The sequence below is a fragment of the Nocardia brasiliensis IFM 10847 genome (assembly GCF_000710915.1).
Classification (GTDB): domain Bacteria; phylum Actinomycetota; class Actinomycetes; order Mycobacteriales; family Mycobacteriaceae; genus Nocardia; species Nocardia brasiliensis_A.
Window position 1 is genome coordinate 57,203 of the sequence record NZ_BAUA01000192.1, and the last position, 47,691, is coordinate 104,893.

A 47,691-nucleotide genomic window follows, 5' to 3' on the forward strand; every position below is an offset into this window, starting at 1 on the left:
CCGGCAGCTGGCGGCCCGCGACGACGCCCGCGCCCTACGGAAAGATGAGCTTCGGCGCGCAGTTCGCCGAGGTTGCCGTCGATCCGGAGCTCGGGTTGGTCCGGGTCCGGCGCATGGTCGGTGCGTTCGCGCCCGGGCGGGTGCTCAATGCGAAACTGGCCCGCAGTCAGGTGCTCGGCGGCATGAATTGGGGCCTGTCCCAAGCACTGATGGAGGGCAGCGTGCCCGATATCCGGGACGGCCGGTGGGCCAACGCCTCCCTGCTGGAATACCTGCTGCCGGTGAACGCCGACGCTCCCGCCGTCGACATCTCGTTCGTCGAGGTCGACGACGCGGTGGTGAACCCCCTGGGCGTCAAGGGCATCGGCGAACTCGGCATGATCGGCGCGGCCGCGGCCATCGTCAACGCCGTGCACCACGCCACCGGAAAACGCCTGCGCGACATCCCCTTGCGCATCGAACACCTGCTCTGAGTGAGGGCTACGCGGATCGGACACCGGCACTTCGGGATCCGTCAGCCCGCGAATATTCCGCCGTGCGTGCGCGCACGGTCGGCGGCGCATGGTGGGCCTGCATGCGTTCGGCCTGCTCACGGCGAGCCTGCGCACGGTGGGGCCTGCGCACGGTAAGCCTGTGTGTGGTGGGGTCTGCGTGTGGTGGACCTGCGCACGGTAAGCCTGTGTGTGGTGGACCTGCGTGCGGTGGGCCTGCGCGCGGTGGGGCCTGCGTGTGGTGGACCTGCGTGCGGTGGCCTGCGCGGTGGGGTCTGCGTGTGGTGGACCTGCGTGCGGTAAGCCTGCGCACGGTGGGGCCTGCGTGCGGTAAGCCTGTGTGTGGTGGGCCTGCGTGCGGGGGTGGGGCAGCGCGCGTCCGTCGTCGGGTCCGGGACGCCATCGGCGATTCCGCGCCGTGCGTCCGGGGTCAGCGGTGGATGGGGCCGTCGAGTCGGTCGAGCGGGCGGGCCGAGGCGGCGTTGCGTTCGGCGAGGATCTGGGCGGCGATGGAGATCGCGGTCTCGTCCGGGGTGCGGGCGTTGAGGTCCAGGCCGAGCGGGCTCTTCAGGCGGGCCAGGCGGCTCTCGGTGACTCCCGCCGCGCGCAGTCGCTCGGTGCGTTCGGCGTGCGTGCGCCGGGAACCGAGGGCGCCGACGAAACCGAGGTCGTCGAGGTCCAGCGCGGCCGCGATGGTCGGCACGTCGAACTTGGTGTCGTGGGTGAGCACGCAGACCACGGTGCGGCCGTCGACCCGCCCGGCCGCGTGCTCGGCACGCAGATAGCGGTGCGGCCAATCGACGACGACCTCGTGCGCGGCCGGGAATCGGGCCGCGGTGGCGAAGGTTTCGCGCGCGTCCACGACGGTGACCCGATAGCCGAGTTGCCGGCCGGTACGGCTGAGCGCCCGGACGAAATCGTTGGCGCCGGCCAGGATCATGCGGGCGGGCGCGGCGAAGACCTGGACGAACACCCGCGGTCGCGGCGAGCTGTGCACTTCGCACTCGTCCGCGCCGACCAATCCGCTGCGTCCCGCGTCGAGCAGCGCGCGGGCGTCCCGGTCGACGCCGTGCCACGGTTCGGTGCTGTCCGAATGCACCAGTTGCCACGCACCGGCCGCGTCCATCCGGGTGGCCAACGCGACCGGCGTGCCCGCCTCGATGTCCTGCCGCAGCCGGGTGAGGATCGGGATCAGGTCGCGACTCACCGGCTCGACGAACACCTCGATCTCGCCACCGCAGGTCAAGCCGACCGCGATCCCGTCACCGTCGGCATAGCCGAACCGGTCGGTCACCGGTTGACCGGTGTCGAGCACCTGCCGGGCGGACTCGACGACGGCCGCCTCCACGCAGCCACCCGAGACGGATCCGAGGACCGCGCCGGCGTCGGTGACGATCATCGCGGCGCCCAGCTCACGCGGTCCGGGACCGGTGGTATCGACCACCCGGGCCAGTGCCACCGGGCCTTGCGTCAGCGAAGCGATGAGTTGCTCGAGCATTGCGCGCATCGGCACGTACCTCCCTCGAGCTGAGCGACGGCAGTGTTGCCGCCGTACTACTCAGGGTAGCTATCCAGAAGCTATGTGGCCGCGTACGCGGTGCGCCCTGCGGTTTGCGCTGCACCGTGGCAAAAATAAAGGCCGCGGCGGCATAGACGAGGACCGCGGCGCGCGATCAGGAGGATTCTTGCAACGCCTCGGGGACCGGCAACTCGACGAGTCGTTCCTCGGCCTCCGGCGAACTCGGCGAGTTCTCTTCGGCGAGTCGCGCCTGCAGGGCGGCGACGGTGAGCTGGCCGTACGGTGCGGTGGGTCTGCGCAGGACGGTCACGGCAAGGACGAGCAGGCCGAACACCAGTACGGTGCCGCCGACGATGATGAGCGGGTTCATCACTGCCTCCTCGGGTGACGCGTCAGTCGGTAGTTTCGCGGAGCACCAGACCGGTCGGGACCGTGCCGGTGCGGAAATAATTCGCGAAGATCGGGGCGGTTTCCTCGGCCGTCCACACTTCGTCCGGATAAATCCACGGTGCGGGCGCACTGTCGGGCACCTGGACGCAGATGCCGGGCTCGCCGTCTCGGCTGCCCGTCCGGCCGACGGTGAACCGCCGGGTGACGGCGTCGACGGTGTGGCAGAGCTCGACGACCACCGCATCGGCGGAGCCGGTGCACAACAGGTAGTTCGCGCCCGGCGCGGCGCTGATCGCCGGGCTGATCTCGGTGGAGCGCATAGCGTCGGGCAGTCGGGTCAGCTGCACCGAGTAGCGGTGGTGACCGTCGAGCCTGCGGAGCGGGCGCAGGTAGCTCTCGATCGTTTCGCCCGCGCCGACGAACAGTTTCAGCCGATCGCTGTAGGTGACCCGATGGGTGGTGATGGTCGGTTCCGTCGCATCGACGGCCGCCGGACTCGTCGGCGCCTGTGGATCGCGCCGCACCGTGCGGACCGTCGGCGCGGAACTGGCTGCAAACGAACCTGGAACACTCATCGGAACTTCACCTATCAACGCTTAGTTATCTTCTAGCTATTCAACCATCGCATCGAGAATTCCCGAATGGAAGAGCAGCGTGACCTGTGCCACATCTGCGGGCGCGCAGGTATCAGGCCACGGTCCCGTGCGGTGTCGGACGGGTTGCGGTCAGCGGCGCAGACCCGGTGCGGGCAAACGGGTTTCGGGATCGTGGCGGTAGACCGGGGTGAGCAGTTCGGCTTCCAGCGGCTCACCGGTCGCGCGGTCGAACCGGCATGCGACGAGCACCGAGAACAAATGGGTCGCGGCGCGTTCGTGCAGCGTGGCCAACCGGGTGGCGAGCAAACGGATGGCACCGAGGGAGCCGGGCGGGTGCATGCCGTCGATCATCAGCAACGTGCCGCGCCCGTCCGGCCGCGGCAATCGGGCCAGGTACGCGATGTCGTGCGGGTCGGGCCCGCCGGGCCGATAGACCCGCCGGGCCGCGCGGTCCTCGATCCCGCGCCGCGCGTCGCCCGCGCGGGCCACGGCCCGCCGCAACCGCGGGTCCGCCGCGATGAGCTGGCGCAGGCTGGGGGACAGCTCCGGCCCGCCGAGCACGATCAAGCCATCGCGACTCAGGTCGACCGGCCTGCCCGGCAGGAAGTGTTCGATCGAAGCGGTGAAACCGAGTTCGCGGAGCAGTTCGACCAGCCGGTGCGGCGCCGCCGGATCGGGCGCGCCGATCACCCGGCCCGCCCGCACCTCCGGCACCAGCACGGTCAGCGTCCCGTGGCCGAAGAACAAACCCTCCGGCGCGGGCCCCTGGGTGCTGACCTGGTGGATTCGCGCGCGGGAAAGCCCGGCTGCCGCACCGATTCTCGCGAACGTCCAGCCTTCGGCGTGCAGTTCGCGGATCACGGCACGGCGAATCCTGGTGAGTTCGTTGATCGTCTGCTGGGCCGCCGCCACCCCATCGGTGGCCGCCTTCAAACGCTCGACCTTGTCTTCGATCGCGAAAACTCGCGCCACGTCATCGGCCGACATGTGCGAAGTCTAGACAGCTGGACACGCCAAGGTGTTTAGCTTTCTTGACACTGAGCCCTACTCGTGACTCGTATGGGCCAGTTCGATGATCTTGTGCGAGTCAGGTGGCGTCGGTATCGATCGGCGGACGCTCGTTGCGCTCCAACGGTTTTTCCAGCTTCGGCATCGGATAGTCGGGCATCGCGCCGCCGGTGCCGTAGATGTCCTTCTTGTCGGGCAGCGCGCTCTCCAGATTCTTCAGGATCGAATCGTCGCCGTTGAGAAGGTGTTTGGTGACCATCGAGCGCGGCGTCATACCGCGCAGTTCGTTCAGGTCGGCCAGCGGCTTGCGCAGGTCTTCGAATTCCGGGCCGAGTTCGTCCTTCAGCTGCGCGGTGGCGCCGCTGGCGTAGTCGCGCACCTGGCGCAGGCTGCGCGTGGTCCAGCGAACCGCGCCGGGCAGTCGCTCCGGTCCGAGGATCACGAGGGCGGCGACGAGCAAGATCATCATCTCGCTCCAGCCGATGTTGCTGAACACGTTTCCAGGCTACCCGGCCACCCCACCAGCGGCTCAGTTGGATTCACAGCTGGGGAGCCCGCGGATCCGGCCGCCGAGACGCCGAACGAACTGCGGGCAGCCGCCGCGACGACGACTGCCCGCACGATGCCCGGAACGACTACGCGTCGATCGACGCCTTGACCGTGATGGTGGCCGCCGAATGGGGGAGACCTATCTCACAGACCGGTGGGTGAACTGGGGAGACTGCTGCGACGGACGCCATGCGGTACTGGAAGATTCACAGTTCCGTGGTCTGGGCCGGCACCGGGGGTGTCAGTCCGACTGCAAGGTGACCGGCACGTCGACCCGCCTGCCGTCGCGGATCAGCTGGACGGTCACGGTGTCGCCGATCTTGTTCAGCTGCACGGCGAGAACCAGCTCGTCGCGCGAGGTCACCTCGCGATCGCCGACCTTGACGATGACATCGCCCTCGACGATGCCGGCCTTTGCCGCCGGGCTGCCCGGCGTGACGTCGGCGACCCGGGCGCCGGACATCACCTCGTTGGCCACGTTCTTGGTCTGCGCGCTGACGCCGAGTTGCGCGTGGTGCATGACGCCGTCGCGGATCAGGGTCTGCGCCACGTTGGTCACCTGATCGATCGGGATGGCGAAGCCGAGGCCGACCGAGCCGCCGGATTCACTGCGGATCGCGGTGTTGATGCCGACCAGCCGGCCCTCCATGTCGACCAGCGCGCCACCGGAGTTGCCGGGGTTGATCGAGGCGTCGGTCTGCACCGCGTCGATCACCGCTTTGGTATCACTGCCCTCGCCCTCGAGGGCGACCGGGCGGTGCAGCGCGCTGACGATGCCGGAGGTGACCGTCTTGCTCAAGCCGAGCGGCGAACCGATGGCCAGCACCTCGTCGCCGACCTGGATGTTGTCGGACTTGCCGAGCTTGGCCACCGTGAGGTTCTTGACGTCGACCTTGAGCACCGCGAGATCGGTCTTCGGATCCCGGCCCACGATCTGCGCGGGCACCTTCGTGCCGTCGGAGAAGGTGACCTGGATGGTGGCCCGGTTGGTCTTGTCCTGGGCGGCCATCGACACCACGTGGTTGTTGGTGGTGATGAAACCTTGGCCGTCGATCACCACGCCGGAACCGGTCGCGCCGTTGTCGCCGACGGTGACCCGGATGGACACCACCGACGGCAGCACCGCGTTGGCCACCTTGGCGATCTGGCTGTGCGGCTGCTCGGTGTCGGCGCTCTGCTCCAGCGTGACCTTGCGTGAGGTGAGCACCGAAGCCTGCTCGGCGGTCAGCCTGCCGATGAGGCCGCCGAGCACACCGACCGCGAGCGCGAGCACGGCGAGCAACGCCAGCGCCTTGGGCGCGACCCGGGAGCCGAAAAGCACCTCACGGGCGCTCAACTGCCGCGCCTGCGGCAACGGCTCGGCGATGGGGGTAGGCACCGCGGGAGCGCCCAGTCGTGCGGCGGCGGCGGGATCACGCCACGGATCGACCGGACCCGCGACGGTCGCCGTGCCCTCGGCCGCGTCGGGGTCGCGCTGCAACAGTTCGGTGGAGCCTGCCGGACGGCCGAAAGCCTCGGCCAGCACCGCGTCCGGCGGACGGTTCTGCAGATCCGTGCCGGCGACCGGAGCGGCGCCCCGGGGCAGCGGTTCGGCGAACGAACCCGACTGCCCGGACGGCCTGCGGAAGGCGCGGGCGGTATGCGTGTCGACATGCGGGCGATAAACCGGCCGCGGACCGAGTACGGGCGCGTCCGGCGGCCGCAGGTTCCCCCTGGGCGCCGAATCCGATTGCCTGCCCTGGACGCGATCCGGGGTCTCGGGCGATCCGGTATTCGTCGATTCCGTCACGACTCCGCCTCGCTAGCGCTCGGCTCCGCCGTGCCGAGGCGTGCTGTGCCTATGGTTCCCTCGCTCCGCTCGGTCACGACTCCGCCTCGCTAGCGCTCGGCTCCGCCGTGCCGAGGCGTGCTGTGCCTATGGTTCCCTCGCTCCGCTCAGTCACGGACCAAACTCTACTTGCGCCACCACGTAGTCCACCGGGTCGCGGTGAACGAATCGGGCAGGAATCCGAAAACTGCCTCGTTGCGCGGAGTCGCGTGGGAACCGTTGGTGGATTGATTCGTCGCGCCGCCCGGCAATTCGGCCAGCGGAATACGGTTCAGGCTGTCGTGCAAGCCGGTCGGCAGCTGGATCGGGCCGGACTGGCGCAGCGCGATCCGGGCCTGCTGTTGCGCGTCGACCTCGGCCGCGCATTCCGGGCACTGGGAAAGATGTTGGGCGGCACGCAGATAGGCATTCATCCGCAACTCGCCGTCCACATAGGCCGCGATCGCCTCGCTGGCCAGATGCTCGGTGGGACGGAATCGAGGCGGACGACGACCGGGCGTACTGGAGTCGCCACTCATTCGGTGTTCACCCTTCCAACCGACATCATCCGATCCGTAGGGCGATGCCGGCGTTGTCCGGCTCACCCGATATTCGCTTCAGCGGCGAACCGCTGCTCACTTCCATTATGCGCAAGGTGGTCACGCAATGCCTGCCGCCCACGATGAATCCGGCTGCGCACGGTGCCGAGTTTCACCCCGAGCGTAGCGCCGATCTCCTCGTAGGACAGCCCTTCGATGTCACACAGCACCACCGCGGCGCGGAATTCCGGGGCCAGCGAATCCAGGGCGGATTGCAGGTCCGGATCGAGACGGGCGTCGTGGTAGGCCTGTTCCGGGTCGGGACCCTCGGAGGGCACCCGATCGTAATCCTCGGGCAGCGCTTCCATCCGGATGCGATTGCGGCGCCGGACCATGTCCAAGAACAGGTTCGTGGTGATGCGGTGCAGCCAGCCCTCGAAGGTGCCCGGCTGGTAATTGGACAGCGAGCGGAACACCCGGATGAACGTTTCCTGGGTGAGGTCCTCGGCGTCCTGCGCGTCGCCGGAAAGACGGTAGGCCAGGCGATAGACCCGGTCGGCGTGTTCGCGGACCAGATCGTCCCAGGACGGCATCGCCGACCGGTCGCCGGTGGCATCGAAAGCAGCGGTCCCGGTCAGGTCGGCGGCCTCGGCGGCCTCGGACTCGATCGGCAGGATCTGCTCGGGCAGGGTGGCGTACTCACGCGCCGCATCGACCATGTGGATGGGGCTACCTCCTACTAGGGACCGGTAAACTCGGAACCACGCTCCGATCCGAAATCTCTTTCGGACCTGGAACCGTTACGTACGGATACAACCGACAACCTGTCTGTCGTTGTTCCCGCGTCCCGCGTCGATCCGGTCAGTGGTCTTGCGTTGCTCCTACTCTTTCCTGTCCTGATATGGCCTGTGTATGGAGATGCTGAGCGCTGCCTGAGAAAAATCGGCCCGCAGATTGCTCGGCGGGGCGTGTTGTTCGGAACGCCGATAACCGGCGGCCAGCACTAACCTCATAGGCGTGGCATCGAATTTGGAGCGAAATCTCGCCTACGTGGAGGAATCCGTCGTGGAAGACGAGATCCTCGTCAGCGCGCGTGAACGGGCCACCGAGCTCGGTGCGGTACCGGTGCCGCCCTCGGTCGGCGCGCTGCTCAGCATGTACGCCCAGCTGCTCGGGGCCAAAGCGGTGGTCGAGGTCGGCACCGGGGCGGGCATCAGCGGCCTGTGGCTGCTCGACGGCATGCGCGAGGACGGCACGCTGACCACCATCGACTCCGAGCCGGAGCATCAGCGCGCGGCCAAGGAGGCCTTCCGGGCCGCGGAGATCCCGCCCGCGCGCACCCGGTTGATCAACGGCCGCGCGCTCGACGTGCTGCCCCGGCTCGCCGACGGCGCCTATGATCTGGTGTTCATCGACGCCGCGCCGCTCGAGCATCCGCAGTACGTCGGTCAGGCGGTGCGGCTGCTGCGTGCAGGCGGCGCCATCCTGCTGCACAACGCGTTGCTCGGCGGCCGGGTACCCGATGCGGCACAGCGTGATCCGGCCACCCAGGCGGTGCGCGCCGCGACCCGGGCGATCGCCGAGGATCCGGAACTCACCAGCGTGCTGATTCCGGTCGGCGACGGATTGCTCTGCGCCTCACGGGGTTAGCATTCGGGCAAGGCCGGCCAGGTATCGCGCACTTCGTGACAGTTGCTGTGCGACTGCGTGATTCGCACTTGTTGATTCCGCCGACCGCCGCTGGGTATACCCCGATCAGCCTGGCGGCGGAGGTAAAGCAATGCGTGGGTACGAATATTTCGAAATCGGCCATGTCGGCCATGTGGTGACCGAACACCGCTCCAGTTGGCTGCGTCCGACACTGCTGATTTTCGGCTTCGTCATAGTGGTCGCGATCCTGGTGATGGTGGTCGTCAGCAATACCGATTTCGATACCGGCCCGACGAAAGTGACGCCACCACCCGGGCCGTGTGAACCGTTCTGCACGGCACCTGCCGCGCCACCTGTCCGGTAGTTCCGCGCTCCGGTCCGCGCGCGCCGCGGCGCCGCGCGCCCCGATGCTGAATTCGGTTGTCGCACTGGGGATTGCCCGACCTACTGTGGCGTGGATCACCAGTCCTGAAGTTCGGTCCCGATGTACGATGTCCGGTTCGCCTTCGGGTGTTCGTGTGCGAGCAGGGAGGCCGGACACGGATGCGCCCCGTCGGCGTTCGGCACCCGTCGGTGACCGACCCGGGAGGGGTGGGCCGGTCACCGACCGCGTCGCCGTCGCGGGTACGCGAAACGGCAGCGGCGCGGCGATCCGAGGCGCATGCTGCTCACAGCACGAGCCGGTACCGCGCCGGTACCGCCTGTTCCGGGCCTGCGGAAGAGGTGCGACCCGAGTGATCTACTACTTCTTGAACAACAACAATGACAACGATCGCCGCCCGATCCACTGGGGCGGCGCGACGATCGCCTTCGCCCTGGTCCTGCTCGGCGCGATCCTGGTGGTCTATCTGGTCAGCACCGCCGACTTCGGCGACCCGTCCAAGAGCACCGTCCCCCGTACTCCCGGCCCCTGCGCACCCTTCTGCACCGCCACCCCGGTCCCACAGTGAGCACCGGGCGACCGGCCCCGTACATCGGACCACAGATTTCTGTCACGTCGCCCTGATCTCGGTGGCGCCGTCGACCAAAGCGCGGGCCCTGGACCATTGGGCGGCGACGGCGGCGAGTTCGGCGGATTCCTCGGCCAGGTTGTTGCCCGCGTTGTGCTGGAGCGAATGGGTTCCGGTCGGCATGTCGCCACGGGTCTTCGCTGCGCAGGCGCGCACCATGCGGACCGCCAGATCGAGGGCCGCACGTTCCGGATCGCTGCGCGTCGCCGCGGCGATCTCGGCGCGCAATGAGGCCGGGGTGGGGGAGGCGTAGCGGGAGAGCAGGAGCAGGCTGTCCCGGATCTCGATCACGGTGCGATGCAGGAAGTAGCGGCTGCGCTGTGGGCCGTCGGGGGTCGAGGCGCGATGCACGATCTCGGGGCAGGCGGCGGTGAGGTCGAACCACAGGGGCAGCAAGCGCTTTCGGCGGCGCGACCACAGGTCCAGCCCGGCCGCGTCGATCAGCCAGGTCAGCACGGGGACGGTGGCGATGCCGAAGAACGGCAGGATCTGCACGAAGACGGCGTTGTGGTCGATGACCAGATGCAGGTCCGTCACCCAGTTCTGGCGGCCGAGGCCGCGCTGGACCGCGGCTATCAGGTTCAGGCTGGTGACGGCGAAAACCGAGCAGGCCGTGCCCAGCACCATGGCGTGAATGGTGCGCTCCCGGCGATCGTGCTGCCGTTTGCGCATCTCGATCGCGCACACCCCGCCCAGGTAGCAGACCATCCAGTAGGTCATCGGCGCGAGTGCGAGCCAGAACCCGAGCTGACCCCAGCCCGGGCGCAGATACATCGCGTCCGGGTCCGGCCCGTGCGCCAGTCCGTCGAACAGCAACGCGACCAGACTGGACACAGCGGCCAGCCCGTAGACCACCGCGGCAGGCTGCGTGTGCCCGAACATCGCGGCCGCCAGCAGCAGGCTCGCCGCGACGGTGAACATGAAGCCGATCGCGCCGAACTGGTAGATCAGGCCGTTGCTCAGTAAGCCGCCGGTCAGATCCGAGAGCAGTTGCCGCAGGGTCGGCTCGTGCGTGGTGGTGATCTCGGCGAGCATCGCGAGGAGGATGTTGTAGCGCCGGTCGACCAGTGTGTCGCGAAATCGAGCGAGCCGCAGCGCCAGCAGGAGCCACGCGAACACGGCGATCGGCAGGGTTACCGCTGTCGGAAAGAGAAAGTCCACGAGCCCCGGCCGTTGCTCAGCGGCGGAAGATCGCTCGGCCGAGGACGGAACTGGAACGTGGCGAATCGGTTTCCGACATCAGCAGGGAGGCGAAGAGTTCGGCCTGGCTTTCCAGCACGTCGTCGTAGTCGGTGCGGGCCAGCACGCGTAGCACGGTGTCGGCGTCCAGCTCGGTGAACAGCTGCTCGACCATGCGGCGTTGCGCGGGCTGTGACACGTAGCCGGTGTGGTCGAGCAGCAGATGCGCGATCTCGTGCAGCACGATGTGGTCGGTGTGATAGCCCGAACTCGTCGCGTCGTAGGCGACCACCACATTGTCGGGGCGTTCGATGACCACGCCGCACGGAAATCCGCTCGCCGTCAGCCCGGGTTGCGGCGAGAGCGTGATCGGTTTGCCGAGCAACTCCTCGATGTGCCGGATGAAGGTCGCCAGATGCCACGGCCGCGGCACTTCGAGCGAGGCCGCCAGCGTTCGGACCCGGTCGAGCGCGGGATCTCGGTCAGCGCGCCTCATCATCGGTACATTTTCGGGTCGGACCGGGCCGGCTGTCCACTACACCCAGACGCCCTTGCCCACCGTGACCACGCCGCCGTTGCTGACAGCAAATCGCTCGCGATCACGCTCCAGGTCGACGCCGATGATCTCGCCCTCGCCGACGACCACGTTCTTGTCCAGAATGGCCCGCCGGACCACTGCGCCTCGCCCGATCCGCACGCCCGGCATCAGCACGCTGCCCTCGACGGTCGCCCCGTCGTCGACCACGACATTGGAACTGAGCACCGAATTGCGCACGGTGGCGGCCGACAGGATGCTGCCCGCGCCGACGATGCACTCCTGGGCCAGCCCGCCCTGCGCGAATTTCGCGGGTGGCAGGTTCTCGGCGGCGCCGCGAATCGGCCAGTGCCGGTTGTAGAGGTTGAACACGGGGTGCACCGACACCAGGTCCATGTGCGCGTCGTAGAACGCGTCGATGGTGCCGACGTCGCGCCAGTAGCCGCGGTCGCGCTCGGTCGCGCCGGGCACCTCGTTGTCGGCGAAGTCGTAGACACTGGCCTGGCCCGAGGCGACCAGCGACGGAATGATGTCGCCGCCCATATCGTGATCGGAGTCGGAGTTGTCGGCGTCGGCTTTGATCGAATCCACCAGCACCTTGGTGGTGAAGACATAATTGCCCATTGACGCAAAAGTGACATTGGGGTCGTCGGGCGTGCCCGGCGGGTGCGCGGGCTTCTCCAGGAACTGGGTGATCCGGCCGGACTCGTCGGAGTCGATGCACCCGAACGCGCTCGCCTCACTGCGCGGCACCCGGATGCCGGCGACCGTGACGCCCGCACCGGATTCGATGTGATGGGCGACCATCTGCTCCGGATCCATCCGATACACGTGGTCGGCGCCGAAAACCACGATGTAGTCGGGGTCCTCGTCGAAGATCAGGTTGAGCGACTGCATGATCGCGTCCGCGCTGCCGGTGTACCAGCGGGGGCCGAGACGCTGCTGGGCGGGCACCGGGGTGATGTATTCGCCGCCGAACCCGGACAATCGCCAGGTCTGCGAGATATGGCGGTCCAGCGAATGCGACTTGTACTGGGTCAGCACGCATAATCGCAGGAAACCGGCGTTGACCAGGTTGCTGAGCACGAAGTCGATCAGTCGATACGCACCACCGAAGGGCACCGCAGGTTTCGCGCGGTCCGCGGTGAGTGGAAAGAGTCGCTTGCCCTCGCCACCGGCGAGCACGATCCCGAGTACGTGCGGCTGGCTCCTCACACCTGCCAAACTACCGGGTAACCGGCGGGCGAGTGGCCCCTGCGGAGTTGAACGTCTACTTTGAAGCGGGTGAGTTTCGGCACGGACACCGGGAGGTCGACCGTGGAACCCGGCGCACCGGACCGGCTTCGGGTCGCGATGCTGACTCGGGAGTACCCGCCGGAGGTGTACGGCGGCGCCGGGGTGCATGTGACGCAGTTGACTGCGCAGTTGCGCCGGCTATGCGATGTGACCGTGCACTGCATGGGCGTCGCGCGCACCGATGCCGTGGTGCACCAACCGGATCCGCAGCTCTACGCCGCCAACGCCGCGTTGCAGATGATGTCGGCACAGTTGCGGATGGCCGACGCCGCCGGCCAGGTCGACGTCGTGCACTCGCACACCTGGTACAGCGGCCTGGCCGGACATCTGGCGGCCACCCTCTACGGCATCCCGCATGTGCTGACCGCGCATTCGCTCGAACCACGGCGGCCGTGGAAGGCCGAGCAACTCGGCGGCGGCTACCGGCTCTCGTCCTGGTCGGAACGCAATGCGGTGGAGCACGCGGACGCGATCATCGCGGTGAGCGAGGGGATGCGCCACGACGTGCTGGACGCCTACCCGTCCGTCGACCCCGATCGGGTGCACGTGGTGCACAACGGGATCGACGCGAGCGTCTGGTACCCCGGACCGGTGGCGGCGGGCGCGCGGCCGGTGCTGGCCGTGCTCGGGGTGCGATCCGACCGGCCGATCGTCGCGTTCGTCGGCCGGATCACCCGGCAGAAGGGCGTCGGGCATCTGCTCGCCGCGGCCCGCGATTTCGATCCGGATATCCAGCTGGTGTTGTGCGCGGGCGCGCCGGACACCAAGGAGCTGGAGGCCGAGACGGCGGCGGCGGTCGAGGAATTGCAGCGGCGGCGCGGCAACGTCTTCTGGGTGCGCGAAATGCTGCCCACCGAGCAGATCCGCCAGATTCTCGCGGCGGCAACGGTGTTCGTCTGCCCGTCGGTGTACGAGCCGCTCGGCATCGTCAACCTGGAGGCGATGGCGTGCGCGACCGCCGTCGTCGCCTCCGATGTCGGCGGCATCCCGGAGGTGGTCGCCGACGGCACGACCGGACGTCTGGTGCACTACGACCCGGCCGCGCCCGAGGCCTACGAACAGGCCCTCGCCGCCGCGATCAACGAGGTCGCCGGCGACCCGGTGCTGGCCGCCGAATTCGGCGCGGCGGGCCGCTCCCGCGCGATCGCCGAATTCGACTGGTCCCATATCGCCACCCGCACCGTCCAGGTCTACGACCAGGTCCGCAAACTCTGACCTGCCACGAACCCCCTTTCGACGGCCCGCGTCGGGCAGCCCGGCGTAACCGAGAACCTCGGCGTGGCGACCGGGCGCAGGTGCGGCGCGGGGCGTCCGCGAGGCACAGGGCCTACAAGCAGGTTGGCTGAAGCCGTCGTGCGGCCGGGAGCCGGAGCCGGGCGTCCGGTAGACCCAGCGGCGGCTGGGGGAGGCGCGGTGCCGGGCGGCCGGTTGACCCAGCGCCGCGGACCTGGGCGGCCGAAATGCCGGGCGTCCGGTAGACCCAGCGGCGGCTGGGGCGAGACGCGGTGCCGGGCGGCCGGTAGACCCACCATGCGGCCGGGGCGAGGCGGCACTGTCAGCCGGGAGCCCCGAGCGTGTGGCCGGGCAATGTCGGGCGGCCGGAGACCCAGCGGCGGCCGGGGCGAGGCGCAGTGCCGGTAAGCGGGAGTGTTGCGGTGCCGGAAGCGCGCGGCGGTGTCTACTGAGGCCGATAGGTGGAGATCAGGACCGAGGCGGTGACTTCGGTGGGGTCGGGGAGGGTGGCGATGTGCTCTTCGGCGGCGTGCTCTGCGGCGGCGTGGTGTGCCGACGGACCCATCCCGACGACGTTCGCTATGTCGGTGTGGCCGAGTTTCATCGGGTACTCGACCAGCTTGCGGTCGGTGGCGGTGAAATAGCCGGACATCGCGGCGTCGAGTTTGCGGTCCTTGTCCGGATCGACGGTCACCATGGCGAGCGGACCGATCAATTCGCCGAGATGACGCTCGGTGGGGGTGACGACGACGAAGACGCCGTCGCGAGCCAGCACCCGCGCAACCTCCGCCGGGTTGCGCGGCGCGAATACCGACAGCACCGCGTGCAGGACGCCGTCGCGGACCGGTAACCCACGCCAGGCGTCGGCCAGCACCGCGGCGGCCCGCGGGTGGGCGCGCGCACAGCGCCGGGCGGCGGGTTTGGCCACGTCCAGCGCGATGCCCCGGGCCGCGGGCATAGCGTCGAGCGCCCCGGCCAGGTAGTAGCCGGTGCCCGCGCCTACCTCCAGCACCGTGGCGAGCGCATCCTCGTTCGGCTCGATCGCCGCTGCGGTCGCGGCAGCAATCGGCGCGAAATGTCCCCGACCTTGAAAGGCGGCACGCGCGTCCAGCATGGTCGCGGTGTCGCCGGTCATTTTGGTCGAGGCGCCCGTCAGCAGGCTGACATAGCCCTGCTTGGCAAGGTCGAAACTGTGCCCGTGTCCGCAACGCAGCGCCCGGCCGTGCGGCTCGAGACCGAGCGCGCATTCCGGGCAGGCCAGCAGATCGGCCACCTCATCGAGTGCCTGCTGGTTAGCTGGTGACACTCTTCAGTTCGTCGCCGAGTGCCGCGGCCTCGTCCGGCGTGAGTTCGACGACCAGACGCCCGCCACCCTCGAGTGGAACCCGCATGACGATTCCACGCCCTTCCTTGGTTGCCTCGAGGGGACCGTCCCCGGTACGGGGCTTCATGGCCGCCATCCTCTGCTCCCTCCAGATCTGCGCGATATGCTGCGCACTTTCTTGGAACTCCAGTTGTCACCAACCAGCGAGCTCGCCGGCATTTGGCGAGCTACACCCGTCCCATTCTTCCCTATCGCGGATGTGGACGGATACCTGAGTTCAAAAAGTGACCGGTCGGCCTGTGTCGGGCACCTCGCTACCGACCCAGCAATCGGCCAGATGATCGTCTACCATCCCGGTCGCCTGCATCAGCGCGTAGGCGGTGGTCGGGCCGACGAAACGGAACCCTTTCCGCTTCAATTCTTTTGCCAGAGCTACGGATTCGGGTGTGGTGGCGGGCACATCGGCACTCGTCGCGGGGCGCGGGCGCGGCGGCGGTGCGAACGACCACAGCAGCTTGTCCAGTCCGTTATCGAGTTCCCTGGCAACCCGGGCGTTGCTGATCGCCGCGTCGATCTTCAACCGGTTGCGGACGATGCCCGGATCGGCGAGCAGCCGGGCCACGTCCGCGTCGCCGAACTCGGCGACGCGCTCGATCGAGAAATCGGCGAACGCCGTCCGGAACGCGGGTCGCTTGCGCAGGATGGTGATCCAGGACAGCCCCGATTGGAACGCCTCGAGGCACAGCCGTTCGAACAGCGCGTCGTCACCGTGCAGCGTCTTGCCCCACTCGTAATCGTGGTAGTCGCGATAGAGCTGGGTTTCCAGCGGCCAGGGGCAGCGGACTCGGCCGTCGTCCTCGGCCGGGGTCAGCTCGGCGGGGCGGGTCATTTCGGCTCGGGCGCGACCGGTGTCTGCCACCGTCCGGTGTTGGCTTGCGCCTCGGCCAGCTGGTGTTGCAATTCATCGATCCGGGCGGCCAGCCGAGCCAGCGCCCAGTCCACCTCGCCCGTCTTGTAGCCGCGCACCACCTGCTGGAAGCGCAGGGAGCGGACGTCGGCACCGCTGATGCCCTCGGCGGGCAGCACGGTCGCGGTGGTCCCCTCCGGCAGCGGGCCCAGCTCCTCGGACCGGCCGAACACCGCACTGGCGAGCAGGAACAGCACCGCGGCCACCAGACCGACGATCAACACGTACAGCAGTAACGTGAGCATGCCGCAAGCTTATTGGCACCCACCGACACCGGGCACGCGTCCTCGCGCGGGAATCGGACTTCGCGCTGCGAAGGTCGGTGCCTACAAATGCCGGGTGGTGTCGATACCCAGGGACATGCCCGCGAGCCCGCGGCGACGGACCGCGAGTTTGTCGGCGACCGCGAGCAGCGCCTTGGCGGCGGGGGTCTCCGGATCGCGCAGCACGATCGGGTTGCCTTCGTCGCCGGCTTCGCGCACGGCCTGCTCGATCGGGATCTGTCCGAGCAGCGGCACCTCGGCGCCGACCGCGCGGGTCAGCCGCTCGGCGACCACCTGCCCGCCGCCCGCGCCGTAGAGCTCCATCCGGCTGCCGTCGGGCAGATCGAGCCAGGACATGTTCTCCACCACGCCGGCGATCCGCTGCCTGGTCTGCAACGCGATCGCGCCCGCGCGCTCGGCCACCTCGGCGGCCGCGATCTGCGGGGTGGTGACCACCAGAATCTCCGCGCCGGGGATCAGCTGGGCGATCGAGATGGCGATATCGCCGGTGCCGGGCGGCAGATCGAGCAGCAGCACGTCCAGATCGCCCCAGAACACGTCGGCGAGGAACTGCTGCAGCGCCCGGTGCAGCATCGGGCCGCGCCACACCACGGGGGTGTTGCCCTTGGTGAATTGCGCGATCGAGATCATCTTCACGCCGTGCGCCTGCGGCGGCATGATCATCTTCTCGACCTGGGTCGGGCGGGCGTCGGTGCCGAGCATGCGCGGGATCGAGTGCCCGTAGATATCGGCGTCGAGCACGCCTACCGAGAGGCCGCGGGCGGCCATGGCGGCGGCGAGATTGACTGTGACGCTCGACTTCCCGACCCCGCCCTTACCGGACGCGACGGCGTACACCCTGGTCAGCGAGCCGGGTTGGGCGAAGGGGATGACCGGGTCGGCCGAATCGCCGCGCAGCTGCTTGCGCAGGTTGGTGCGCTGTTCGTCGTTCATCACGTCGAGCTCGACGGTGACCGCGCCGACCCCGGCGACATCGGCGACCGCCTTGGTGACCCGCTGCGTGATCTCGGTGCGCAGCGGGCAGCCCGCCGTGGTCAGGTAGATCTCGACATGGACGTTGCTGTCGCTGTCGATCGCGATGCTCTTCACCATGCCCAGTTCGGTGATCGGCTTGCGGATCTCCGGATCGTCGACCTTCGCGAGGGCGCCCCGCACATCCGATTCCGTAACTACTGGCATGGCAGGAATTTTAGGCGTGTCAAATTTTGGGCAGATCCCCGGGCCGGGGTGCGACGCCGTTGGCGTAGGAGGTCTCCCAGGCCATGACGTTCGCGACGTAGGCCATCGAGTTGTTGTAGCGCAGGATCGCCTTGGACTGCTGGGACAGGTCGCGCATGTTCAAACCGCCGTCGCACAGGTACTTTCCGGCGGTCAGCGCCGCGTCGAAGAGGTTCTGCGGATCGGCGATGCCGTCGCCGTTGCCGTCGGCCGCGTAGTGCTTCCACGTCTGCGGCAGGAACTGCATCGGCCCGATCGCGCGGTCGTAGCCGGCCAGGCCGTCCAGCTCACCGTCGTCCGAATCGCGAATCACGTTGTTGCCGTAGAGCGATCCGTCGAGCACGGGTCCGTAGACCGGGGTGAGCGAATTGCCGTCGCCGTCGGCCTTGCCGCCGTAGTCGTGGGTGGACTCGACCCGCCCGATGCCGGCCAGCATGGTCCACGGCATATTGCACGTGGGGTTCTCGGCACCGAGCACCCGCTCGGCGTTCTGATAGGCGGCGACCGCGATGCCCGGCACGCCCATCGGGCCGGCGGGCAGGTCCGCCTTCTGCCTACCTTCCGGCAGCGCAACGGTTTTCACGATCGGCGGCGGTGCGACCCGCTGCTGCGCCATGGCGTGCATGACGAATTCGATCGGCTCCTCGCCGGGCTTGGCGCCCAGCGCGTTCTCATCCCCCGGGAGCTGCTGGACCGCCGCGGCGGCATGAGTCCCATTTCCCACATCGGACGCGGCGCCGACGGCCGTGAGGCCAGCGGGAACCAAACCGGTAAGTGCAAGAACCGAACTGCGCCGGATGGTGACAGTCGGTGGTTTTCGGTGACGTCCCACTGTGCGGTGACCCTCCAATGGCTCGTGTGAGCCCTTCGTGATCTGACGAAGAGAAGGCTACCGCATTCGAGACCTGTTTGTTACTCCTTCGTGACCTGTCCCGATGTGTATTTTCAGCCCTGCGGGGCAGGCAACGGGATCACGACCCCGAACGGCAGCGTGATGCCGGGCGGCTGGGTCGGTGCGGCTGCGGGGGCAGGCGCGGGCGGCGGGTCGCCCGCGACCGTGGGTGCGGACTCGACCGCGACCGTGGGCGCCGATTCCGGGCCCGGCTGGGCCTGCTCGGGCGCCTGCGCCTGCTGCTGCGGAGCCTGGGTCTGCTGCTGGGCTTCGGGGCCCACGGGCGGCGTCGTGCAGACCGGTGCGACCGGCGCGACGGCCTGTTCCTGATGCGCCGGGTCCACGGCCGGATCCGGGAGCGCCGGATCCTTGGGCGCCGCCACGCCCGCGCCGAAGGTCTGCTCGGGCGCGCCGGGCACCGCGACGGTCGGAGCCGGGTCGCCCGGGCGCGGCATCGGCGCCGGAACCGTCACCGGGTCACAGGGATTGAGCGGCTTCGGCGGCGGCGGGCAGAAGATGCCGCAGGGGATCGGGGGCAGGCCAGGGATGTTGATCATCACCTCGGTCGGCGTCGGCGCGGCCGGGGTGGTGGCGGTGGTCTCCGGCGCCGAGCGCGGCGACGTGTAGGTCACCTTCGTGGTGTCGACGGCCTGCATGTCCGCCACCTGGATCGGGGCGCTGCCCGGCGGGATGATGTCCGGGGCGATGGTCACCTGGGTCGGCGAGCCGCCGGTGCGGTACGCCGCCGCCCAGCTGAGCACGTTCGCCGCGTAGGCGGTCGAGTTGTTGTAGCGCAGCACGGCGCGCAGTTCCTGCGCCTGGTCGCGCAGGTCGAGCCCGCCGGAGCACAGGTACTTGGCGGCGCCGAGTGCGGCGTCGAAGACATTGTTGGGGTCGGCGACGCCGTCGCCGTTGCCGTCGGCCGCGTACTGGGACCAGGTGCCGGGAAGAAACTGCATGGGTCCGACCGCGCGCACGTAACCGCCGCTGGCGGCCTTGATGATCTCGTTGCCGGGCAGGGTGCCGTCCAGCGCGGGCCCGTAGATCGGGGTGACCGTGGTGCCCGCGGCATCGGTGCGGCCGCCGCCGGCGTGACCCGACTCGATCCGGCCGATGCCCGCCAGCAGGCTCCAGGAAAGCCCGCAACCAGGGGTGGAGGATTCCATCGCGAGCTCGGCGTTGCGGTACGCGGCGAGCACGATCTCCGGGATGCCGAGCGCTCCGCCGACCAGGGGGAGCGAGATCTCCTGTAGTGGGATCGTGCCGGCGAACGGCGCGGTGCCGTTGGCGGATGGTGTCATAGCTCGAAGTTTGCGGGGAACGTCCTGAGTGACCGGAAGGAGGCCGACTGTCCGAGACAGACCGGTCTGGCCCGCGCTGTCCGAGCTACCGGAATTTGCTGGGTTTGTGGACGCGGCCAACAAAGCCTCCGGGGCTTTGGGCGTAGTGCTCGAGGAGGAGAGGTTGGCGGCCGAGCCACTGGCCACGAGACCAGCTACGACCAGGGCCGAGACGGTTATCGGGGTAGAAATTCGCATTCGGCCACACCAATCCTCTACGTCGTGGAAGCGGCTGCGGTGGGGTGCCCGCGAGGGTCGGATTCCCGTCCTCGCCCAGTCCCTGGACTGCCGCCGCTCAGGACAACGCTGTCCAGGTTACCCACCAGTCAGGTAGTTGTTCGCATTTCCAGCAGGTAGTTGTTACGTAATCCCGGTCAATCGTCAGCTACAGGCGGCGAAACCGGGACCGGAGCCTGCTTTCGGGCGGAGTTCTTCTTGCGTCTAGGCTTCTCGGCGCCTGCGCCTTCGATCCGATCGAGTATCTCCTTCAGCTCCTCCAATTCCCTGCGCAGATAGTCGCGAGTCGCCACTTCGCCGACCGCGATCCGCAGTGAGGCGAGTTCGCGGGCGAGAAATTCGGTGTCCGCCTTGGTCTGCGCGGCCCGCATCCGGTCTTCCTCCAGCGAGACCCGATCTCGATTGTCCTGCCGGTTCTGGGCCAGCAGGATCAACGGCGCGGCGTAGGCCGCCTGGGTCGAGAACGCCAGATTCAACAGAATGAAGGGGTACGGATCCCAGCGCAACGCGACGACCGAAACATTTAACGCGATCCAAACAACCACGACGATGGTCTGAATGGCCAGGTAGCGACCGGTGCCGAGGAAGCGGGCGACCCGTTCGCTGCTGCGCGCGAGCGCCTCGGCATCCCAGTCGATCCGGAACCGGCCCTCGACCGGCGTCTCCAGCCGTTGCCGGGCACCGCCGGGTTTCTCACTCATGTCCCGGTACCCCCTCGTGCAGCTCTTGCTGGTCGCGCCAGTCGTCGGGTAGCAGATGGTCCAGCACGTCGTCGACGCTGACCGCGCCGAGCAGATGGTTCTCGTCGTCCACCACCGGCCCACAGACCAGGTTGTAGGTGGCGAAGTAGCGGGTCACCGCGGTCAGCGGGACGTCGGGCCGCAGCGGGGCCAGATCCGCGTCGAGGATGCCGCCGATCAGATGGGCCGGCGGTTCCCGCAGCAGCTGCTGGATATGCACCGAACCCAGATATCTTCCCGTCGGCGTGGCGGTCGGCGGGCGGACCACGAACACCATCGAGGCCAGCGCGGGCGTCAGGTCCGGGTTGCGCACCCGGGCCAGCGCCTCGGCGACCGTGGTGGACGGGGTCAGGATCACCGGCTTGGGCGTCATCAGACCGCCCGCGCTGTACGGGGAATGCTCGAGCAGCCGGCGGACCGGTTCGGACTCCTCCGGGTCCATCAGCGCCAGCAGTGATTCGGCCTCGCCGACGGGCAGTTCGCCGAGCAGGTCGGCCGCGTCGTCGGGGTCCATCGCCTCCAGCACGTCGGCCGCCCGGCGCACCTCCAGCCGGCCGAGCAGCGCGACCTGCTCGTCGTCGGGGAGTTCCTGTACGACATCGGCCAGGCGTTCGTCGTCCAGTGCGACCGCCACCTCCAACCGGCGCTTCTCCGGCAGTTCGCGCAGCAGGTGCGCGACATCGGCGGGCCGCATGCCCTCGAACTGCTCCAGTAGTTGGGTGACGTCCTGGCCCGGCCTGCCGATCTCGTAGGGCGTCAAGCCGGCGACATGAATCCAGTCCACCACGTGCACGGTCCGGCGGCGGCCGAGCCTGCGATGCCCGCGCACCGCGACCCGGTTCACCCGCCAGTCCCTGGTGCGGGTCAGTTCGATGCCGAGATCGACCACGAAGACGTCCACCCCGTGCAGGTCGGGCAGGTCGGGATCTTCCACGCGCACCGACGAATCCACGATCTGCGCGAGGGCGAGCAACTCGCCCGGGCGTTGATTGAACCGGCGCAGGCTCACCGTGCCGGTATTGAGCGTGACCACTCCCGGCTCGATCGCGGTGACCCGCAGCATGGGCACGAAAATGCGGCGCCGGGTTGGCAATTCGACGACGAGGCCGTGCACCCGGGGCTGCTGGCGGTCGTAGCGGATGGCCACGACGACGTCGCGGACCCGGCCGATAGACTCGCCGTCCGGCCCCAACACCACCAGGCCGGCCAGCCTGGCGACGTACACCCTGGTAGCTGCCATGCTTGCCAGGCTAGAGGTTCGGGGCCGGGTGACGTACCCGCGCCACGATCGATGGGAGTGATCTTGAAGCCGCGCCGCTCGGTGCTCGCCTGTCCCGGCAGCAACAAGAAGATGATCGACAAGGCCAAGGGGCTGCCCGTCGACGAGGTTTTCCTCGATCTGGAGGATGCCGTCGCGCCCGCCGCGAAAGCCGAGGCGCGCGCGAATATCGTGGCGGCGCTCAACGATTCCGACTGGGGTACGCAACTGCGCGTGGTCCGGGTCAACGACTGGACGACCGCGTGGACCTACGCGGACGTGATCACGGTGGTGGAGGGAGCGGGCGCGCACCTGGACGCCATCCTGCTGCCCAAGGTGACCGACGCCGGTCAGGTTCGCGCCCTCGATCTGCTGCTCACCCAGTTGGAAAAGGTGTGCGGACTGCAAGAGGGCCGGATCGGCATCGAGCCGCAGCTGGAGAACGCACTCGGCCTGCGCAATATCGACGAGATCGCCACCGCGAGCCCGCGGGTGCAGGCGCTGGTGTTCGGTCCCGCCGACTTCATGGCCAGCCTCAACATGCGCACCCTGGTGGTCGGTGAGCAGCCGGAGGGCTACGACACCGGCGACGCCTATCACCACATCCTGATGACCATCCTGCTCACCGCCCGCGCGCACGGGTTGCAGGCGATCGACGGCCCCTACCTGCAGATCCGCGACGTGGACGGATTCCGGCGGGCCGCCGGGCGCACCGCGGCGCTCGGGTTCGACGGCAAGTGGGTGCTGCATCCCGGGCAGATCGCGGCCGCCAACGAGATCTTCAGCCCGCGCCAATCCGATTACGACCGGGCCGAACTGATCCTGGACGCGTACGCTTATCACACCTCGGCCGAGGGCGGCGCCCGCGGCGCGGTCATGCTCGGCGACGAGATGATCGATGAGGCGAGCGCGAAGATGGCCCGGGTGATCGCCGACAAGGGCCGGGCCGCGGCAATGACACGGACCACGCGTTTCAGTCCACCCGGAAACCGGGCGGAATAGCAGAATAGAGACATGACGAATCCCTTGGGGAACTCGAATCGCGGACGGCAGGGCCTGCCGACGCCGCCGTCCGGCTGGCCGGTCGGCTCCTATCCCACCTATGCCGAGGCACAGAAGGCGGTCGACTTCCTCGCCGACGGTCAGTTCCCGGTGCAGGACGTGACCATCGTCGGCGTCGATCTGATGCAGGTCGAGCGGGTGCTCTATCGGTTGACCTGGGGCAAGGTCATCGGCGGCGGTGTGGTGAGCGGGGCCTGGCTCGGCCTGTTCCTCGGTCTGCTGCTGAGCCTGTTCACCACCAACGGCGCGTTCGGCCCGCTGCTGGTCGGTCTGGTCGGCGGCATCATCTTCGGTGTCATCTCCACCTCGATCCCGTACGCGGCGACCAAGGGGCAGCGCGACTTCGCCTCCACCATGCAGTTGGTGGCCGGGCGCTACGACGTGCTGTGCGATCCGAAGTCGGCCGAGCAGGCGCGGGACATGCTGGCGCGGCTGGCCATCTGACGCATGGGTGTGGTGGAGACGGTCCGCACCGGTGTGCTCGACCATTTCGGTGTGGCGGCGACCGGCGTCGATTCGGCGTCGGTGACATTCCTGGGTTTGGAGCCGATCGAGATCCTGCGGATCGTCGGCGACGATGTGGTGCACTACGCGACGGTGGGCGGGTCTCGTCATCCGATGACCGATCCCGCTGCGCTGCTTGCCGACCCGGTGCGCGGGCCCCGGGCCGAACTGGTGCTCACCTTGCGGGCGGGTACCGGTGCGGCCTCGGGCCTGGCGAAGACGCTCGGCGTGCTCGCCGCCGCGCCCGCGGTGGAAGGCGTTGTGCTGCAAGCGGACGCGCTGATGGACCTGGGCGAACCGATGTGGCACAACGCGCCGTTCACCGCGGTTCTCTTGGGCGACAGCGGGATTCCTGAAGTGGCGCTGCCCGAGCCCGCGGAGCCGGTTCGCTATTTCGCGGTCACGCCCGTGACCGCCACCGAGGCGGCTTGGGTGCGGGTGCGTGGTGCCCAGGCGCTGCGCGAGGCGTGGGCCGAGGCGGGTATCGATGTGCGCGACCCCGGTCGCGGCGCGGCGAGCCTCTGATCCCGCCTCAGAGCCAGTTGTTGCGGTGGAAGGTGAGGTAGAGCCCGCCGCAGATGCCCAGCGTCACCACGATGACGAGCCAAAAGCCCCAGCTCGCTTCCAATCCGGGCATGTGCGTGAAGTTCATGCCGTAGATGCCCGCGATCATCGTCGGCACCGCCGCGATCGCGACCCAGGCCGAAATCTTGCGCATATCGGTGTTCTGCTGCACGCCGACCTTCGCCAGTGCCGCACTGATCAGCGCGCTGAGCGCCTCGTCGAAATCGGTGATCCGCTCGGCCACCCCGGCGTGGTGATCGGCCACATCGCGCATATAGCGCCGAATCTCCTTGGGCAGCGGGATCTCCGGCTTGTGCCCGAGCAGCTGCAGCGGGATCGCGAGCGGGTTCACCGCCCGGCGTAGTTCGACCACCTCCCGCTTGAGCTGGTAGATCGATTCGATCGCGACCCGATTGCCCGGTGTGAAGACCTCTTCCTCCATCGCGTCGATATCGAGCTCGATCGATTGCGTCACCTCGATATACGAATCCACCACGTGGTCGGCGATCGCGTGCAGCACCGCGCCGGTGCCGAGCATCAGCTTGGCCGAATCGGCCTCCAGTTCCTTACGCAGCGTGGCGAGTTCGGAATGTTCGCCGTGCCGGACCGTCACCACGAAGTCGGGTGCGACGAAGGCCATGATCTCGCCGGTCTCCACGATCTCGCTGACGCTGTGCAGTTCGTGCTCGACGTAGGCGACCGTGCGCATCACCAGAATCAGGGTGTCGTCGTAGCGTTCCAGCTTCGGGCGCTGATGCGCCGAGACCGCGTCCTCGGCGGCCAGCGTGTGCAACTCGAAAGCCTCGGCGATATCGGCCATCTGGGCCTCGTCCGGATCGCGCAGGCCCACCCAGACGAAGCCCGTGCCGCGGTTGCGCACCTCGGCCAGCGCGTCTCGATGGGTGAATCTGCCTGGCAGCCGTCGACCTTCGACATAGACGCCGCAGTCGACGATGGCCCGCGCGGTCGGAATCGGGATGCGCGGCAGCTTGCGCTCCGCGCGACCGGTACCGCGGAAGGACGGGAGCGGCGGAATGGACGGCACATCGGCGATGCTACGTCGCCTGCGGCGTGCGAGGCCGGTCGGCGGCACTGTAAGACTGGAGGGCGTGCGCATCGACCTGCATACCCACTCGACCGCGTCCGACGGCACCGACTCTCCGGCCGAACTGGTCCGGAACGCGGCCGCAGCCGGCTTGGACGTTCTCGCGATCACCGACCACGACACCACGGCGGGCTGGGCCGAAGCGGTCGACGCGCTACCGAAGGGGCTCACGCTGGTTCGGGGGATGGAGATGTCGTGCATCGGGCTCGGCGAGGACGGCTGGCCGGTGCCGGTGCACCTGCTGGCCTACCTGTTCGATCCGGCCGATCGCTGTTTCGCCGACGAACGCGAACGGTTACGCGGCGAGCGGGTCGAGCGGGTGCGCGCGATGGCCGACCGCATGGTTGCCGACGGTTTGCCGATCGACCCCGACGCGGTGCTTGCCTCGGCGGGTCCGTCGGCGGGTCGCCCGCATCTGGCCCGGGCGCTGGTCGCGGCGGGCGTGGTGCCCAGCGTCGACGCGGCGTTCGAGGAGCTGCTCGCGCCGCACGGTCCCTACTACGCCGAAAAGGCCGACACGCCGTTGGCCCGGGCGGTCGAGATGATCGCCGCCGCGGGCGGGGTGAGCGTGCTCGCGCACGCGCGCGCCCGCAAACGCGGCCGGATGCTGGCGCTGGACGCCATCCGGGAACTCGCCCCGCTCGGGCTCGGCGGCCTCGAAGTGGACCACATCGATCACTCGGCCGCCGACCGGGCGATTCTCGGCGACCTCGCCGCCGAGCTCGGCCTGCTGACCACGGGCTCGTCGGACTATCACGGCGCGAACAAGACCATCCGGCTCGGCGAGTTCACCACCGACCCCGAGCAGCTCGAGCTGATCGTGGGGAAGGCCACGGGCGTGCCGGTGATCGCCTCGTGAAGGTGTGGCGCGGGCTCAGCGGCCTCGTGGCCGCGGGCACCTTCGCACTGATGCTCGTCGTCGTCGGCACCGCGGTCATCGCGGCGCGGCGCGACTTTCCCGGCCCCGGCGCCGAATCGGTCACCTGGCATGTGGCGGCGGCGGTGATTGCCCTTGCGGCGCAAATTTATTCGGATAAGCGTCGGGGTTTAGCCGCATTTTCTGGATCGGCGGTTGTTTTTGTTGCGGCCGGATTGCTGCTTTGGACACAATGGTGGAGTTGAAATTGCGGTAATGGTTGCGGCTTCGTGAATTGTGGCCGAATATTTCTCATTGTGACGCAACTCGAGACGGACGTACTGGTTCTGGGTGGAGGTCCCGCCGGAACCTGGGCCGCCGTCTCCGCCGCGGCGAACGGCGCCCGAGTAGTACTCGCCGACAAAGCGCGCTGCGGCACCAGCGGGCCGACCGCGCACGGCACCACCTCGCTGTGGAACATTCCGCCCGGACCGGCCCGCGACGAAGCCGTCGATCGCGGTTACGCCCACGGCGGCGGGCTCGGCGACCCGGCGTGGATGCACCGGGTGCTGGACGAGACGCACCACCGCGTCGAGCAATTGGCCGGTTGGGGATATCGCTTTCCCGGCCCGGGCCCCGGCTCCTCGCTGCGGGTCTACCTGGACGGTGCGAGTTATCTGCGCCGGATGCGGCGCAGCGTGCTGGCCGCGGGCGTGCGCGTGCTCGATCACCATCCGGCGCTGCAACTGCTCGTCGACCAGGACGGCCGGGTCGCGGGCGCGGTCGGGGTGCGGCAACTCGATCGGTACCGGACGTGGACCGTCCGCGCCGGCGCCGTGGTGGTGGCGACCGGCGGGTGCGCGTTCCTGTCCGGCGGCGCGGGCACCGATGTCGACACCGGCGACGGCCTGCTGTTCGCGGCGGAGGCGGGTGCCGAACTCTCCGGCATGGAGTTCTCCAGCGCGTACGGCCTGGCACCCGCGCCGCAGGTGCCACTGCCCGCCGGGGCGGGGCATTCCAGTGGTCTCGCACTGCATTTCGCCACCTATTACGACGAGTCGGGGGCGGTCCTGGAGGGTCATCGCGCCGCGGCGTTCGCCGCGATCGCCGACGGCAGACGCGTTTTCGCGGCGCTCGACGAGGTGCCCGCGCTGTTGCGCGGCGGGCTCGCGAAACTGGGCCTGGTCGATCACGCCGGGCGGGTGCCGCTGCGGGCCGTGCTGGAGGGCACCGTGCGTGGCACCGGCGGACTGCGGATCACCGGCCGCGACTGCGCGACCACGGTCGACGGACTGTTCGCCGCGGGCGACGTGACCACGCGGGAACCGATCACCGGCGCGGTCAGCGGGTTCGGCGGGCAGGGCGGCGCGTGGGCCATCGCCTCCGGTGTGTGGGCCGGTGCGGGCGCGGCCGCCTACGCGCGCACGGCCGAACGCGACGCTCCGGTGCGCGAGGTCCCGGGCGCCGGGCTCAACGCCGTGGCACGGATCGATCCGCGCGCGGTCGTCGGCCTCGTCCAGGAGCACACGCTGCCGCTGCGGCGCAGCTACTGGCGCAGCGCGGGCAGCCTGCGCGACAGCATCGGCGAACTCGACTCGATGTGGCCCGGCGCCGAATTCGATCTCGGCGGCACCGGCCTGGACCGGCTGCGGGCCCGGCAGGCGGCAGCGCTGCTCGCGGTTGCGCGCTGGACCAAATACAGCGCCCTCGCGCGCACCGAAACCCGCGGTATGCACCGCCGCACGGATCATCCCGGGGCCGAGGCGGACTGGCGGGTGCGTTTGACGTCCGGCGGCCTGGACACAGTGTGGGTCCGTCCCTACGCACCCGAGCCGTCCGCAGCACCCGAGTCTGTTCCGTCCACCGCACGCGGGCCCGTGCTGTCCACCACGCATGAGTCCGCAGCGTCCACTGCGCACGGCCCTGCGCCGTCCGTCGCGCCTGAGCCCATGCCGGTGCCCTCCGGACGCGAGCCCCTCGCTCAGGTCGGGCGAAAGGTCGCCGTGCTCAGCACCCAGCAGAACGGCCTGGCCCTGCCCTACCCCCACGAGCCCAGCGTGCTCCCCGCCCGTTCCGCCGCGATCCCGGACGCCCCGGAGATCCTGCCCGAGCCAACCCCAGCCCCGCTCGCCGCCACCTGACGACCGCGCCCCGCCGAAACCCCGCCCGCCCCGGCAACACCGCACAGGCGCGACGTGCTCACACCATCCGGCTCGGTCGGGTTGGGACAACTCACTGGGTGGGCGCGGGGAGGTGCGAGTTTTCGCTTACGGCTCGGTAATTCCGGGTCGCTAGCCTCGAGACAGGCGCGCGACACGACGCAGACCCGACCGGTTTGGCAAGTCGCGGATCATGCTGGCAGAATGTGTCGGATTCCTTACCCAAGCCACCGCCGGGTACTGGGATTACGGAGATCTCCGCCTCGCGACGCACCGTCGTGACCCGAGGATCACGCCGCATGTTCTGTCCGGACCCACCCGTCCGGCTCTCGCTCCGCGGATCAGTGCCGCGCCACGTCAGCGAAATCGGCAACGAGTTTTCGTGACTCGCCGATCGCCGCGAAACGTACCGGTCAGCGCACTCGATGAGCGAAATGAATCCCTAATACCTATATACCCGGCGGTAACCGTCCACCGGTTTGTCCGATCCGAGCAGGAGTGAAATCGTGTCACCTGTGACTGACGCACCGAATGCCACCACGGCCCCCCGCGCAGACGACGCAGCGAGCCTTTCCGCTATTACGCACGACGAGATTTTCGCGGGACACCTTGGCGGCAAGCTCTCGGTGGAACTCAGCTCGCCGTTGGAAACCCAGCGCGACCTTTCGATCGCGTACACCCCGGGCGTCGCCCAGGTGAGCCGGGCCATCGCGCAGGACGAGGAACTGTCCAAGCGCTACACCTGGACCGAGCGGCTGGTCGTCGTGGTCAGCGACGGCACCGCGGTGCTCGGTCTCGGCGATATCGGCCCGCGCGCCTCGCTGCCGGTGATGGAGGGCAAGGCGGCGCTGTTCAAGAAGTTCGCGGGCCTGAACTCGATCCCGCTCGTGGTGGACACCAAGGACGTCGACGAGATCGTCGACCTGCTGGTGAAGCTGCGGCCGAGCTTCGGCGCGGTGAACCTGGAAGACATCTCGGCGCCGCGCTGCTTCGAGATCGAGAAGCGCGTGATCGAGGCGCTGGACTGCCCGGTCATGCACGACGACCAGCACGGCACCGCCATCGTGGTGCTCGCCGCCCTCAACGGCGCGGCCAAGGTGCAGGGCCGCGGCATCGAGGGCCTGAAGGTCGTCGTGTCCGGCGCGGGCGCGGCCGGTGTGGCGTGCACGAACATCTTGCTCGCCGCAGGTGTGCGGGACGTGACTGTGCTCGACTCGAAGGGCATCGTCAGCCGCGAGCGCACCGATCTCAACGAGGTGAAGGCCGAACTGGCCACCCGCACCAATCCGCGCGGTCTCAACGGCGGCGCCGCCGAAGCGCTCAACGGCGCCGACGTGTTCCTGGGTCTGTCCGCGGGCCTGATCGCCGAAGAGCTCATCGCCTCGATGGCGCCGGAGTCGATCGTGTTCGCCATGTCCAACCCGGACCCGGAGATCCACCCCGAGGTCGCGCGTAAGTACGCCGCGATCGTGGCCACCGGCCGCAGCGATTTCCCGAACCAGATCAACAACGTGCTCGCGTTCCCGGGTGTCTTCAAGGGCGCGTTGGACGCGGGCGCCCGCCGGATCACCGAGGGCATGAAGATCGCCGCCGCCGACGCCATCCTCAGCGTCGTCGCCGACGAGCTGGGCCCGGACAAGATCGTGCCGAGCCCGCTCGACCCGCGCGTGGCCCCGGCCGTCGCCGAGGCCGTCGCGGCCGCCGCGCGCGCCGAAGGTGTTGCGTAACAGTAGCTGTCACAGATAAAAGAACGCCTCGTTCAACGGCGAACGAGGCGTTCTTCTGTGTGTGGCCGAGGAGTTGCTCGGGCGCTATTCGCCGGATGGCACCGGTTTCCGGTCGGCGTGTGCCGCCTTGCGCGCCTGCTCTTGGCGGCGCGCGGAGATCCGGATCCAGAGGTTCAGCGCGATCATCGCGCAGAGCGCGACCAGCAGCGCCACCGCGAACAGCGGATTCTTGTCGGGCAGGGTGGACCAGACGTAGAGCAACAACGCCACGATCGCCACATAGCCGCCGATGAACCTGATACTCACCGATCAGACGTTATCCGCAACCGCCCTGGCGCGGACGAATTCACAGCGCGTGGTCGTCCAGCCAGGCCCGCGCCACGGCGCCGGGGTCGCGATGCTCGTCGCGGACGCGGCGGATCAGCTCGGCGAGGTCTTCGGTGGTGAGTTCACCCGCAACGTAATTCAGCTTCTTGATCTGCGCCTGGTCGAGCGTGCCCTTGCGGAACAGGGGCAGCACGTTCTCGGCGCGCACGGCGTAGTCGTCGTCGGACAGAATGGTCAGCCCGTCCGTCGAGCCCGCGCCCGCGGCGGGCGGCCCCAGCAGCAGCCCGGCTTGGATCTGCCCGTCCAACAGGGCTTTTCGCAGGGCGGCCAGGTCGGGGAACGGGATCGTCGCGGCGAAGGCGCAGCCGGTCACGGTGTTCGCGGCGGGCGGCGCGGTCAGCAGGCCGGCGGCGGGCGCCACTCCCGCGGTACGGGTGCCGCAGCTGGGTCCGAGGTCGCGCACGGACCGCACGGCGTCGTGCGTGGCCGCCTCCGTGCTGAGCAGCACCCGCGCGCGCAGGTCGGTGCCGTCGGCGATATCGGAGACCACCAGCCCCTCGGGCAATGACTTACTCAGTGCGTCGGCCACGTTCTTCGGGGTGCGGTCGGCGGCGTGCGCGTCGAGATGAGTCAGCAGCGCGCCGCTGTGCTCGCCCAGCAGGGTGATCCGTCCGGCGTCGAGCGCGGCCAGATAGTCGGCGCGCCCGCCCAACCCGGTGGCGACCGTGGTTCGCGCACCGGTGCGTGCCAGCGCGCCCGCGTAGATTTCGGCGAGCACCATCGACTCGACAGCGTCGCCCGCGCCGACCGTGATCCGCGCGCCCTGGTCATCGTTACCGCAGGACACGGCCGTTACGGCGGTCGCGACGAGCACTATTCGAGCCAGCATCCGCAGCGACGCGGCCAGCATCATCCGGCGACACCAACTCTCCGAGAGATCGACAGAGCCAACAGGAACACCCTGAAGCGGGCAGTATGGACACCCAGAATGTACCGGTGGCTCGGTTGCGCCGGGACCTCGCATTGCTCGTCATGCCGGAAGGACTCCAGTGAACACCTCGATCACCCCCGATGCCGCGCGGCACGGTCGGTCGGCGCTGCGGCTGGCGCTGCGCGCCACCCGGTTCATCTTCGCCGCCGCCGCGTTGGCCGTCGCCATGATCCTGTCCGCCTGCGGCAACTCCGATCCATTGGCGAGCAAGGGCGACTGCGCCGGCGACGGGCTCGTCGTCGGTTCCGCGAACTTCCCGGAGTCGGAGACGGTCGCGGAAATCTACGCGGAGGTGTTGCGCGTCAACGGGTTCAAGGTCGACACCAAACTCAACATCGGCAGCCGGGAGGCCTACGTCCCGGCTGTGCGCCAGTGCGCGATCTCGGTGATCCCGGAGTACAACGGCAACCTGCTGCAGTACCTGGACAAGAACGCCACCGCGACCAGCGCCGCGGACGTGAACAGCGCGCTCACCGCGGCGCTCGGCAGCGAACTCGCGGTCGGCACCCCCGCGCCCGGTGAGGATTCCGACGCCGTGGTCGTGACCAAGGCGACCGCCGAACGCTGGAACCTGCGCTCCATCGCGGATCTGGCCGCGCACTCGGCCGAGGTGAAATTCGGTGCGCCCGCGGAATTCCAGGAGCGGGCGGGCGGGTTGCCCGGCTTGAAGAAGAACTACAACCTCGACATCGCCGCGAACAACTTCGTGCCGATCGCCGACGGCGGTGGCCCCGCGACCGTGCGCGCGCTGGTCGAGGGCCAGGTGACCGCCGCCGACATCTTCACCACCTCGCCCGCCATCACGCAGAACAACCTGGTGGTGCTGGAGGATCCGAAGCACAACTTCCCCGCGCAGAACGTGGTGCCGCTGTTCAACGCGGCGAAGAAGACGGACAAGGCGCTCGCCGCGTTGAACGCCGCCTCGGCGAAGCTGACCACCGCGGAGCTGATCAAGCTGAACGAGGCGGTCTCCGGCACGGCCAAAACCGAACCGAAGGCCGCGGCCGTGGCCTGGGTGGCGGCCCAGGGGCTGAACACACCGGCCGGATAAGAGGTAACACGTTGTCCGATATCGAGTTCCGCGGTATCAGCAAGACCTATCCGGACGGCACGCACGCCGTCACCGATCTCGATCTGCGGATCGAGTCCGGTTCGTTCACCGTGTTCGTCGGCCCGTCCGGCTGCGGCAAGACCACGTCGATGCGGATGATCAACCGGATGATCACGCCCAGTTCGGGCACGATCACCATTGCCGGGCAGGATATTTCGCAGGTCGACCCGGTAAAGCTCCGGCTCGGTATCGGCTACGTGATCCAGAGCGGCGGCCTGCTGCCGCACCGCACGGTCGTGGACAACGTCGCGACCGTGCCGGTGCTGCGCGGTGATTCGCGCAAGGCGGCCCGCGCCGCGGCGTTGGAGGTGCTGGACCGGGTCGGCCTGGACCGCTCGCTGGCGGGCCGGTATCCGGCCCAGCTGTCCGGCGGGCAGCAGCAGCGGGTCGGGGTGGCCCGGGCGCTGGCCGCCGACCCGCCGGTGCTGCTGATGGACGAGCCGTTCAGCGCCGTCGATCCGGTGGTGCGGGCCGAGTTACAGGTCGAAATGCAAAGGCTGCAAGCCGAATTGCGGAAGACCATCGTGTTCGTCACCCACGACATCGACGAGGCGATCACCCTCGGCGACCGGGTCGCGGTCTTCGGCCGGGGCGGGGTGCTGCAACAGTACGATCCACCCGACCACGTACTCGCCCAGCCCGCCACCGATTTCGTCGCCGATTTCGTCGGCCGGGACCGCGGCTATCGCGGCCTGTCCTTCCGCACGGCGAAAGAGGTTCCGCTGCACGAGGTTCGGATGGCGACCGCCGCGGAGGTGCCCGCCCTGCGGTTGGATCGCGGGGACTGGGTGCTGATCGTCGACGCGCAGCGCAAGCCCGCGGGCTGGATCGATGTCACCGGGGTGGAGTCGGTGCGTGCCGGACATGCCTTGGTGGACAGCACATCCGCGGGCGGTTCGCTGTTCACGCCGACCGGCGACCTGCGCCAGGCGCTGGACGCCGCGATCTCCTCGCCCTCCGGTATCGGGGTGGCCGTGGACGAGGCGGGCGCGGTGCGCGGCGGTGTGCTCGCCACCGAGGTGCTGCAACAGCTGGCCGGCCAGCGCGCCACCGAGGACGCCGAACGTAACCGGCACTTCTTCGAACAGGAAGAAGCGCGGTGACCCGCGGGAGGCCTGCGTGCGATACCTGATCGACAACTTCGCCGAGATCTGGGGGTTCACCAAGACTCACCTGTACTTGGCGCTGGTGCCTCTGCTGCTCGGCCTGGTGATCGCGATTCCGTTGGGCGCGTTGGTGCGTCGGGTGACCTGGCTGCGCCGGGTGACGGTGACCGTGGCCAGCCTGGCGTACACGATTCCGTCGCTGGCGCTGTTCGTGATCATCCCGCCGCTGGTCGGGATCTCCACGATCGACCCGTTGAACGTGATCATCGCACTGACCATGTACTCGACCGCGCTGCTCGTGATCGCCGTGCCTGCGGCGCTGGATTCGGTGCCCGCCGACGTGGTCGACGCCGCCGACGCGGTCGGGTTCAGTTCGCTGCGGCGCACGCTGACCGTCGACATGCCGTTGGCCATCCCGGTTTTCGTGTCCAGCCTGCGGGTCGTCGTGGTGACCAATATCGCGATGGTGTCGGTGGGCGCGCTGATCGGCGTCGGCGGCGTCGGCAAACTGTTCACGCAGGGCTACCAGCGTGATTACCCCGACGAGATCGTCGCGGGCATCATCGTGATCCTGGCGCTGGCCTTGATCTTCGACCGCCTGATCTACGTGCTCGGCCGCTGGTCGACGCCGTGGGTGCGGACCGACGTCCGGACCGCGCAGGCGAAAGGCCGGCGCTCGTGACGGCGAAAGGCGCAGCCTCGTGAACCTTTTCCTCGACGCGTGGCACTACTTCACCGACGGTGCGAACTGGAGTGGCCCCGCGGCCATCGAAACCCGTATCGCGCAACACCTCTGGTACAGCTTCCTCACCATCGCGTTGTCCGCGGCGATCGCGCTTCCGCTCGGCCTGGTGATCGGGCACACCGGCCGCGGCTCCGCGCTGCTCGTCGGCTTCGCCAACGCCATGCGCGCGCTGCCGACCCTGGGTCTGCTCACCTTTCTGGTGCTGCTGCTCGGCCTCGGCCTGATCCCACCGCTGCTCGCCCTGATCACCGTGGGCATTCCGCCGCTGCTGGCCGGCGCCTACGCGGGCATCGCCAACGTGCCCGCCGACGTGGTGGACGCGTCCCGGGCGATGGGCATGACCGAGCGCCAGATCCTGTTCCGGGTCGAGGTGCCCAACGCGCTGCCCATCCTGCTCACCGGCCTGCGCGGCGCGACGTTGCAGGTGGTCGCCACCGCGACCATCGCGGCCTATGTCAACCTCGGCGGGCTCGGCCGCTACATCTTCGACGGCATCAGCCTGTACCGCTACGACCGTGTCCTGGTGGGCGCGCTGCTGGTGGCGGTGCTGGCCATGGTCCTGGACGGCTTGCTCGCCTTCGTCGTCTGGGTGAGCACGCCGGGGACCGGCCGGTTGCGCCGGACCGGTGCGTTGCCCGCCGCCACCGATCTGAGCTTGCGCTCCGCGAACTGATCTGTCGCGCACCGCGCTGAGCTGCCGATTCGCGCCTCGGTGCGGGTCGGTTGTGCCTGCGATCACCTATTTCGCCGTACCGCGCGCCTTGCGGTCGCCATGTTCCGCGCCGTATATTCCGAGTGGAATATACGAAACGGGGCATAGCGCCCTCGGTTCCGGCGGTGACGCCGTGAGCGTTCGACGGGGAAGGCGAAGGACATGGGGCAGCAGGCGCGTCCGGCGGTGACGCCGCTGGGGATCGCCGTGCTGGCGCTGCTCGAGGAGCGGCCCATGCATCCGTACGAGATGTATCAGCTGCTGATCGCGCGCCGGGAAGACGTGCTGGTCAAGGTGCGGCCCGGCTCGCTGTATCACACGGTGGCGCGGCTGGCCGAGCAGCACATGGTGCAGTCCGAAGGCGTCGACCGGGAGGGCAACCGGCCCGAACGCACCACCTACCGGATCACCGAGGGCGGCCGAACGGCCTTGCGCGCCAGGATCGCCGAGATCGTGCGGTACCCGGCGCCGGAGTATCCGATGTTCCCGGTCGCGCTGGCCGAGGCGCACAATCTGCCCAAGGACGACGTGCTCGCGCTGCTGCGCGAGCGGGTCGGACATCTGGAGGCCGATCGCGCCGATATCGCGACGATGATCACCTGGGCCGACGAACGCCGCGTGCCCCGCCGCTACACCGTCACCCTGCCGTATCTGCACGCCATGCTCGGCGCCGAGATCGATTGGGTGAACCGCTTTCTCGACGAATTGGCAAGTGGCGCAATGGAATGGGAGACCTTCGACGCGCATACCGGCGCGCGCGAGGCCGACCACGAGCACCACTACATCTGGTCGTCCGGCGCCGAGGCCGAAGTGCCTGCGGCGCGGCGCGGCGCGGTCGGTACGCCACCGCCTTGATACCGGCCGCGGGCCGCACCGAACTCCGGTTCCCGCCCGATCGGGAGCCTCGCACGACAGGAACTTCGAATCCCATGACCACTCGACGCAATCCGTGGCTGGCGCTGACCGCGCTGGTCGTCGGCTTCTTCATGATCCTGCTGGACATGACGATCGTCGCGGTCGCCAACCCGGCGATCATGACCGATCTGCACGCCGACATCTCGAAGGTGATCTGGGTGACCAGCGCCTACCTGCTCGCCTACGCGGTGCCGCTGCTGGTCACCGGCCGGCTCGGTGATCGCTTCGGCCCCAAGAACATCTATCTTTTCGGCCTCGCGATCTTCACCGTCGCCTCGGCCTGGTGCGGACTGTCCGGCAGCATCGAGATGCTGATCGCCGCGCGGGCGGTGCAGGGGCTCGGCGCCGCGCTGATGACGCCGCAGACCATGGCGGTGATCACCCGGACCTTCCCGCCGGACAAGCGCGGCGCCGCCATGGGCCTGTGGGGCGGGGTGGCCGGACTCGCGACGCTGGTCGGGCCGATTCTCGGCGGCGTGCTCGTGGACGGGCTCGGCTGGGAGTGGATCTTCTTCGTCAACATCCCGATCGGCGTGCTCGCCTTCGCGTTGGCGATGTGGCTGGTGCCCGCGCTGCCGACGCACGAGCACAAGTTCGACATCCCCGGTGTGCTGCTCAGCGGTGTCGGACTGTTCCTGCTGGTCTTCGGCATCCAGGAGGGCAACACCTACGACTGGTCGCTGCGCATCTGGCTGATGATCGCCGCCGGTCTCGCGGTGCTCGCCGTGTTCCTGGTGAACCAGTCGCGCAGCCGCGGTGAGCCGCTGCTGCCGTTGAGCCTGTTCCGTGATCGCAACTTCTCGCTGTCCAATATCGCCATCGCGGCGATGGGCGCGACGGTCACCGCGTTCATGGTGCCCGGGTACTTCTATCTGCAAGCGGTGCGCGAGCTTTCGCCCACCGAGTCTGCGCTGGTGTTCGCGCCGATGGCGATCGTCACCGGCGTCTGCGCGCCGTTCGTCGGCAAATTCGCCGACCGGTTGCATCCGCGGATCGTGCCCGCCTTGGGGTTCGCGCTCTACTCGGTGTCGGTGTTCTGGTTCGCCGCGCTGATGAAGCCGGACTCGTCGCTGACTTGGATCGTGGTGTCGGCGGTGTTCGCCGGTTTCGCGAACTCCTGCATCTGGGCGCCGCTGGCCTCGACCGCCACGCACAACCTGCCGGTCCAGCTGGCCGGTGCGGGCGCCGGTGTCTACAACACCACCCGGCAGGTCGGATCGGTGCTCGGCAGCGCGGCGATCAGCGCCCTCATCGCCGCCCGCATGTCCGCGCAGGGCCTCGGCGGCGGCCAGGTCGGCGAGGGCGGAGCGGGCCAGGGGCCCATCCCGGAGTTCGTCAAGGACGGCTTCAGCACCGCGCTGAGCCAATCCATCCTGCTCCCCGCCGGCATCCTGCTGATCGGCTTCGTGGCTTCCGCCCTCTTCGTCCGCCACGGCCGCAGCGCCGCGTCCGCACCCCAGGCTGAACCCCGTAAAGCCGATTCGCTCGCCTGAACACTCGTGCCCCGCAAGCGAGTGCCCTTGCGGGGCAAAGGATTTTATGGGATCAATTGATCGAGTTCGTCCCAGTCGATCTTTATTCGAATCGGCATATCGAATATCGCTGGATCGCCGTGCTCCAATTCGCGGTGCGGCTTGTATTGGCCGAATACGTGGTCGAGGACGTAGGTTTCGATGCGCGTCACACGATTGTCGTCGATCCACACAATCCAGTACCACGGGATACCTGCCAGCGCGTACTCGGCCTTCTTCTCCGCGATGTCTACCTTCTCGGTCCCCGGCGAGACCACTTCGACAATCAGCTTGACCAGCGAAGCTGGCAGCGGACGCAACTCCTCGGGGGCGCAGTCGAACAATGCGGCATCAGGACGGCGGATCGTCGCCCGAGGAAATTCCCACAGTACGACGTCGAAATCGAGATTCGCCTCCAGGCATCCATCCTGGTGCAGGCGTACGTGCCTTCTCGCAGATGCCTCCAGCAAGTTCGTCAGACGTCGAGCCGCCGCCTGGTGGGCTCTCGTCGGCGATTCGGCTCGGACCGCCTCGCCGTTCACGATCTCGACTCGGCGGCAGAAATCTTCGGGGAGTTCGCGCCAGATCTTGACGGTGATCGGTTCCGGCTGCAAATTGTCGGGCCTCGCCCAGTCGAAGATTGCAGACACGCGCGCTCCTTGAGGTGGCAGGGCGACCGTAAGTACGCCGCTACCGTGAATCCTAGCGCCGGGTTCAGTTCACCTGGAGGGTGACGGTGGGATGGCCGGTGGCGCCGTCGGGGACGACGTCGCGGCGCTCGGCGGTCTGGATCTCGCCGGTGGCGTCGGTGGCGCGGGCGCGCAGGGTGTGGGTGCCGGGGGTGGCGTCCCAGTCGTAGACCCACTGGCGCCAGGTGTCGATGGACTGCTCCTCGGCGAGGCGGGCGGGTTGCCAAGGGCCGTTGTCGATTTGGACTTCGACGCCGCGGATGCCGCGATGCTGGGCCCAGGCGACACCGGCAACGGCGATGCGGCCCTGCTTGATTCGGCTGCGCGGGCGCGGCGTGTCGATCCGGGTGCCGGTCTTGATCGGGCCGAGCGCCGACCAGCCGCGGCGGGTCCAGTAGGCGGTGGCGCGGTCGAAACGGGTGACCTCCAGTTCGGTGACCCATTTGGTGGCGGAGACATAACCGTAGAGGCCGGGCACCACCAGCCGCGCGGGATAACCGTGCACTACGGGCAGCGGTTCGCCGTTCATGCCGACTGCGAGCAACGCGTCGCGGCCGTCGGTGAGCACCGACAGCGGGGTGCCCGCGGTCCAGCCGTCGGTGCTGTGCGAGAGCACCATGTCCGCGTCCGGATGCGGGCCCGCCTCGGCCAATAGTTCGTCCAGCCGGTAGCCGAGCCAGCGCGCGTTGCCGATCAGGTCGCCACCGACCGGGTTCGACACGCACGCCAGTGTCACCATGCGCTCCACTGCGGGACGGTTCGCCAAATCGGCCCAGGTGAGCCGGATTTCGCGGTCCACCATCCCGTGGATGCGCAGCGACCAGTCGTCCTTGGACACCTGCGGCACGATCAACGCGGTGTCGATGCGATAGAAGTCGCTGTTCGAGGTGAGATACGGGGTCAGCCCGGGCACCCGCAGATCTGCGCCGGGTGCGACCGGCGCCTCCGGCGCGCTCGGCTGCGGTAGTTCGACCGCCGCCCGCTCGCCGGACACGTCGCGGCGTCCCGTGCCGAGCAGCCGCCCGCCGACGCCGGTGACCACGGCCAATCCGCCGACGAGCGCCAGGCCTTGCAGCAACCGGCGGCGTTCCGGGGCTGCCGTACCCGACGGCTCGACCGGTGCGCTGGGTGGCGAGGTGATGGGTCTGCTTGCGGCGCTGGGTGTTTCGCTCGCCTGCCGGGCGGAGGCGGCGGTCTCGATCCGCTCCGTCAGCAGGCGCAGCGCATAGATGCCGACCGCGACTCCGACGATGGTCGGCAACGCACCGGACGCACTGGTGCGCGCGACGGCGGCGACCGCGGCCAGCACACCGAAGACCGCCAGCAGCGCCGAACCCACTGGGCGCGCGGTCCGTTCGAGTGCGCCCGCGAGCCCGGCGACCAGCACCGCGACCACACCCATGCAGAGGTACAGCACCGTCTTGTCATCGGTGCCGAAGGTGTCGATCGCCCACTCCCGCAAACCGTCGGGCGTGTGATCGACGACGGTCCCACCGAGGGCCGCGAGCGGGGCGCTCTGCGCCTCGAAAAAGGCCGCGAGCAGTTCCGCGACACCTAGCGCCGCACCCGCCGAGACGATCCCAGCCAGCACTCGCAGTCGCAGATCGGCCATGAATCCGAGCGTACTGCCGGGCAGGCCGCAGAATATGACCATTCGCTGACGCCTGGCCCCGGACACAGCAAAGCGGGCCCGGCGTACCGGGCCCGCCTGTGCGGAGCAGCCTGCTAGTTGTAGATCTTCGCGACGTCGTCCGCGTACTGCTTCATCACGACGGCTCGCTTGAGCGACATCTTCGGGGTCAGCTCGCCCGTCTCCTGGGTCCAGTCCACCGGCAGGATGCGGATCTTCTTGATCTGCTCGGCGTGGGAGACCTTCTTGTTGGTCTCGGCCACCGCCGCGTCGATCTCGCCGACCAGTTCCTGGTTCTCGATGAGCTTTTCGATCGGGGTGTCCGCGGGCACGTTGTGGTTCTTCTGCCAGCCCGGCAGCGCCTCGGGGTCGAGGGTGATCAGCGCGCCGATGAACGGCTGGCCGTCACCGACCACCATCACCTGGCTGATCAGCGGGTGCGCCCGCAACGAATCCTCGAGCAGCGCGGGGGAGACGTTCTTGCCGCCCGCGGTGACGATGAGTTCCTTCTTGCGGCCGGTGATCGTGATGAAGCCGTCCGCGTCGATGGCGCCGAGGTCGCCGGTCTTGAACCAGCCGTCCACGAAGGCGTCCTCGGTGGCCTCGGCGTTGCCCCAGTACCCGTCGAACACGACCGAGCCGCGCAGCAGCAGCTCGCCGTCCTCGGCGATCTTGGCGCTGTGGCCCTCGATCGGCCTGCCCACCGTGCCGACCCGGATCTTCTCGGGGGTGTTCACGGTGACGGCCGCGGTGGTCTCGGTGAGCCCGTAGCCCTCGTAGATGGTGACCCCGACGCCGCGGAAGAAGTGGCCCAGGCGCGCGCCGAGCGGACCGCCGCCGGAGACCGCCGCGTCGCACTGGCCGCCGAGCGCGACCCGCAGCTTGCTGTAGACGAGCTTGTCGAACAGCGCGTGCTTGAGCTTGAGCACCAGACCGGCGCCGCCGTTGTCGAGCGCCTCGCTGTAGGCGATGGCGGTCTCGGCGGCCGCGTCGAAGATCTTGCCCTTGCCGCCGTCGTGCGCCTTCTGCTTGGCGCCGTTGAACACCTTCTCGAACACGCGCGGCACCGAGAGGATGAAGTGCGGTTTGTAGCTGCCGAACTGGTCGACCAGGGTGGACCAGTCGGAGGTGTGCGCGACGATCACCTTGGCGTCGAACGCGACCAGCGCGACGGCCCGCGCGAACACGTGCGCCAACGGCAGGAACATCAGCGTCTTCTTGCCCGGCTGGATGAACTTGGCGAGCGCGATCCGGTCGGACCGGGATTCGGCGTACAGGTTGGCGTGCGAGAGCATGACGCCCTTGGGTCGCCCGGTGGTGCCGGAGGTGTAGATCAGGGTGGCGGGGGAGTTCGCGTTGACCTGCTTGCGCCGGTCGTGCACCACCTGGTCGTCCAGGTCGGTGCCGCGGCTGGTGAGCTCGTCGACCGCGCCCTTGTCGATCTGCAGGGTTTCCTTCAGATCGGGCAGCGAACCCGCCTCGATCTCGTCGATGGTGGCGCGGTGCTTGTCACTGTCGACGATCAGCAGCTTGGTGGCCGAGTCCTGCAGGATCCACTTGGCCTGCTCGGCCGCGGAGCTGTCGTAGATCGCGACGGTGCAGCCGCCGACGGCCCAGATGGCGAAGTCCAGCAGTGCCCACTCGTAGCGGGTGGGCGCCATGATGGCGACGCGGTCGCCGAGTTCGATGCCCGAGGCGATCAGGCCCTTGGCGACACCGGTGACCTCGGTCGCGAACTCCGCGGCCCGCACATCCAGCCAGCCGCCGTTGCCGTCCGGCTTGTTGAACAGCACCGCGTCGGGTGACTGCTCGGCATGACGGAAGACGTTGTCGGAATTGTTCGCGTCTTCCGGGATGGTGTAGGAAGCCGGGACTTCGAACTCTCGCATCAGTGCCCTTCCACGTGGGTTTACTCGTCAGTAATCTACGACACCTTGGTCAGGGCCGTGAGGTCGACCACCAGAAACGGACCCGTGCGTGACTGCCCGGCGCGGATCCGCTTCGTGGCTATCCTAAATCGCGCAGTGCGGCAGGTTGAATCGCTTCGCGCAGGAACTCGGCCAGCTCGCTGAGCACCGCGGCGGCCGGTGCGACCAGCCCCGCCTGCAACTGGGCGACATGCCAGAGATTCCGGGTTTCGGTGTACCGGACCGACACGCCCGCGGTCTGCAAGGCGGCCACCAGATCCACGCATTGCGGGTGCAGCAGCTCGCTGACGTCGACCTGCACGTAGGTCGGCGGCAGACCGGTCAATTCGCCGGTGAGCGGGGCGTAACCCGGATCACTCGCATCGCCGTCGCCGAGGTAGGCGGCCGCACAGGCGCGCGACCACGGGCGGTTGATCACCAGGTCGGCGGCGCGCTCGGGAATCTGGTTGGGGTCGGTCCACGGCGCGATCAGTCCCAGCGCGGCCGGGGCGTGCCCGTGGCGCGCGATCAAACGCTGCGCGGTCGCCATCGACAGGCCGCCACCGGCCGAATCGCCGGACAGCGCGATCTCGTCCGGGCGATAGCCCGCGCTCTGCACAAGCTCCAGGAACGCGGCCTCGGCGTCGTCGAGCGCGGCCGGGAACGGATGCTCGGGTGCCAGGCGGTAGTCGAGAACGTAGACGGCGCAACCGGTTTCATGTGCGAGCCGGGCGGCGAGGGAGCGGTGCGTGGCCGGCGAGCCGATGGTGTAGCCGCCGCCGTGCAGATAGAGCACCGCACCCGTGGGATTCGCGGTGGCCGTGAGCTTTTCGGCCGGACGGCCGCCCAGGCGCAGCCGATGCACGGTGGTGCCCGCGGGCACCAGTTGGGCTTTCGCGCCCGCATCCAGCAGCAGACGCTGCAGTGGCCACGGTGTCCGGACATTCATCGAGACACGAAAAATGGGCCACAGCAGCGTCCGTGCGACGGGCAGCGGAAGGTTGACATCCCGCATGGGTGATTCTCGAATCAGGGTAGGATCTGGCGGTTTACGACGGTCGCGAGGCGCTGATAGCCGGACGCGGTGACGCGCACGAACAGGTCGAGCAACTTGGCCTCGAAGCCGATCAGCACCCGGCCGTGGCCCTTGCGCACGCCCTCGGTGATGGTCTGCGCGGCCATCTCCGGGGTGTGGATGGCCATCTTCGAATCGAACAGCGAGGCGGCCTGCTTGCCATCGATGCCCTCGGCGTAGCCGGCGTTGCGCGCGACCGCGGTCTTGATGCCGCCGGGATGCACACAGGTGACCTTGACCGGCTGCCTGCCGACCAGCATCTCCTGGCGCAGCGCCTCGGTGAAGCCGCGCACCGCGAATTTCGCCGAGTTGTAGGCACTTTGGCCGGGCACCGCGATCAGACCGAACAGGCTGGACACGTTCACGACATGGCCGTCACCGGACTCGATCAGGAACGGCAGGAATGCCTTGGTGCCGTTCACGACGCCCCAGAAATCGACGTCCATGACCCGGTCGAAGTCCTTGAACTCGGTCTTGACCACGTCACCGTGGTAGGCGATGCCCGCGTTGTTGTAAACCTGGTGCACCACACCGAAATGCGCCTTCACGGCGTCGGCGTAGAGCAGGACCGCTTCGCGCTCGGCGACGTTGATCCGATCGGATTTCACCTCGGCGCCCAGCTTCTCGCAGCGGGCCACGGTCTCGGCGAGACCATCGGTGTCGATATCGGAGAGCGCGAGCTTGGCGCCGCGCTTGGCGAGATTCTCGGCGAGTGCGCGTCCGATGCCGGAACCGGCACCGGTGATCACACAGACTTTGCCTCGGAAGTAAGCGTCATTGCTCACCGCTGCACCTCGCTGGCGCTCGGTTCCGCGGTGCGCAAGGCGCGCTGGCACACGGTTCGTTCGCTTCGCTCATTCACTGTGCAGCTCCCACTTTCAGATCGGCTCGGGCGGAGGTCGTTTCATAGGCGGACAGGTCGAAATTGCGGGTCAGCCTACGGAATTCAAAGGTGAAATCCGGCCACAGCGTGGTGTTGTTGCCGTGCTTGTCCAGGTACCAGCTGGCGCAGCCGCCGTTGAGCCAGACGCTCTTGCTGAGCTTCTTCTGCAGATCGACGTTGTATTCCTGCTGGGCGTCGCGGCGGACCTCGACCGTGCGCAACTTCAGCCGGTCGATCGTGGCCAGCGCGTCGGCGACGTAGTTGAGCTGCGACTCGATCATGAACACCATCGAGGTGTGGCCGAGACCGACATTGGGGCCGAGCAGGGTGAACATGTTCGGGAAGTTCGCGGTGGCCGCGCCCTTGTAGCCCTGCTGGCCGACCTCGTCGTACACCTCGCTGAGCGTGCGACCGTCCCGGCCGACGATGGTGTTGAACGCGGGGGAGTCGGTGACGTGGAAGCCGGTCGCCACGATCAGGACGTCGATCTCGCGCTCGGTGCCGTCCTCGGTGACGATCGAGTTGGCGCGGACCTCGGCGATGCCGTCGGTCACCACATCCACGTTGTCCCTGCTCAGCGCGGGGTAGTAGTTGTTCGAGATCAGCATGCGCTTGCAGCCGATCCGGAAGTTCGGGGTGACCTTGGCGCGCAATTGCGGATCGCGCACCTCGTACTGCAGCTTGGCCCTGGCGATCAGCTCGAACGCCTGCATCAGCGCGGGGAACTTCGCCAGGCCGACGACCTGGGTCTCGCGAGCGGCGTAGATCGCGGCCCTGGACAGGCGCTGGAAGCCGGGCACGTGTTTGAAGGCCAGTCGCTCGATCTTGGTGTACGGGCGGTCCATGCGGGGGAGCAGCCACGGGGCCGTGCGCTGGTAGACGTCCAGGTGCGCGACCTTCGGCGCGATCTCCGGGACGATCTGGATCGACGAGGCGCCGGTGCCGATAATCGCGACCCGCTTGCCGGTCAGGTCGAGCTCGTGGTTCCACCGCGCGGAGTGGCAGACCTCGCCCTGGAAGTCGTTGATGCCCTTGATATCCGGCAGCGCGGGTTCACACAGCGCGCCGATCGCGGAGACCACGGTGTCGGCCACGAAGCGGCCCTGCGAAGATTCGATCTCCCACTGCGCGTCGTCGTTGTTCCAGCGCGCGCTGGTTACGTCGCAGTCGAAGATGTGCTTGTCCAGTACGTCGTACTTTTCCGCGACACCCCGGATGTACTGCTGGATTTCGCCCTGCCGGGAAAAAGAGCGCGACCAATCCGGGTTCAGCGCGAAGGAATACGAGTACAGGTGCGAGGGGACGTCGCAGGCCGCGCCCGGGTAGGTGTTGTCCCGCCAGGTGCCGCCCACATCGTGGCCGCGCTCCAGCACCAGGTAGTCGTTGCTGCCCTGCTGACTCAGCCGGATCGCTAGACCGAGGCCCGAGAACCCGCTGCCGATGATGATCGTCTTGACTCGGCGGACGGACCGGTCGCCGACAGCTTTGTCTGTAACCTTGCGACTCATGTAACCGAGCGTAGATGCTTATTGAGCAGCAGTCAACAGTATTGAATCACGTTCAGTAGGATGTCGATGTGAGTTCCAGTAGTTCAGGAGAGACCAAGCGCGTCCGGCTCAGTCCGGACGAGCGCCGACTGCAACTGATCACCCTGGGCGCCGAAATGCTTGCCGAACGAGCGCTCGAAGACATCTCCGTCGACGACATCGCCAAGCAGGCCGGCATCTCCCGCGGCCTGCTGTTCCACTACTTCACCTCGAAGAACGAATTCCACGAGGCCATCGCCCGGCAGGTCAGCGCCGAATTTCTCACCGCCACCGCGCCCGACCGCAGCCTCGGCCTGTTCGACATGCTGCGCGACTCCGTCGAACGCTACGTCGACTACGTCGAAGAAAACCGCGCCGCCTACCACGCCATCCTGCGCGGACCCTCCAGCTACAACCCCGGCGTGATGACCTACGTCAACGAATCCCGTTCCGCCATCGCCGAAATCGTGCTCACCGAAATCCCGATCCCGCTCGACGACCCCGATCGCCCCCGCCTGGCCCTCGCCGTCCGCGGCTGGATCGCGTTCGTAGAAGAAACGATTCTCACCTGGATGAGCGACAAACCCGTCTCCCGAGAGCAGCTCGTCGAATTGATCGTCGACTCCCTGCCCGCCCTCGCCCTGAGCCCGGAGCTGTCCGCGGCGTTGCGCGACAGTCAGGTCGACTCCACGCGCTGAGCGCGGGGCCGGGGTGAAGTTCCGGCTCGGAAGGCGAGGGTGCGCTCGGTAAGCGAAGGCGTTCCCAGGGCGCGGGCTTGCTCGGGCCTTGCCTGCGGGCGGCGTGCTCAGGAAGCCGGGCTTGCTCTGGACTTGATTGCGCGAGGGCGCTCTCGGGCGGCGGCCGCTCAGGGGGATAGTGCCCGGTCAGCGAATGAGGCTCCGGGACTCGCTCAGTCGTTGACCGCGTTCTCGCTTACCGGGGGCCTGCTCGGGCGTCGGATAGGCGCGGGGCGCTCTCATGGCCCAAGTGTGCTCAGGCGTCGAAGGTTCGGCGGGCGGATTCGATGTGGGACAGGTGTTTCTGGGTCCAGTCGCACATGCGGTGCACCGTTTCGCGTAGGTCCTGGCCCGGTGCGGTGAGGGTGTATTCGACCCGCGGCGGCACCGTCGGATAGACGCGGCGCGCGAGCAGTCCGTTGCGCTCGAGCATGCGCAGATTCTGGGTGAGCATCTTGTGGCTGATGCCCTCGACCTCGTTGCGCAACTCGCTGAAACGGAGCGTGCCCTCACCCACCGCCTCGATGATCAGCAGCGCCCACTTGTTCGCCACATCGGAGAAGATCTCGCGGGCCAGCGAATCCGCGCGCCGCAGATCCGCCGCGTCCGGCCCGCTGTACTGCTTGGTCACCATCAGGTTCTCCAGTCACCGAAAAGTGCGTTCTTCCACGTCGGACGACACTCTCCTACGGTTTCCGAGTAACCACAAGAGACCACGAGAGGTATCGAGCATGACCATCACCCTGGTGAACCCCGGCGGCCTCCCTGCCGTCGACGCCTACCACCACGTGTCGATCGCGACCGGATCGAAGCTGATCTTCCTCGCCGGGCAGGTGGCCTGGGACGCCGACGGCACGACAGTCGGCGCGGGGGACCTCGCCGCCCAGGTCGAACGGTGCTACCTCAACGTGGCCACCGCGCTCGCCGGAGTCGGCGCCGGCTTCGCCGATATCGCCAAACTGACTGTCTACGTTGTGGACTGGACGCCGGCGAAAATGCCCCAGTTCCTCGAAGGCGTCACCCGCGCGGCCGCGAAACTCGGCGGCACCCCCGCGCCGCCCGGCACGCTGATCGGTGTCGCCGCCTTGGACATCCCAGAACACCTCGTGGAGGTGGAGGCCGTCGCGGTCCTCGCATGATTCCGGGCAGGTCCCTCGATCACCAGGTAATCCTCGGTGGGCTCACGGCGGATGCCGCCACCATTACCTGGTGAGCAGCTGACCAGATGTTTCCGAGTACCTTTGATCCGATGCGGACCGTCTACGTCGTGCAGCACCCCGAGTCCCGGCATCACCTCGACGGTGTGGTCGGCGGCTGGTTCGACTCCCCGCTCACCGAGGCGGGAAGCCAAGCGGCACAGTCGATCGCGCGAGCGCTACGCCAGCAGATCCCCGAAGACGTTGCCCCGGAACTGTTCTCCTCCGACCTGAGGCGCTGCACCCAGGTCGCCGACGCAATCGGCGAATCCTTCTCCGTGCCAACGGTACTCGACCAGCGACTGCGCGAGAAGTCTTACGGCGAAGCCGAAGGAAAACCCCAATCCTGGCTCCGCGAACGCTTCATCCCGCCACCCGCCACCGGTCCCCGCCTACACCACGACGAAGGCATCCCCGGAGCCGAAACCATGCACACCTTCGGCGAACGCGTCTACGCCGCAATGCATTCGATCCTGCAACACGACCACACTCATCAAATCATCGTCACCCACGGCGGCACCCTCACCTTCGTCCTAGCCGCCTGGGCCGACCTCCCCCTCGACTCCCTCGCCTACGCCCGCTTCCAAGCCA

Annotated in this window: 51 protein-coding genes (1 of these 51 running past the window's edge); 21 read left to right on the top strand and 30 right to left on the bottom strand. The window is 68.3% G+C overall.

The genetic code is table 11. The annotated features are described in order from the left end of the window. On the top strand, nt 1–473 hold the final stretch of the coding sequence (locus NBRGI_RS37650) for a xanthine dehydrogenase family protein molybdopterin-binding subunit (RefSeq protein ID WP_029902191.1). 1,771 nt of this gene lie to the left of the window's left edge; the window shows 473 of its 2,244 coding nt (coding positions 1,772–2,244); its start codon lies off the left edge, out of view; the stop codon is at nt 471–473. Between the two features lie 448 nt (nt 474–921). Here NBRGI_RS37650 and NBRGI_RS37655 read toward each other — a convergent pair whose 3' ends face one another. The 8 genes from NBRGI_RS37655 to sigE all read right to left on the bottom strand — a co-directional run bounded on the left by NBRGI_RS37655 (nt 922) and on the right by sigE (nt 7,618). Then, nucleotides 922–1,998, bottom strand: coding sequence for an XdhC family protein (locus NBRGI_RS37655; protein WP_029902193.1), 1,077 nt, complete (start codon nt 1,996–1,998; stop codon nt 922–924). Nucleotides 1,999–2,164: 166 nt separating this feature from the next. Beyond that, a complete protein-coding gene (locus NBRGI_RS48360; protein ID WP_029902194.1) occupies nt 2,165–2,380 on the bottom strand; it encodes a hypothetical protein in 216 nt (71 codons plus the stop codon). 22 nt (nt 2,381–2,402) lie between these two features. Then, complete coding sequence (locus NBRGI_RS48365) at nt 2,403–2,975, bottom strand: hypothetical protein (RefSeq protein WP_158439997.1); 573 nt, start codon at nt 2,973–2,975, stop codon at nt 2,403–2,405. Between the two features lie 150 nt (nt 2,976–3,125). After that, complete coding sequence (locus NBRGI_RS37670; protein ID WP_029902198.1) at nt 3,126–3,983, bottom strand: hypothetical protein; 858 nt, start codon at nt 3,981–3,983, stop codon at nt 3,126–3,128. 100 nt (nt 3,984–4,083) lie between these two features. Further along, the gene (tatB, locus tag NBRGI_RS37675; protein ID WP_014987955.1) at nt 4,084–4,500 is read right to left on the bottom strand and encodes a Sec-independent protein translocase protein TatB; all 417 of its coding nucleotides are present in this window, start codon (nt 4,498–4,500) and stop codon (nt 4,084–4,086) included. A 294-nt stretch (nt 4,501–4,794) separates the two neighbouring features. Further along, on the bottom strand, nt 4,795–6,342 hold the full coding sequence (locus NBRGI_RS37680; RefSeq protein ID WP_029902200.1) for a S1C family serine protease: 1,548 nt from the start codon (nt 6,340–6,342) through the stop codon (nt 4,795–4,797). 164 nt (nt 6,343–6,506) lie between these two features. Then, nucleotides 6,507–6,899, bottom strand: coding sequence for a zf-HC2 domain-containing protein (locus NBRGI_RS37685; protein ID WP_036562314.1), 393 nt, complete (start codon nt 6,897–6,899; stop codon nt 6,507–6,509). 62 nt (nt 6,900–6,961) lie between these two features. Next, nucleotides 6,962–7,618 (bottom strand): RNA polymerase sigma factor SigE, encoded by a 657-nt coding sequence (gene sigE / locus NBRGI_RS37690; protein ID WP_036562318.1) that lies wholly within the window; start codon nt 7,616–7,618, stop codon nt 6,962–6,964. A gap of 298 nt (nt 7,619–7,916) precedes the next feature. Here sigE and NBRGI_RS37695 point away from each other — a divergent pair, with 298 nt between their 5' ends. From NBRGI_RS37695 to NBRGI_RS37705, 3 genes are all read left to right on the top strand, one after another. Beyond that, nucleotides 7,917–8,549 carry an O-methyltransferase gene (locus NBRGI_RS37695; RefSeq protein ID WP_370627911.1) on the top strand — a complete coding sequence of 211 codons (633 nt, stop codon included), beginning with the start codon at nt 7,917–7,919 and terminating at the stop codon, nt 8,547–8,549. A gap of 130 nt (nt 8,550–8,679) precedes the next feature. Next, nucleotides 8,680–8,913 (top strand): hypothetical protein, encoded by a 234-nt coding sequence (locus NBRGI_RS37700; RefSeq protein ID WP_029902208.1) that lies wholly within the window; start codon nt 8,680–8,682, stop codon nt 8,911–8,913. A gap of 370 nt (nt 8,914–9,283) precedes the next feature. Next, on the top strand, nt 9,284–9,499 hold the full coding sequence (locus NBRGI_RS37705) for a hypothetical protein (protein WP_029902211.1): 216 nt from the start codon (nt 9,284–9,286) through the stop codon (nt 9,497–9,499). A 42-nt stretch (nt 9,500–9,541) separates the two neighbouring features. Here NBRGI_RS37705 and NBRGI_RS37710 read toward each other — a convergent pair whose 3' ends face one another. Genes NBRGI_RS37710 through glgC form a run of 3 tightly spaced genes read right to left on the bottom strand, consistent with a single transcriptional unit; the run spans nt 9,542 to nt 12,488 of the window. Beyond that, nucleotides 9,542–10,678: a DUF6545 domain-containing protein gene (locus NBRGI_RS37710; protein WP_148311111.1), complete on the bottom strand. Its 1,137-nt coding sequence runs from the start codon at nt 10,676–10,678 to the stop codon at nt 9,542–9,544. A gap of 58 nt (nt 10,679–10,736) precedes the next feature. Next, complete coding sequence (locus NBRGI_RS45725) at nt 10,737–11,237, bottom strand: hypothetical protein (protein ID WP_081878392.1); 501 nt, start codon at nt 11,235–11,237, stop codon at nt 10,737–10,739. Nucleotides 11,238–11,273: 36 nt separating this feature from the next. Beyond that, entirely contained in the window at nt 11,274–12,488 is a 1,215-nt protein-coding gene (gene glgC / locus NBRGI_RS37720; protein ID WP_029902218.1) for a glucose-1-phosphate adenylyltransferase, read from the bottom strand. A 138-nt stretch (nt 12,489–12,626) separates the two neighbouring features. Here glgC and glgA point away from each other — a divergent pair, with 138 nt between their 5' ends. Continuing rightward, on the top strand, nt 12,627–13,784 hold the full coding sequence (gene glgA / locus NBRGI_RS37725; protein ID WP_029902220.1) for a glycogen synthase: 1,158 nt from the start codon (nt 12,627–12,629) through the stop codon (nt 13,782–13,784). Nucleotides 13,785–14,247: 463 nt separating this feature from the next. Here the strand turns inward: glgA and NBRGI_RS37730 are convergent, their stop codons facing one another. From NBRGI_RS37730 to NBRGI_RS37770, 9 genes are all read right to left on the bottom strand, one after another. Continuing rightward, the gene (locus tag NBRGI_RS37730) at nt 14,248–15,108 is read right to left on the bottom strand and encodes a putative RNA methyltransferase (RefSeq protein ID WP_036562321.1); all 861 of its coding nucleotides are present in this window, start codon (nt 15,106–15,108) and stop codon (nt 14,248–14,250) included. Beyond that, nucleotides 15,095–15,262: a DUF3117 domain-containing protein gene (locus NBRGI_RS46930; protein ID WP_011211259.1), complete on the bottom strand. Its 168-nt coding sequence runs from the start codon at nt 15,260–15,262 to the stop codon at nt 15,095–15,097. The genes NBRGI_RS37730 and NBRGI_RS46930 overlap by 14 nt, the downstream gene beginning before the upstream one ends. A 141-nt stretch (nt 15,263–15,403) precedes the next feature. Further along, nucleotides 15,404–16,015, bottom strand: a complete 612-nt coding sequence (locus NBRGI_RS37740) for a DNA-3-methyladenine glycosylase I (RefSeq protein WP_029902224.1) — start codon at nt 16,013–16,015, stop codon at nt 15,404–15,406. Further along, nucleotides 16,012–16,338, bottom strand: a complete 327-nt coding sequence (locus NBRGI_RS37745) for a DivIVA domain-containing protein (RefSeq protein ID WP_029902227.1) — start codon at nt 16,336–16,338, stop codon at nt 16,012–16,014. The genes NBRGI_RS37740 and NBRGI_RS37745 overlap by 4 nt, the downstream gene beginning before the upstream one ends. Nucleotides 16,339–16,419: 81 nt before the next feature. Further along, on the bottom strand, nt 16,420–17,556 hold the full coding sequence (locus NBRGI_RS37750; protein ID WP_029902229.1) for an Mrp/NBP35 family ATP-binding protein: 1,137 nt from the start codon (nt 17,554–17,556) through the stop codon (nt 16,420–16,422). Between the two features lie 19 nt (nt 17,557–17,575). After that, the gene (locus NBRGI_RS37755) at nt 17,576–18,427 is read right to left on the bottom strand and encodes a lytic transglycosylase domain-containing protein (RefSeq protein WP_029902231.1); all 852 of its coding nucleotides are present in this window, start codon (nt 18,425–18,427) and stop codon (nt 17,576–17,578) included. A 113-nt stretch (nt 18,428–18,540) separates the two neighbouring features. Continuing rightward, a complete protein-coding gene (locus tag NBRGI_RS37760) occupies nt 18,541–19,788 on the bottom strand; it encodes a lytic transglycosylase domain-containing protein (protein WP_029902233.1) in 1,248 nt (415 codons plus the stop codon). Between the two features lie 413 nt (nt 19,789–20,201). Beyond that, nucleotides 20,202–20,765 carry a DUF1003 domain-containing protein gene (locus NBRGI_RS37765; RefSeq protein WP_029902235.1) on the bottom strand — a complete coding sequence of 188 codons (564 nt, stop codon included), beginning with the start codon at nt 20,763–20,765 and terminating at the stop codon, nt 20,202–20,204. Further along, a complete protein-coding gene (locus NBRGI_RS37770; RefSeq protein ID WP_029902237.1) occupies nt 20,758–22,044 on the bottom strand; it encodes a magnesium transporter MgtE N-terminal domain-containing protein in 1,287 nt (428 codons plus the stop codon). The genes NBRGI_RS37765 and NBRGI_RS37770 overlap by 8 nt, the downstream gene beginning before the upstream one ends. Nucleotides 22,045–22,095: 51 nt before the next feature. On the opposite strand from NBRGI_RS37770, the gene NBRGI_RS37775 reads away from it, so the two are divergent. Genes NBRGI_RS37775 through NBRGI_RS37785 form a run of 3 tightly spaced genes read left to right on the top strand, consistent with a single transcriptional unit; the run spans nt 22,096 to nt 24,153 of the window. Continuing rightward, complete coding sequence (locus tag NBRGI_RS37775; protein WP_029902239.1) at nt 22,096–23,064, top strand: HpcH/HpaI aldolase/citrate lyase family protein; 969 nt, start codon at nt 22,096–22,098, stop codon at nt 23,062–23,064. Nucleotides 23,065–23,076: 12 nt separating this feature from the next. Continuing rightward, nucleotides 23,077–23,568 (top strand): general stress protein, encoded by a 492-nt coding sequence (locus NBRGI_RS37780; RefSeq protein WP_014987935.1) that lies wholly within the window; start codon nt 23,077–23,079, stop codon nt 23,566–23,568. Nucleotides 23,569–23,571: 3 nt separating this feature from the next. Beyond that, nucleotides 23,572–24,153: a suppressor of fused domain protein gene (locus NBRGI_RS37785; protein WP_029902241.1), complete on the top strand. Its 582-nt coding sequence runs from the start codon at nt 23,572–23,574 to the stop codon at nt 24,151–24,153. 7 nt (nt 24,154–24,160) lie between these two features. Here the strand turns inward: NBRGI_RS37785 and NBRGI_RS37790 are convergent, their stop codons facing one another. Next, nucleotides 24,161–25,237 carry a magnesium and cobalt transport protein CorA gene (locus tag NBRGI_RS37790; RefSeq protein ID WP_029902243.1) on the bottom strand — a complete coding sequence of 359 codons (1,077 nt, stop codon included), beginning with the start codon at nt 25,235–25,237 and terminating at the stop codon, nt 24,161–24,163. A 64-nt stretch (nt 25,238–25,301) separates the two neighbouring features. Here NBRGI_RS37790 and NBRGI_RS37795 point away from each other — a divergent pair, with 64 nt between their 5' ends. From NBRGI_RS37795 to NBRGI_RS37810, 4 genes are all read left to right on the top strand, one after another. Then, the gene (locus NBRGI_RS37795; RefSeq protein ID WP_029902244.1) at nt 25,302–26,156 is read left to right on the top strand and encodes a PHP domain-containing protein; all 855 of its coding nucleotides are present in this window, start codon (nt 25,302–25,304) and stop codon (nt 26,154–26,156) included. Next, nucleotides 26,153–26,419: a hypothetical protein gene (locus NBRGI_RS37800; RefSeq protein WP_029902246.1), complete on the top strand. Its 267-nt coding sequence runs from the start codon at nt 26,153–26,155 to the stop codon at nt 26,417–26,419. The genes NBRGI_RS37795 and NBRGI_RS37800 overlap by 4 nt, the downstream gene beginning before the upstream one ends. 51 nt (nt 26,420–26,470) lie before the next feature. After that, nucleotides 26,471–28,294, top strand: a complete 1,824-nt coding sequence (locus tag NBRGI_RS37805) for an FAD-dependent oxidoreductase (RefSeq protein ID WP_029902248.1) — start codon at nt 26,471–26,473, stop codon at nt 28,292–28,294. A gap of 524 nt (nt 28,295–28,818) precedes the next feature. Next, entirely contained in the window at nt 28,819–30,039 is a 1,221-nt protein-coding gene (locus NBRGI_RS37810) for an NAD(P)-dependent malic enzyme (RefSeq protein WP_029902251.1), read from the top strand. 84 nt (nt 30,040–30,123) lie between these two features. Here the strand turns inward: NBRGI_RS37810 and NBRGI_RS37815 are convergent, their stop codons facing one another. Together NBRGI_RS37815 and NBRGI_RS37820 are read right to left on the bottom strand one after the other, a co-directional pair. Then, nucleotides 30,124–30,345, bottom strand: a complete 222-nt coding sequence (locus tag NBRGI_RS37815) for a hypothetical protein (protein WP_029902253.1) — start codon at nt 30,343–30,345, stop codon at nt 30,124–30,126. A 40-nt stretch (nt 30,346–30,385) separates the two neighbouring features. After that, nucleotides 30,386–31,279, bottom strand: a complete 894-nt coding sequence (locus tag NBRGI_RS37820) for a glycine betaine ABC transporter substrate-binding protein (RefSeq protein WP_029902254.1) — start codon at nt 31,277–31,279, stop codon at nt 30,386–30,388. Between the two features lie 244 nt (nt 31,280–31,523). Here NBRGI_RS37820 and NBRGI_RS37825 point away from each other — a divergent pair, with 244 nt between their 5' ends. The 6 genes from NBRGI_RS37825 to NBRGI_RS37850 all read left to right on the top strand — a co-directional run bounded on the left by NBRGI_RS37825 (nt 31,524) and on the right by NBRGI_RS37850 (nt 37,439). Then, nucleotides 31,524–32,408 (top strand): ABC transporter substrate-binding protein, encoded by an 885-nt coding sequence (locus tag NBRGI_RS37825; protein ID WP_175068909.1) that lies wholly within the window; start codon nt 31,524–31,526, stop codon nt 32,406–32,408. 11 nt (nt 32,409–32,419) lie between these two features. Further along, a complete protein-coding gene (locus NBRGI_RS37830) occupies nt 32,420–33,571 on the top strand; it encodes an ABC transporter ATP-binding protein (RefSeq protein WP_029902259.1) in 1,152 nt (383 codons plus the stop codon). A 16-nt stretch (nt 33,572–33,587) separates the two neighbouring features. Next, the gene (locus NBRGI_RS37835; RefSeq protein ID WP_029902261.1) at nt 33,588–34,256 is read left to right on the top strand and encodes an ABC transporter permease; all 669 of its coding nucleotides are present in this window, start codon (nt 33,588–33,590) and stop codon (nt 34,254–34,256) included. Nucleotides 34,257–34,275: 19 nt separating this feature from the next. Next, nucleotides 34,276–34,992, top strand: a complete 717-nt coding sequence (locus NBRGI_RS37840; protein ID WP_029902263.1) for an ABC transporter permease — start codon at nt 34,276–34,278, stop codon at nt 34,990–34,992. Between the two features lie 201 nt (nt 34,993–35,193). After that, entirely contained in the window at nt 35,194–35,886 is a 693-nt protein-coding gene (locus tag NBRGI_RS37845; RefSeq protein ID WP_029902265.1) for a PadR family transcriptional regulator, read from the top strand. Between the two features lie 74 nt (nt 35,887–35,960). After that, nucleotides 35,961–37,439 (top strand): DHA2 family efflux MFS transporter permease subunit, encoded by a 1,479-nt coding sequence (locus NBRGI_RS37850; RefSeq protein WP_029902267.1) that lies wholly within the window; start codon nt 35,961–35,963, stop codon nt 37,437–37,439. 44 nt (nt 37,440–37,483) lie between these two features. Here NBRGI_RS37850 and NBRGI_RS37855 read toward each other — a convergent pair whose 3' ends face one another. From NBRGI_RS37855 to NBRGI_RS37880, 6 genes are all read right to left on the bottom strand, one after another. Further along, nucleotides 37,484–38,107, bottom strand: coding sequence for a Uma2 family endonuclease (locus NBRGI_RS37855; RefSeq protein WP_158439999.1), 624 nt, complete (start codon nt 38,105–38,107; stop codon nt 37,484–37,486). A gap of 64 nt (nt 38,108–38,171) precedes the next feature. Then, nucleotides 38,172–39,758 carry a molybdopterin-dependent oxidoreductase gene (locus NBRGI_RS37860; protein WP_029902271.1) on the bottom strand — a complete coding sequence of 529 codons (1,587 nt, stop codon included), beginning with the start codon at nt 39,756–39,758 and terminating at the stop codon, nt 38,172–38,174. Between the two features lie 113 nt (nt 39,759–39,871). Next, nucleotides 39,872–41,665: an AMP-dependent synthetase/ligase gene (locus NBRGI_RS37865; RefSeq protein ID WP_029902273.1), complete on the bottom strand. Its 1,794-nt coding sequence runs from the start codon at nt 41,663–41,665 to the stop codon at nt 39,872–39,874. Between the two features lie 118 nt (nt 41,666–41,783). Next, entirely contained in the window at nt 41,784–42,698 is a 915-nt protein-coding gene (locus tag NBRGI_RS37870) for an alpha/beta hydrolase (protein WP_029902274.1), read from the bottom strand. A 14-nt stretch (nt 42,699–42,712) separates the two neighbouring features. Next, the gene (locus tag NBRGI_RS37875; RefSeq protein WP_029902276.1) at nt 42,713–43,543 is read right to left on the bottom strand and encodes an SDR family NAD(P)-dependent oxidoreductase; all 831 of its coding nucleotides are present in this window, start codon (nt 43,541–43,543) and stop codon (nt 42,713–42,715) included. Nucleotides 43,544–43,616: 73 nt separating this feature from the next. Beyond that, entirely contained in the window at nt 43,617–45,149 is a 1,533-nt protein-coding gene (locus NBRGI_RS37880) for a flavin-containing monooxygenase (RefSeq protein WP_029902279.1), read from the bottom strand. A 68-nt stretch (nt 45,150–45,217) separates the two neighbouring features. Between NBRGI_RS37880 and NBRGI_RS37885 the strand changes: the two genes are divergently transcribed. Further along, nucleotides 45,218–45,865 (top strand): TetR/AcrR family transcriptional regulator, encoded by a 648-nt coding sequence (locus tag NBRGI_RS37885; RefSeq protein ID WP_029902281.1) that lies wholly within the window; start codon nt 45,218–45,220, stop codon nt 45,863–45,865. 295 nt (nt 45,866–46,160) lie between these two features. Here NBRGI_RS37885 and NBRGI_RS37890 read toward each other — a convergent pair whose 3' ends face one another. Then, nucleotides 46,161–46,538, bottom strand: a complete 378-nt coding sequence (locus NBRGI_RS37890; RefSeq protein ID WP_029902283.1) for a winged helix-turn-helix transcriptional regulator — start codon at nt 46,536–46,538, stop codon at nt 46,161–46,163. Nucleotides 46,539–46,635: 97 nt separating this feature from the next. On the opposite strand from NBRGI_RS37890, the gene NBRGI_RS37895 reads away from it, so the two are divergent. Next, nucleotides 46,636–47,043: a RidA family protein gene (locus NBRGI_RS37895; RefSeq protein ID WP_029902285.1), complete on the top strand. Its 408-nt coding sequence runs from the start codon at nt 46,636–46,638 to the stop codon at nt 47,041–47,043. A 110-nt stretch (nt 47,044–47,153) separates the two neighbouring features. Then, a partial coding sequence (locus NBRGI_RS37900; RefSeq protein ID WP_036562327.1) for a histidine phosphatase family protein occupies nt 47,154–47,691 on the top strand: 538 nt, incomplete at its 3' end.

Excerpts from the sequence above, each read along its gene's own strand:
- NBRGI_RS37655 (WP_029902193.1), bottom strand. The coding sequence starts at position 1,998 with ATGCGCGCAATGCTCGAGCAACTCATCGCTTCGCTGACGCAAGGCCCG.
- NBRGI_RS48360 (WP_029902194.1), bottom strand. The coding sequence starts at position 2,380 with ATGAACCCGCTCATCATCGTCGGCGGCACCGTACTGGTGTTCGGCCTG.
- NBRGI_RS48365 (WP_158439997.1), bottom strand. The coding sequence starts at position 2,975 with ATGAGTGTTCCAGGTTCGTTTGCAGCCAGTTCCGCGCCGACGGTCCGC.
- NBRGI_RS37670 (WP_029902198.1), bottom strand. The coding sequence starts at position 3,983 with ATGTCGGCCGATGACGTGGCGCGAGTTTTCGCGATCGAAGACAAGGTC.
- NBRGI_RS37685 (WP_036562314.1), bottom strand. The coding sequence starts at position 6,899 with ATGAGTGGCGACTCCAGTACGCCCGGTCGTCGTCCGCCTCGATTCCGT.
- sigE (WP_036562318.1), bottom strand. The coding sequence starts at position 7,618 with ATGGTCGATGCGGCGCGTGAGTACGCCACCCTGCCCGAGCAGATCCTG.
- NBRGI_RS37700 (WP_029902208.1), top strand. The coding sequence starts at position 8,680 with ATGCGTGGGTACGAATATTTCGAAATCGGCCATGTCGGCCATGTGGTG.
- NBRGI_RS45725 (WP_081878392.1), bottom strand. The coding sequence starts at position 11,237 with ATGATGAGGCGCGCTGACCGAGATCCCGCGCTCGACCGGGTCCGAACG.
- glgA (WP_029902220.1), top strand. The coding sequence starts at position 12,627 with ATGCTGACTCGGGAGTACCCGCCGGAGGTGTACGGCGGCGCCGGGGTG.
- NBRGI_RS46930 (WP_011211259.1), bottom strand. The coding sequence starts at position 15,262 with ATGGCGGCCATGAAGCCCCGTACCGGGGACGGTCCCCTCGAGGCAACC.
- NBRGI_RS37740 (WP_029902224.1), bottom strand. The coding sequence starts at position 16,015 with ATGACCCGCCCCGCCGAGCTGACCCCGGCCGAGGACGACGGCCGAGTC.
- NBRGI_RS37745 (WP_029902227.1), bottom strand. The coding sequence starts at position 16,338 with ATGCTCACGTTACTGCTGTACGTGTTGATCGTCGGTCTGGTGGCCGCG.
- NBRGI_RS37750 (WP_029902229.1), bottom strand. The coding sequence starts at position 17,556 with ATGCCAGTAGTTACGGAATCGGATGTGCGGGGCGCCCTCGCGAAGGTC.
- NBRGI_RS37760 (WP_029902233.1), bottom strand. The coding sequence starts at position 19,788 with ATGACACCATCCGCCAACGGCACCGCGCCGTTCGCCGGCACGATCCCA.
- NBRGI_RS37765 (WP_029902235.1), bottom strand. The coding sequence starts at position 20,765 with ATGAGTGAGAAACCCGGCGGTGCCCGGCAACGGCTGGAGACGCCGGTC.
- NBRGI_RS37770 (WP_029902237.1), bottom strand. The coding sequence starts at position 22,044 with ATGGCAGCTACCAGGGTGTACGTCGCCAGGCTGGCCGGCCTGGTGGTG.
- NBRGI_RS37775 (WP_029902239.1), top strand. The coding sequence starts at position 22,096 with ATGGGAGTGATCTTGAAGCCGCGCCGCTCGGTGCTCGCCTGTCCCGGC.
- NBRGI_RS37780 (WP_014987935.1), top strand. The coding sequence starts at position 23,077 with ATGACGAATCCCTTGGGGAACTCGAATCGCGGACGGCAGGGCCTGCCG.
- NBRGI_RS37785 (WP_029902241.1), top strand. The coding sequence starts at position 23,572 with ATGGGTGTGGTGGAGACGGTCCGCACCGGTGTGCTCGACCATTTCGGT.
- NBRGI_RS37820 (WP_029902254.1), bottom strand. The coding sequence starts at position 31,279 with ATGATGCTGGCCGCGTCGCTGCGGATGCTGGCTCGAATAGTGCTCGTC.
- NBRGI_RS37825 (WP_175068909.1), top strand. The coding sequence starts at position 31,524 with ATGATCCTGTCCGCCTGCGGCAACTCCGATCCATTGGCGAGCAAGGGC.
- NBRGI_RS37845 (WP_029902265.1), top strand. The coding sequence starts at position 35,194 with ATGGGGCAGCAGGCGCGTCCGGCGGTGACGCCGCTGGGGATCGCCGTG.
- NBRGI_RS37850 (WP_029902267.1), top strand. The coding sequence starts at position 35,961 with ATGACCACTCGACGCAATCCGTGGCTGGCGCTGACCGCGCTGGTCGTC.
- NBRGI_RS37860 (WP_029902271.1), bottom strand. The coding sequence starts at position 39,758 with ATGGCCGATCTGCGACTGCGAGTGCTGGCTGGGATCGTCTCGGCGGGT.
- NBRGI_RS37865 (WP_029902273.1), bottom strand. The coding sequence starts at position 41,665 with ATGCGAGAGTTCGAAGTCCCGGCTTCCTACACCATCCCGGAAGACGCG.
- NBRGI_RS37870 (WP_029902274.1), bottom strand. The coding sequence starts at position 42,698 with ATGCGGGATGTCAACCTTCCGCTGCCCGTCGCACGGACGCTGCTGTGG.
- NBRGI_RS37880 (WP_029902279.1), bottom strand. The coding sequence starts at position 45,149 with ATGAGTCGCAAGGTTACAGACAAAGCTGTCGGCGACCGGTCCGTCCGC.
- NBRGI_RS37890 (WP_029902283.1), bottom strand. The coding sequence starts at position 46,538 with ATGGTGACCAAGCAGTACAGCGGGCCGGACGCGGCGGATCTGCGGCGC.
- NBRGI_RS37895 (WP_029902285.1), top strand. The coding sequence starts at position 46,636 with ATGACCATCACCCTGGTGAACCCCGGCGGCCTCCCTGCCGTCGACGCC.